The following is a 57,671-nucleotide window of genomic DNA, read 5'->3' as shown; positions in this document are numbered from 1 at the left end:
GTAACCTCTGTTGTTTGCATTGCTGCCACTGTTTATTTATGCGTTTCACAGAATATACATTTTTTCTTCATATTTTAAACATATTTTTTTCACATTTAGTCGTTCTAAAATTATACCATAGCCACTGAATAAAATCTTGGACAATATAGGACATAAAATATAACGTTTTTCACTTTTCCGTTTTTTTGTATATTTCTACCTTATTTTTCCTTGCACTTTTTGTGTAGTTTTCTGTCATTTTCTTTTTTATCCAACATAGCTTTTATGCTATTTGCCAATATGCGAAAAACCATATGCTATTTTTATAAATAATCGCGTATATTTATTCATTAAAAAAAGCTCCGGTGATTTCAAAAAACACCAGAGCTTCAAATCTTTTATATCTAGTTTTATTTTTAACTTTCTTTGCCTTCTCCGGCAAAGTATTCTTTCACAAGTCTCACAACAACACCTGACAATAAGAATACTGCGATCAGGTTCGGGATTGCCATCAGACCATTGAATGTCTCGGCAATATTCCACATCAATCCAAGTTCCATTGTAGCACCTACAATTGCAACAAGTGCATAGAGTACCATGAATGGCTTATTCGCTTTTGTACCAAGAAGGAATTCCACACATCTCGTTCCGTACAATCCCCATCCGATAATCGTAGAAAATGCAAAACAACACATCGCAACAGCTGTGAAAATAGATACCCAGTTTCCATAAGTGGATGTAAATCCAAGAATAGTAAGTTCTGCTCCTGCCGCCTCTCCATATCCAACCGGAACACCGCTGCACAGAATAACGAGTGCTGTCAATGTACAGATTACAATGGTATCAACAAATACTTCGAAGATTCCAAAGAATCCCTGCTTTACAGGTTTTTTTGTATCTGCACATGCATGTGCGATAGAACCTGTACCAAGTCCTGCCTCATTAGAGAAGATTCCTCTGGAAACACCTTTCTTCATACTCATAAAGAAAGATCCCACGGCTCCTCCTGTCACAGATGCCGGAGAAAACGCTCCTTCGAAAATGGATCCAAATACAGTAGGAATGTTCTGGAAATTCAGAACAACAACTCCAAGTGCAAGAACTATATAGATCAATGCCATAAACGGAACAAGCTTCTCTGTGACCTGACCGATTCTCTTAATTCCGCCAAGAAGGATCAGACCGATCAAAACTGCAAGCACAATTCCGATAATCAGATTCAATGTTCCAACGGAATCTTTTCCTATGATTCCATAGTTAAAAAGTGCAGAATCGATTGCTGTTGTGATTGTATTAACCTGTGTTGCATTTCCTGTTCCAAATACTGTCAGAACTCCAAATGCAGCGAACAGATAAGCCAGCCAGTGCCAATGCTTTTTCAGACCATTTTTGATATAATACATCGGTCCACCGACACGATCTCCTTCCACATTCGTCTCATGGAAATGAACTGCAAGAGTAACTTCTGAAAACTTTGTACACATTCCAAGAAGTGCTGAGATCCACATCCAGAACACTGCGCCCGGTCCTCCGATTGCGATAGCACCGGCAACCCCGGCGATATTTCCGGTTCCGACCGTCGCCGCCAGCGCGGTACAAACTGCCTGGAACGGAGTCAGTGCACCGTCAGATGCATCTCTTTTGCGGAGCATCCTTCCGATCGTCACTTTCATCGCATACGGAAATTTTCTGATCTGAAGGAAGTCGGTCCGGATACTTAAGTAAAGCCCGACTCCAATAATGCAGATCATAGCCGGAACGCCCCAGATAAAGTTATTCACAGCACTATTTACTGATTCTATCGTAGATAACATACTTCTTCAATTCCTTTCTCTTATGATAGATTTTGCCGAAACTGTTTATCGCATTAAATTGATAAACAAGTAAAATAACTTTTAAATTATACCATAAAAGTAGGAAAATGTATAGAATTATAATTCCATTGCCACAGGCAATTTGGAATGAATTTTGGTTACGTTACTGTGAACAGAGCGAACAGTAACGATCCAGGAGTTGACAATTACCAAAAAACATTGAACATTGTACATAAATATGTTATCCTATTTCAAAGCATATTTTCTAAAACATCTAAATTCATATAAAAGTTTCATTACAGGTAGAACGTACCTGCCAAATCAGAAAATTCATGCTTTTAAAATCCATTATTTAAAGCAGAGGTTTTCTGATGGAGAGAGAACTTCTGTGAAAAATCACATAAGGAGGTCTCTTAGATGAAACAAAAGAGAAAACAATTGCCGGAAAAACAACAACCGACAGATGGGAAAATGCTTCAGTGGCATCCTGCATTTTATGCCGACTTGCAGATTGAATTCAGAGAGGAAAAAGAAAAATTAAAATTTGAACGGGAGTATCTATTAAGCTCAAAGCCAATGGCAATTGATGTGTTGATTATTAAAAAAAAGAATGCGGAGCCAATCCATAAAAATATTGGAAAAATATTCCGCAAGTATAATATCATCGAATATAAATCACCATCCGATTCACTTTCCGTGGACGATTTCTATAAGGTATATGGATATACAAATTTTTATAAAGCAGATACAGGTAAGGTAAATGAAATCCCGATTCAGGAGCTAACGATCACCTTAGTGTCAAAACGATACCCAAGAGAACTGATCAGACATTTGGAAGAAGTACGCCATTACACCATTGATAATCCGGAAGAAGGGATTTATTATGTAATTGGAGATATCTTACCGATTCAGATTATTGTAACAAATCGGTTGTCACCAGAGAAAAATCTCTGGTTATATAGTTTGACAGATACCCTGAAAGACATGTCTGTTACTAGACACCTTTTAGAAGATTATAAAAAGAACAAGGAAAATCAGCTGTATCAGGCTGTTATGGAGATTATAGTAAAAGCAAACGAGAATCAGCTAAAGGAGGGAAAACGAGATATGTGTAATGCGTTATTAGAATTAATGAAAGATGAATTAGATGAAAAAAGAGAAGAAGGCATAAAAGAAGGGGAATCTCTTGGGGTAAACAGGATTAATCAACTGATTTTAAAATTATCCGAACTAAACAGAACTGATGATATTCTCAAGGCAGCTGCTGACAGGGAATATCAAAAGAAGTTATTGAAAGAGTTTGGGCTTTAAAAGACTCTGGCTTCGACTGTTTTAGTCTATACCATCGTTTTTCTTATGTCCCAGTTGCCCAGTGAACAGTAACGAATCTCGCCCCATCGCCTTTGGCGATAGGGCGAGATTCATTCAAGTCTGGCAGATTGGTATTTTAGGAGAAGTTATTTATTTTCAAGTTACATCTTACGGAAACTCAAATTATTCCAATACTTCTTTCGAATCAAACTGATCCATAAACTCCGCATACTTTGCTGAATTTTCAAATACCGGCTTATAATTTTTAACAAGTTCTCTGCTTCTTGCTGCTTTTTCTTTCAAAAGTCCATAGGCTCCAAGTGCAAACATCTTCGCAGTGACAATATAAGCTTCTTCCTCATCCGTCACTTCAAATTCCACCTGATGGAGTCCACCCTTTACACCACCTGTATTAAATGTATATACAGGCATTAAGTGCTGGACATCACCGACATCTGTAGATCCGCCCGTATGTCCTGATGCCTCGATCACATTTGTTTCCGGTGCAGAAAGTTCTGCTGCTCTTTTTAATTCTGGGAGTGCTTCTTCCGCAAGTGTCGGAAGGTATCCCGGAAGTGTTGTGATTTCAACCTTCGCTCCCATTGCAACAGCTCCTGCCTGGAAGGATCGGTCTGTTTTCTTCGCTGCATCGGTAAATGCCTCGATTGTTTTTGCTCTTACCAGTGTCTCTACTACAACTTCGTCAGGCACTACATTTACCAGATTGCCGCCCTTTGTAATGATCGGATGGACACGGACACAATCCTCATCACGGAATGTCTCCCGATTCAGACCGAGTGCCTGCAGACCAAGTGACGCCGCCGACAGAGCATTTACACCTTGCTCCGGTGTTCCTGCCGCATGGGCTGCCTTGCCTATGCAGCGGATCACTTTAGATACAAATCCATTTCCGGTTCCACTTCCTACTATGATGTCATCCCCCGGTGCAATGTGATGTGTAATACAAAGATCAATATCATCAAATGCGCCGATACGAAGCAGCTCACATTTTCCACCGCCATATTTTATTTTTCCCTGTGCGCGCAGCTCATTTTTGAATCCAATTTCACCATACTCTTCCGCCGGTGTTGCAAAAAATACCACCTGTCCATCCAGTTTTTCCGCGATCTCCGGAACTGTAAGAGCCAGTGCCGCACCAAAGATTCCAGCCATCTGTGCATGATGTCCGCAGCAATGTGCCGCATCTGTCTCTGGATTCGCATGAGCATGCTCCGGAATCCTAAGTGCATCAAGTTCTCCAAGAAGTGCAAGGCTTGCTGTATCTTTCTTTTCTTCATTTAAATACGCTTTTGTTCCTGTAATTGCAAGTCCTGTCTCTGTGCGCAGACCTAATTCTTTCATCTTCTTTATGAATTTTTCTGCTGTATTGAATTCTTTATATCCAAGTTCTCCATGATCGTATATATCTCTGGCAAATTCAATGATCTCATCTCTGTGCTGATCGATTGCTTCCAGGATTAATTTTTCTGTCTGATCCATTTTCATCACTGCCTTTCTTAATTATTGAAGCTCCTCCGGGATCCACCATAATCCATCATTGTTTTCTTTCATATACTGTTTGAATTCATCTGAGTGGTATGCGTCCACGATTGCCTGTGCCCAATCTGCATCTTTGTTCTCTTCTTTTACAACAACCTGAAGTACAAGATAATCTGAAATATCTTCATTGGCCAGTGCTGTAGAAGCATCAATGCCTGCATTATATACAACACTTCCTGTGATTGCAATATAATCAAAATCAGATTCTGCTGCCGGAATTGTCATGCTGTTCATTTCTGTAAATTCAATATTATGTGGGTTCTCTACAATATCATCCTGTGTAACTGTGGATGGATCAGCATTCTCGTCAAGCTTGATCCAGCCGATTTTCTGAAGCATCAGATAGCAGCGTGCTGTGTTGGACGCATCATTTGGGACTGCAACCTTCGCACCATCCGGGATTTCATCTACAGAATCGTATTTTTCTGAATAAACTCCTGCCGGGACTGTTGGAATCGGACTGATTGCAACCAAATCTGCGTTATAACTCTGATTGAAATTGTCCATGTATGCTGTATGCTGTTCTACATTGACATCTACATCTCCGTCATTTAGTGCAACATCTGCTGTCTGAAGATCTGAGAGGTCAACCGCTTTCAGAGTATATCCTTCTTTTTCAAGGATTGGAACGATTGCATCTTCGAAAAGTTCTGTATATGGTCCCTGGGATTTTCCATAGACGATTTCCTTTTTCTCTGATGTATCCGCGTCACTTTTCTTCGTATCTCCTGAACCTGAATTTCCGCATGCTGCCAAACTGAATGCTGTTGTCGCTACTAATAAGCCTGCAATAATTTTCTTGATTTTCATAATATTATTCTCCTTATTTCTCATTCTTTTCTTTATAAAAATTATCTGTGTTGTCTGAGTTTTCTTGAAATTGTATTTCCTGCAAGCTGAAGAATCTGTACAAATACAACCAGTACAACTACAGTAAAGATCATCAGTGGTGTATTCATCCTCTGATATCCATAAGTCAGTGCCAGATCTCCGACACCTCCGCCGCCTACATATCCGGCCATTGCGGATGCACCAAGCAATCCGATCGTACCTGTTGTCAATGCAAGTACGATAGAGCCAAGTGTCTCCGGAAGCAGAAAATACCGAATCGTCTGCCAGGTAGATGCCCCCATTGCTTCAGCCGCTTCCAGAATACCCGGATTAATCTCCAGTAAGCTATTTTCCATCAAGCGTGCAAGATATGGACTGATATAAATAACAAGCGGGACAAGTGATGCTGTACTTCCGATGGTCGTTCCAACAATTGCTCTTGTCAACGGCATAATCGCTACCAGTAAGATCACAAATGGAATACTTCTTACTATATTAATATAGATACTTACAATATTGTAAAGGATCAGATTCTCTACCAGTCCTCCCTTACGGCAAAGCACAAGGATCAGTGCCAAAATAATTCCTATGATTGTTCCAATAATCAGTGACCATGCAACCATATATAAGGTCTGTCCCCCACTGGTCAGTAACTTTTCCAAGGATACTCCAAAATATTCTTGTTCCATTAAATCGCCTCCACTCTTTCTCTGATTACTCCATTCCCATCAATCTGTTTCTCAGCTTCTAGTATTTTCTCTTCCGTTCCGATCAGCTGCAAAATGAACACACACATTACATTTTCCTGCAATTCTTGCACGGTTGCTCCCAGAATATTTACTACAATTCCATCCACATGACAGATATCCGAAATTACCGGACGTTTTACACTGCTTCCGATAAACTTAAGCCTCTCTACCCGGAAATGTTCTTTCTGTTCTTTTACAAGACTAATAATACTTTCCGGAATCTGATCATTTACTACAGTCTGAACGAATCTTCTTGTAACAGGTGCCTGTGGCTTTCCGAATACATCAAGCACACTTCCGGCCTCTACTACTTGTCCGTTCTCCATAACTGCTACTTTATTACAGATCATCTGAACAACCTGCATCTGATGTGTGATCAGAAGGATTGTAACTCCCATCTCCCGGTTGATCTTCTTAAGCAGTCTTAGAATGGATTCTGTAGTTTGTGGATCCAGTGCACTTGTTGCCTCGTCACAGAGCAGGATGTCCGGTGTTGTTGTCAGTGCCCTTGCGATTCCCACTCTCTGTTTCTGTCCTCCCGAAAGCTGGCTTACATAAACATCTTTCTTATCTTCCAGTTCTACAAACTGGAGTACTTCTTTTACTTTCTTATCAATCTCTTCCTTTGGTGCCTTTTCAAGAATCAATGGCAATGCAATGTTGTGATACACTGTTTTTGATTCAAGAAGATTAAATTGCTGAAAAACCATTCCGATTTTTCTTCTAAGCTTGCGAAGCTGCGTTTTTTTCAGATTCCCAAGATTTTCTCCCTGGACTATAACATTTCCCGTATCCGGTGTCTCTAATCCATTTACCAACCGGATCAAAGTTGATTTACCTGCTCCGGAAAATCCGATAATTCCGTAGATGTCACCTTTCTCTACATGAATGCTGACATCCTGCAGCGCATGTACTGTACCGTATTTCCCGGAAAATGTTTTGTTTGCATGTTCTACTTTTATCATACTCATCACTCCATCTATCATTTGATGTAACGTTGTTACTTTTTCGCATCTCAGATTCGATAGGCGTATGATACACCTTATTAACCTACTACGTCAATAGGTTTTATATGTTTTCGGCGTTTTGTTTTTATATTCCTATGTGTTTAGTAGGTTTATAGTGCATTTTAACCAGTCCCGTTATAAGAATGCTGTTCACACATCGTGTGAACAATACCGGCTGGCAACACTTGATTTCTGAATCTGAAAATTTTCATTGCATTACCATAGGACTTTCTATTATAATAGAAATGTTATAGACGATATAAAACGAAACAATTTCAAAAATGTATCGTTTTTTGAGATTGTCTCTGTATGATTACAAGTATTTTTTATAGAAAGGATTAACTAATTCATGTGGATTGCAGATAATTGGAAAGATTACGAAATTCTTGACTGCTCAGGTGGCGAAAAGCTTGAGCGTTGGGGAAATTATCTTCTTGTCCGTCCGGACCCGCAGGTCATCTGGGATACTCCTAAGAAGAACCGCGGTTGGAAGGAGATGAACGGACATTATCACCGTAGCAAAAAGGGTGGCGGTGAATGGGAGTTTTTTAGTCTCCCACAGCAGTGGCAGATCCATTACGGTTCTCTCACATTTAATTTAAAACCATTTAGTTTCAAGCACACAGGACTCTTCCCTGAGCAGGCAACTAACTGGGACTGGTTCTCTGAAAAGATTAAGAATGCTGGACGTCCGGTCAAGGTACTGAACCTTTTTGCTTATACTGGAGGTGCTACACTTGCAGCGGCAGCTGCCGGAGCGCAGGTTACTCATGTAGATGCATCTAAGGGTATGGTGACATGGGCAAAGGAGAATGCGGTTTCTTCCGGTCTGGGAGATGCACCGATCCGCTGGCTTGTCGATGACTGTGTGAAGTTCGTTGAGCGCGAGATCCGCCGTGGCAACACTTATGATGCAATCATTATGGATCCGCCGTCATATGGGCGTGGACCAAAAGGCGAGATCTGGAAGATTGAAGATATGATCCATCCACTCATCAAGCTTTGTACAAAGATTCTTTCCAAGGATGCACTATTCTTCCTTGTGAATTCTTATACAACAGGACTTGCTCCTGCCGTACTTACCTACATGATCTCAACTGAATTAAAACCTTGGAACGGACATGTAGATTCTCAGGAGATCGGACTTCCTGTTACAGATTCAGGATTGGTTCTTCCATGTGGTGCTTCCGGTCGTTGGGAACGTGACTAGCAGAATCCCAATTATAATTCGTTTGTTACTGGCTTCAAATTTCTGAGTCAGTGGCTATAAATTGTACCTGTGCAAAACGTTACTGCTCACAGTAACTTCTAAACAGCTACAGCAATATTCTAAACAGCAGAAAAGACCAGAGGTTCTTGTTTCAATTTGTAAAACAAGCCTCTGGTCTTTTCATTTATTTATGCTGTTCTTGAACTCCCCTGACAGATTTCTTCAAACTCTTTTAATTTCTGTCTTGCCTGCGGACTTAAGTTTCTTGGCACTTCAATCTGAATTGTCACATACTGGTCTCCGTGAACGATGAATCTTTCATCGAAACAATTCCCTTACCTCTCAGACGAATCTTGGAACCCGATTGTGTTCCCTCTTTAATCTTACACATAACATCTCCATACAGTGTATGGACCAATGCCTCACCTCCGAACACAGCTGTTGTATACGGAACAGATACGGTTGTATATACATCCATACCTTTCCGCTCATATCCAGGTTTCGGAGCAACTGTTACTTTCAACAGAAGATCTCCGGCTTCACCACCACCGGTTCCCGGCATTCCCTTTCCTCTTAAACGGATTGACTTTCCGTTATCAATACCTGCCGGAATATGAACCTTCAGTGACTGTCCCGGTTGTCCTGGATTTTCCGGATTACTCAGAGTAATAACCTTATCTCCACCAAATGCAGCCTCGTCAAATCCTACAGTGATACCTGCCTTGATATCAGAACCTTTTGATTTAAAGCTTTCACCTCCAAATCCTCCTGTAAATCCTGATGTCCTTCTGCTGCGACCTGAAGCACTTCCTCCATGGAACATATTTCCGAAAATGTCACCAAACATGTCATCCATGTCGCCACCTTCAAAATGATACTCCTGATATCCACTTCCCGGTCCACCATAACTACGGTAAGTACCGCCTTTGAATCCGCCGTTTCCGCCGAATCCTCCAAAGCCACCTGTACCGGCATTTCCATATCCGGAACCTGCAGCACCGCTCTGATCAAATGCAGCATGACCGAACTGGTCATACAGTTTCTTCTTCTCCGGATCACTCAGTACAGAGTACGCCTCCGTCACTTCTTTGAATTTCTTCTCCGCTTCTTTATCCCCAGGATTCGTGTCCGGATGATACTTCTTTGCCAGCTTACGATATGCTCTCTTTATTTCTTTATCCTCTGCGCCCTTTGACAGCCCAAGCACTTCATAATAATCTCGTTTCATTCTTTCCACATCCTTCCGAATCTCTTATTGTTTTGAACATATATAGTTTATTATTTCTCTGTGTTCTACTTGTAATATAGCAGACATTTTCCAGGCTGTCAATATATCAATCTTAATTTCAATATTAGGTCAATAAATATATCTGTTCCATTTACAGGAATCCTAACAGACAAATCAAATTTTATTTTAACAACTCTCGCAGCACCTGGTTCACCATTCCAGGGTTTGCTTTCCCCTTCATGGCGCGCATTGTCTGTCCAAGCAGTGCTCCGATTGCTTTCTCTTTACCGCCTTTGAAGTCTGCGACTGCCTGTGGGTTGTCTGCGATCACTTTGGCAGCTGTCTCACGGAGTGCACCTTCATCGTTCACCATCTTAAGCCCGTGTTCTTCGACATATTTCTCAGGATCTATATCCTCATGGAAAATCTGCTTGAATACATCTTTTGCCACAGAACTGTTAATGGTTCCTGCCTCCGCAAGATCAATTAATTTTGCCAGGTTCTCCGGAGAGAATGTTAAATCTTCCGGCTCCATTCCATTGTCTTTCATCAGACGGAAGGTCTCTCCGATCAGCCAGTTTGCAACTTTCTTCGGTTTCTCACAGATTGCTGTTGTTGCCTCAAAAAGATCGGCCATTTTCTTAGAACCTGTGATGATCTCTGCGTCATACTGCGGAATATCAAACTGTTCCTTGTAACGCTCCAGCTTCTCCGTACGAAGTTCCGGCTGCTGAGATTTGATTTTCTCGATCCATTCATCACTGATCACGATCGGAACAAGGTCCGGTTCCGGGAAATAACGATAATCCTGTGCATCCTCTTTGGAACGCATTGCATAAGAATGCTCTTTGTTGTCATCCCAGCGTCTTGTCTCCTGTACAACCTGTTTTCCTTCTTCGATCAACTCAATCTGTCTCTGACGCTCGCCTTCAATTGCATGTGCGATTGCCTTAAATGAGTTCAGGTTCTTCATCTCTGTTCTTGTACCAAACTGATCGGATCCGACTTCACGGACAGACAGGTTGACATCTGCACGCATAGAACCTTCCTGAAGCTTACAATCAGATGCTCCTAAATACTGCACGATCATACGCAGTTTTTCAAGATAAGCAATAACTTCTTCTGCGGAACGCATATCCGGTTCAGATACGATCTCTACAAGTGGCACACCGCTTCGGTTATAATCGACAAGTGACGTATCATCCCACTCATCATGAACCAGCTTACCTGCATCTTCTTCCATATGCATCTCGTGGATTCTTACTTTCTTCTTTCCTGAACCACTCTCGATCTCTACATATCCATCTCTGGCAATCGGGAGATACAGCTGGGAAATCTGATAGTTTTGCGGGTTATCTGGGTAGAAATAGTTTTTACGGTCAAATTTGCACACTTGTGTAATCTTACAGTTTGTTGCAAGACCAATCGCCATAGCATATTCTACAACTTGTTTATTCAACACCGGAAGCGATCCCGGCATACCGGTACATACCGGACAAGTATGTGTATTCGGTGCGCCACCGAATTCTGTGCTGCATCCACAGAAGATCTTTGTCTTTGTAGCCAGCTCAATATGCACTTCCAGTCCAATGACTGTTTCATACTGCTTTGCCATTGTTAACGCACCTCCTTTTCTGACATAAGACCGACAGATGCCGGTGTTTCATGCATCTTCTTTGTCGCACACTCATAGGTATATGCTGCACGGATCAAAGTTTTTTCTTCAAATACATTTCCGATCAGTTGCATACCGATTGGAAGTCCTTTGCTGTCTTTTCCAACCGGAACGCTCATTCCCGGAAGACCTGCAAGATTGACTGAGATTGTATAAATATCTCCCAAATACATCTTCATCGGATCACTTAAGCTCTTTCCAAGCTCCGGAGCAGTTGTCGGTGCTGCCGGTCCGAGAATGATGTCATAATTACGGAATGCACGGTCAAACTCTTTCTTGATTAAAGCTTTTGTTCTAAGTGCCTTCAGATAGTAAGCATCATAATATCCTGAACTTAAGACAAAAGATCCAAGCATGATTCTTCTCTTTACTTCCGGACCAAATCCTTCTGAACGTGTTTTCTTGTACATATTGTGAAGTCCATCGTAATCTTTCGTACGATAACCATATTTCACACCATCAAAACGTTCCAGGTTAGAACTTGCCTCTGCATCTGCGATCGTATAATAAGCAGGGATTGCATATTTTACAAGTCGCAGATCAAACGCCTCAACAATCGCACCCTTTTCTTCGAGTACTTTTGCTGCCTTCATCACAGCATCATTTACTTCAGGATCCAGACCTTCTCCCATATAATCTCTTGGGATTCCAATACGGAGACCTTTCACATCATCTACAAGTGCTTCTGTGAAATCACAATCATCACGATCCATGGAAGTGCTGTCCTTCGGATCATGGGATGTAATTGCCTCAAGAATTGCCGCACAATCCGATACATCTTTCGCTACCGGTCCAATCTGATCTAAAGAAGATCCGTACGCGATAAGTCCATATCGGGAAACAGTTCCATAAGTTGGTTTTAGTCCGACAACTCCACAGAAAGAACTCGGCTGACGAATGGATCCGCCGGTATCAGATCCAAGTGCATAATAACATTCGGATGCTGCCACTGCCGCACAGGAACCACCGGAAGAACCTCCCGGAACATGCGCTGTGTTGTGTGGATTGCGTGTCGGTCCGTAATAAGATGTCTCTGTTGTACTTCCCATGGCAAATTCATCCATGTTTGTCTTACCAATGATAACCGCTCCTGCTTTTCTTAGGTTCTCAACTGCCTCTGCCGTATAGGTCGGTTTGAAGTTGGAAAGAATCTTTGAACTACATGTGGTAAGCTGTCCCTCGATACACATATTATCTTTTACTGCAACCGGAACTCCTGCCAGTGTACCTGTCAGTTCGCCCATATCTATTTTCTTCTGAATTTCCTCCGCTTGTGCATAAGCACCTTCTTCATCTATCGTCACAAAGCTATGAATCTCTGACTCCGCTTCTTTGATCTGTCCAATCACTGCATCGACTGCTTCTCGTACAGTTACTTCTTTTGCTTTGATCTTCTCGCCCAGTTCAAGGGCTGTAAGTTTTAATAAATCCATCTGCTCTCACTCCCTTAACCAATTGTCTTCGGCACTTCAAAACTGTCCTCTTTACGAAGTGGTGCATTCGCAAGTGTTGCCTCTTTGTTATCGCCATTTGTCACCACATCTTCACGGAACACATTCTGTACCGGAAATACATGAGACATTGGTTCGATCCCTGCTGTATCAAGTTCATTTAATGTATCTATATAATCCAGCATCTGTTCCATGTCTTTTTTCGCTGCTTCTTTCTCTTCCTCTGAAAGTTCCAGCTTTGCAAGGATTCCTACATACTCGATTGTTTCATCGGATATTTTATTTGCCAATTTAATCATCCTTTCTTTCTACTCTGTCTTTGCTAATCCTGACAATTTCCAAAATCAGTATCATAAATTTCTCAGCTTATTGCGACCTGTAGCGGTACATATCATAGAAACTGTCATAATTCTGGTTTTTTACTGAGCCGGACGGCGTCAGGATTAAGTCCCCATCATCCACTTCCAGCTCTGTTCCTTCCGGGAAAACTGCATTTCTATAAGATTCTGATCCATCTGTATCATAAAACCAGAGTCCATAATTTTCATAATTGAGATTTTCATTTTCCTTATCATAAAAATCACCAAGATAAATCTTGTAATGAAGCTCCGCCCAGTCGACTCCTGATGCCTCGGTCACATCATACCATCCTGGCGGGAAATCTGTTCCCGCCGTATAAGTGTTTCCGGCTTTCAATGTTACCTGTTCCGTCAGCGGATTTTCTTCCAGCTGCATCTGTTCCGTCTGTGCATTCTCAGAATGAAACTGGACAACCAGTCCCGTATCAATCTTCAGATGACCTCCTGTATACAGTCTCACATCATCCAGATAATCTCCTGCATCCGTATCTGACTCATCTTCACTAAAATAAGAATAGTAATAAATCGAATTCTCAGGATCATCCTGCTGCATGGAGCCTTCTCCTGAGACAAGCTCCACTTCATAAGTTCCTTCCGGGATCTGTGCTCCGATCTCATACTCCCCATATCCTAATACACAATCATAAGTTGCTCCTGTCTCAGAAAGTTCTCTCGTTGTATTCATATATGGATCATACTCAAAATCCACTTCGCTGCCATCATCATTCCAGTCATAATCTAAGGAATGAAAATCATCCCCAAATGAGGAAATGAAATCACCAACGGAACCTGCAATGCTTGTAAATGCTACGATTGCTACGATGATTCCCGCAAGAATTCCACTGATTTTCCTTGCCTTTTTCTGTTCCTCGTAAGATCCTGCATGAACCTTCCTTGCCGGATTAAATACCGTCGGCCCACCCAGCTGCATCTGCCCTGTCTGTGGGATTTCCATCCGCGGATTTTCTTTTTGCTGATATTCTGTCTGCGTTCTTTTCCGTCCGTTATGACTCTCACAGAGATGTCCCGCATCCTGCTTTTTCTCCCGTTTTTTTGTCTCTCCAGTGTCATTCTGTCGTTTCTGGGAATATGTCATTTTTTTCTTGCGATCAAAGCTGCTCTCATTCAGCCTGTAATTCTTTTTCTCCAGCTTTGTGTTATCCAGCCCGCAGGAACTGCAACGGCCATCAATCAATTTACCTCCGCAAAGATAACATTCTTTTTTCTTAAACATAAAGACCCTCCCTTGTTTCTACTCCTTAAGTTTCTGACCACAACATCCTGTGGGCAGTTCTCTTTCTCAGTTCAGACCTTCACATCCAACAGTTTTTTCGTTCAATCCAGGGGGATTGACCCGTTTTTTGTATTTTCTTCTTATGGTTCCAGACGACTTAAGTCTCTTGGGAATAATGTTGTTTCTCTTACATTGTCTTCGTTCATCATCTTCATTGTCAGACGTTCCATACCTATTCCAAGACCTCCGTGTGGTGGCATTCCATGCTTAAATGCACTTAAATACTGCTCCATGCCTTCATCTGTCATACCTCGCTTCTCCATCTTCGCAAGAAGTTCATGATAATCATGAATACGCTGTCCGCCGGTTGTGATTTCCATTCCTCTGAAAAGCAGGTCAAAACTGAGCGTGTAAGTCGGATCCTCCGGATCATCCATTGCATAGAATGGACGTTTCTTTGATGGGTAATGAGTAACGAATACAAAATCTGCATCCCATTCTTCCTTCGCATAACGGCTGATCAATGTCTCTTCCTCTGGTTCCAGGTCAAATGGGTTCTTGATCTTTCTGTCATACTTCTCGGATACCAGTCGTTTGATCTCGTCGAATCTTACTGCCGGAATATTATCTGTCTTCGGTACTTCGATATTCAGAATCTGAAGTTCTCTTGCATACTCTTTCTTCAACAGCTCCATCGTATACTGAAGAAATCCCGTTTCCATTGCCATGATATCTTCAAATCCATCAATATATCCCATCTCGAAATCAAGACTTGTGTACTCATTCAGATGACGCTTTGTGTTGTGTTTCTCTGCACGGAATACTGGCGCTGTCTCAAAGACTCTGTCGAATACTCCGACCATCATCTGCTTATAGAACTGTGGCTCTGCTGAAGGATCGCCGGTCTGTGGAAATACTCCAGACGGAAAAGGTTCGCACCGCCCTCTGCACTCTTGGCACCGATTTTCGGAGTATGGATCTCTGTAAATCCTTCTTTATAAAGGAAATCACGGAACCCTCTTACGATTCCTTCCTGAATTCTGAACTTCGCACGCTCTCTGATATTTCTCAGAGAAATCGGTCTGTAGTTTAATTTTGCTTCCAAAGATGTGTTCAGCTTCCACTTTGCAATCGGAAGCGGCATTGGCTCTGCTGGCTCACTTAAGATCTTCAATTCACCAAGGCGAATCTCAATCCCATTCGGAGCTTTCGCAGACTCTGCAAGCACACCTGTTACCTCTACTGTATCTGCTTCCTTCACATCTTTCAAGTCAAATTTGGAAATATTTTCTTCATATACACACTGAACAAGTCCTTCTCTTTTTCTGAGAATAATGAATGCAATTGTTCCCATATCGCGGATCGTATGGATCGCACCTTTTACTTTCACTTCGGTTCCAATTCTTCCCTCTTCGAGAAGTTCACTCAGTTCCAATGTTTCCTTCTTTTTTACGCCTGTTACAAATTCCATTTTACTTCTCCTTTCAGATTCCAGCATCCCGGGAAGAAGTTTTCTAAATAAAAAAGCCCCGGGATACATCAGTATCCCGGGACGGAAATTACAATCATAATATCCGCGGTACCACCCGCATTGAATCTCAGTCTTCACATTTCAAATCTTATCCCTGTGTAAGCCAGATTCCACTCTTTGCATGTAACGTATGCTCCACGTGCTGCCCTACTTCACCTGTTCAAACAGCCAGCTCCCAAGTGTTCCCTTAACGCACTCCACTGTCCGGCGCTCTCAGTCGGTGACGCCAACTTCCTGTCAGTTTCTGTGAATCAGAGTCTTGTTCTTTGCCTTTTTCTGGTTCAGCACTTTAGTCTGCTAAAACTTGTTTTCAATATTAGCACAGAGTTTTTTGATTTTCAAGAGGTTTTATTCAAATTGTCACACATTTTAGCTTTTCATCAAAACAAGATATTTTCAACCTATCGGTTTTGTGTACTTTCACTAATTTCTCCCTGAACTGTGCTTAATGCCTGATCCAGCTGATTATCTGCTTTTGGATTTTCTTCATCATACTGATATTCCACTTCCACATCCGGCTCAACACCTTTTCCATTGATGCTTCTTCCATTTGGGGTATAATACTCAGCAATCGTCACTTTCAGACAGGTTCCATCTCCCAGATCCATCAATTGCTGCACAACACCTTTTCCATACGTTGTCACTCCGACAATCTTCGCTGTTCCATAATCCTGTACTGCACCGCTGAAGATTTCAGATGCGCTGGCACTGTACTGGTTTACAAGAACTGCCATTGGTTTCTTAAATTCATGAGTTCCGTCACAAGTGATTTCGTCTGTCTTTCCATTCTTGTCCTTTGTTGATACAATTGTACCTTCCGGAAGAAGCAGACGCAGCATATTCGTAACTGTATCAAGACTTCCCCCCGGGTTGTTTCTCAGGTCGACAATAAGACCCTGCATTCCCTGCTTTTCAAGATCGTCCAACGCTTCTTTAAACTGGTCATAAGTTACTGTATCAAACTCAGACACTCTGATATAGCCAATCTGGTTCTCCTTCATCTCATACGAAACTGTCTTCACTTCGATCGTATCTCGTGTGGCAGTCAGTTCCAGTTCTTCTCCGTCTCTGAGAACTGTAATCTTTACATCTGTTCCCTTTTCCCCTTTGATCCAGGACACCACCGTATCAAGCTGCTCATCACCAACCTCGTGGTCATCGATTTTCTCCAGGATATCTCCTGCTTTCAGTCCTGCTTTCTCTGCCGGAGAGTCTTCATAGACATTTACAATTGTCGCATAGCCCGTATCCGCATCTTTTGTCAGCGTTGCCCCCACACCTGAAAATGTTCCGCTTGTTGATTCCATCAGAGCTTTCGTCTCATCTTCATCATAATAAACAGTGTACTTATCTCCCAGTGCACTCGTATATCCGGAATAAATTCCTTCTGCCAGCTGATCTGTATCAATTTCATCTTCATACAGATAATATTTATCAATCAAGCATTCAGCTTATTCAGTTTTTTTGATACCTCTTTTTCTGTCACTTTACCGGATGCATAACTGCCGGCTGTGTTTGTAATGACCCTGAATCCCCCAAGGAGAAGCAGGCTGACAAGAACTGTTGCAAGAATTCCGGTAACAATCCCGGCTCCATATCCCTTTTTCTTTTTCTGTTCCATTGTCTGTCCCTTTCGCTGTTATTTAAAGAAAAGGACAAAGCAGAATCTTCCACTTTGTCCCCCTTTATTCTTTGAATCACTTTCATGTAAACATGAAAGGAAGATTTTGAATCCCTTTGTCTTACATATAATTATTCGGATTCACTGGTGTTCCGTTAAGCTCCACCTGGAAATGTAGATGTGCTCCGGTTGAATATCCTGTAGAACCAACATATCCAATCTGTTGTCCTTTTGCTACTCTCTGACCGGCACTCACACAAATTGAGCTGTGATGCATATACTTTGTCACCAATCCATTTCCATGGCTTATAACAACCCAGTTTCCCGCACTGTTGCTCCAGCCTGCCGTAATAACTGTTCCGGCTGCTGCTGCATATGTAGGTGTTCCTGTCGGTGCAGCATAATCATTTCCTTTATGTGGTCTTGAGTCAAAAGAACGAACCTCACCGAAATAACTGGACTGGTATGTCATTCCCGGACATGGATGTGTAAAATATCCACTTCCGCTCACTACGTTTCCGCTGGAAGCCGGTCTGGAACTACTGCTTCCGTTACTACTGCTTCCGCTATTGTTCTTCTTTGCCGCCGCAGCAGCTGCAGCAGCCGCTGCCTGCTCTTCCTGAAGACGTTTTGCTGCTTCTGCTTTCGCCTTGAGGTCTGCAAGAAGGTTCGCATTATCTGTGATCTGATTCTGAATCTCCGCAATCTGTGCTTCCTTACTGCTGATCAGTGTCTGCGCCTCTGTCTGCTGACTCACCAAACTGGTCTGCAATGTATTCAGTTTCTCATACTCCTCTTTAAGCTTTGCTTCCTTTTCTTCTACAACTTTCACCGTTTCCTGAAAAGCAACAAGCATATCTCTGTCATAGGAAGAAAGCTTTGATACATACTCCGCTTTATTGAGCAGATCACCAATATTGCTGCTGGACATCAGTATCTCAAGGAACTGGGTATTACCACCCTCATACATGAATTTGATTCTCTTCTTCATGCTGTTATACTGATCATCCTCATCAACCTTCGCCTGTACAAGCTCTTCCTCAGCTGTTGAAATTTCAGTTTCCTTGGCACTTAATTCTTCCTGCGTCTTGTTCATCTGGTCAATGATGGAATTAAGTTTCGCAGCAAGTGTATCTTTTTCAGCCTGAGCTGCACTCTTCTGTGATTGCAGCTCATCTGCTTTTTTCTGCGCTTCATCAATTGTCACAGCACCGGAAGTAATTGTCATTGACAGCATCATTCCGACTGACAGAACCAGTGCTGTTACCTTTCTCATCCGTCTTTTCATAGGTATCTCCTATTACACTCTTAAGTGCTTACGAACAGTGAAGTAACTTCCGAGGAATCCAATTCCAATTCCCATTACCAGCCCGATTGGCAACAGATAGATATATACATTTCCAACCGGAAGGAATGTAATGATATTCTTCAGAATACTAAACTTCTCCATAATATATACTACAGCCTTGTCATAAAGGAAATATAGCAGGGCAAGCGGAATTGCTGCACCGAATAATCCAATGATCAGACCTTCGATCACGAATGGTGATCTTACTACAAAGTCCTTCGCTCCAATATATTTCATGATTGCAATCTCTTCTTTTCTGACCGTAATACCTGTTGTTACCGTATTACTGATCAAGAAGATCGATACTCCGAGAAGAATTGCGATAATCGCAATTGAAACATATGCAACAAGCATATTCACACTGGAAAGTGTGTTCGCTACAACATCTGACTTATTGACCTGTCTGACTCCGTCCAGACTCTGTGCAAATTTAACCAGATCCTGCTGCGTAGCTGAAAGAGACTTACTCTTCGCAATCAGATCCTTATTATCACCTTTTACCGTCTTCATGTAGACTTCATAGTTATCTGAACCTGCCAGCGGGTTATCATCCTTAAAACCTTCTGCAAGTTCCGGGTTGTCTCCAAAATACTCTTTCTGGAATTCTGCCCATGCATCATCTGCTGACACATACTTCACTTCCGAAACATCATCACGGGACTCAAGCTGCTCACCGATCTCTTTCTTCTGTTCCTCTGTTGCGTCATCATTAAAGAATACGGTGATTGCAACACCTTCTTCTGCGCTTTTAATAATATACTGGAAGTTAACAAGTATCGAGAAAAACAATCCAAACAGGAAAATACATGCTGACATCGTCGCTATGGATGCGAGTGAAAACATCTTGTTTCTCCAGATATTCTTAACGCCCTGCTTTCCAACGTATCCAAATGTACTAATCCTCATTTATATACCCACCTTTTTTCTCATCACTGACGATTACGCCCTGCTTCATAGTAATGACGCGTTCGTTCATCTCGTTTACGATCTCCTGGTTATGTGTAACAACAAGTACTGTTGTTCCACGCTCATTTGCCTCTTTCAGCAGACTCATGATCTCCCATGAGTTTGTCGGGTCGAGGTTTCCTGTCGGCTCGTCCGCCAGCAGAATGGCAGGTTCATTTACAATTGCTCTTGCAATCGCTACACGCTGCTGCTCTCCACCTGAAAGTTCCTTCGGGAATGACTTGTACTTCTGTGCAAGTCCAACCAGTGACAGAGCCGCCGGTACCTTCTTCTTGATTACACGGGTCGGTGTCTCAGTCACGCGCAATGCGAATGCAATATTCTCATAAATACTACGATCTTTCAAAAGACGGAAATCCTGGAATACAACTCCAAGTCCCCTTCTGTATTTAGCAATGTTTCTGTGTTTCATACGGTTCAAATTCTGGCCGTTGACGATAATTGTACCCTCGGTCGGATTCAACTCTTTCATGATCAATTTGATCAATGTAGACTTACCTGATCCACTGTCACCAACGATGAATACGAATTCTCCGCGCTCAATCTTCACGGAAACTCCATTCAAGGCAGCATGACCTTTGGAATACTCCTTCGTCACATTCCTTAATTCAATCATATGTTCCTCCTAAAACTTATCTATACTCCTACGGTTCTAGTACTCTAATGTCTCCATATACTTCATATACTTTACTACCATTAAGGCAATCTTGAAAGTAATGGCATCCTCAAACACACGCAGATCCAGACCGGTACTCTTCTGAAGCTTATCCAGTCTGTATACCAGTGTATTTCTGTGGATATAGAGCTGTCTGGATGTCTCTGATACATTAAGGCTGTTCTCAAAGAACTTATTGATCGTTGTCAATGTCTCTTCATCAAAGTCATCCGGAGATTTTGCTTCGAAAATCTCTTTGATAAACATCTTACAAAGTGGCAGTGGCAGCTGATAAATCAGACGACCGATTCCAAGTGTTGTATAAGCAACGATATCCTTCTCATCAAAGAAAATCTTACCTACATCAAGTGCAAGTTTCGCCTCTTTGTATGACTTGGATACTTCCTTGATATCACTTACGATGGTTCCGTATGCAATATGGATCTGCTCGTCGCCTCCCTCTGCCTGGAGCGTATCTAGCATCTCTTTCGCCATCTTCTCAAGTTCCTTATTGCCGTCCTTATCTGAGAGTTCTTTCACAACAATAATATTCTTCTCATCAACAGCTGTGATAAAGTCTCTTGACTTTCCTCCCAGAAGATTTCTCACATTATCAAGTGCAGCACTGTCTTTCTCGTGTGATGTTTCAATAATAAAGATAACACGTTTTACTTCTGTGTCAATATGTAATTTCTTTGCACGATTGTAAATATCAACCAAAAGAAGGTTGTCTAAAAGAAGATTTTTGATAAAGTTATCTTTGTCAAAACGCTCCTTATAAGCTACAAGCAGACTCTGGATCTGAAATGCCGCAATCTTACCGAGCATATACACATCTTCTGTCTCGCCATCTGCAAGCAAAACATATTCCAAACGCTGTTCATCAAAGATCTTAAAGAACTGGCATCCCTGGATCACCTGGCTGTCTGCCGGTGATTCAACAAAAGAAAGAACCGCTTCCCCACAATCTTTTGCCATATCAAATGTTGCTGCAAGTTCCTTGCCTTCTGTGTCGAGTACACAAAAATCAACCCTTGATATCCCCTTTAATCCTTCAATAGTGTTTTGAAGTATCTGATTCGAAATCATCTTTTTTTCCTCCACTCTGTACGATGTATTGCTGATCACAGCAAACTGTAAGTAGTAACACGCATGTGCATATTCCACAATTTTTTCGTATGTATTATTTATCCGTACACATACCCTTATATTATATTAAGGCAAAACAGCAAAAAAAGAAAGAGGAAATCCATCTTTTTTATGCATTTCTTCGTCGAATCCATGAAATATTCACATTTTTATCTTTTAGCATTCTTCACAAAGGCTAATTCTGTTTCTCTACTTTATAGCGAAATACTTTCTTTACTAACATTCTCTTTATTCGGCTTGTCATCTTTCTATCGTCAAAGCTGCGCATCAGAACTGATCCACAGCCAATCCAGACTCTTGTATCAATCAATGCCCGGTTCTGCTCAATAAAATCTTCCTGCGCCGGCGATGGAAGGACTGATAAAATACAATCTGCCTCTGAGCCGTTGACTGCATTCACAATTCCATGGATTCGGTCTGCATCCGTCAGCTCTCCGTCTTCCGGATGGATCACGGCATCTCCTACCACACGAATCCCCTGATTATACCTTGCAAGAGCTTCTTCTGCTTTCACAAGTTCCTCCTGACTTGCTGCCAGGAGATAAATCTTATGATGATTCTTCTGCAAATATTTCAAAAACATTCTTAAGAATAATTTATTATCTGTCTCCCGCAGCAATCTTGCATCGTCCGTCTTCGCTGCCTCAAGAATCTCTACACTTCCCGGAAGGACCAAATCCTGCATTGAAACCTTTTTTTTCCACTCCGGATTTTCATGTTCTTTCATCAGAGATTCCATCGATACAAGTTCAATGGTATTGACGGAATCGCCTTTCATGAATCCGATTGCCTGCATCATTGCTTCTTTTGCCTTGATACAGGAAATCTCCACATCAAATATTGAAATTTTTTCTGTCATTTATGCCACCAAAGTTATCACTTTCCAAAAACTCTGCGAATTTTAACGCAAAATAATTTCTCCCCATTCTGTCTATTTTACCAAATTTATCCTTATTTGTCAAAAGCTGTGTCATTCAAAATTTTACTTTTGTTTATCTTTCATCATTTTCATCCGCAATTTTTGTCTGTTTTTTTATCTCTCGTCTTCTTCCGGTGACCATTCCGCCAATCCGTCCTGTCTCTTTTGATGTTAATGACTTCCACCCATCCTGCATCACGCGATCTAAAAGGCCTAATTCTTCTGCTATCTCATACTTCAGCTTTTCTTCCGGTTCAAGTTTAGTAAGATTGATCATCTTTTTCTTTTTTCTTCCCATACTTCTTATTGCTGCATCCAGCATCCTCCTTTTCAGAAGTATTTACAGAAAAAAAATTTTTATTCGTCACTCACCTGAATCGCACCAAGAACCTCTCCGATCGGAGCCGATATTGCAAGTTCTGCCCGGACACTTCTGGCTGTTTCTGATTTATTGATCACAACAAGGTGTTTTCCGTGAAAATAATCAATAAAACCGGCTGCCGGATAAACAACAAGGGAAGTACCTCCGATGATCAGCATGTCAGCTGATGAAATTGCTTCGACTGCCCCTTGGATCGTCTTCTGGTCAAGTCCCTCTTCATAAAGTACTACGTCCGGCTTAATCATCCCACCGCAACTGCATCTCGGAATTCCTTCTGAATTCTTCACATATTCCGCATCATAGAACTTCCCACATTTCATACAGTAATTTCTGTGGATGCTTCCATGAAGTTCATAGACGTTTCTACTTCCTGCCGCCTGATGCAGTCCGTCAATATTCTGTGTCACAACAGCCTGCAATTTCCCGGCCTGCTCCAATTCTGCCAGTTTCAGATGGGCAGCATTTGGCTTCGCATCCAAAATCATCATCTTCTCTTTATAGAACTCATAGAAAGCTTCCGGATATTTCATAAAAAAGCTGTGACTGACCACCTGTTCCGGTGAATACTTATATTTCTGATGATAAATTCCTGTTGCACTTCGAAAATCCGGAATATTACTTTCTGTTGATACACCGGCTCCTCCGAAAAACACGATCCGGTTACTCTCATCAATCATTGACTGCAGCTGCTCAATCTCTTTCTCGTACATCTTGCATACTCCTTTCTCAAACCGCACTTGCCAGATTCCTGTCACCTTAAGGCACACTGCCTTCTGCACCGGCGAAATGTTTACCTAAGCGGAGCGTTTTTAATATATTAGGAAAGCACTTTCCTAATATATTAAAAAGACAGGTCCGTCCTTCACCTGCATTCAGCTGTGTCTGACTCCCTGTCTTTTCTTAAGTAAACCTGTTCCCGGTACATCCGGAAAGCGATCTTATATCTTTTATTTATATCTTACAGATCGATTTTTCCTGTTGTATCTCCATTAACAACATAATATGCTGCTGACTCTTCCGGTTTCAGATAAATCTTAACATCTTTCATGTCTCCGACTTTATTCTTCAAATCCTTTGTCCATACATCTTTGACTTTCTTAAGGATCTCTTTCTCTGTATACTCTTTACCTGAGAACTGAAGGAAGAATTCTGTCTTCAAATCAGCTTTCTTTGTAGTCTTGGCTGCTGTCTTCTTAGCTGCTGCTTTCTTTACAGTCTTCACAGCCTTTTCAGCTGTATCTTCCGCTTTTGCTGCAACCTTCTTAGCTGCCTTCTTCACTGTCTCTTTTACTTCTTCTGCCTGAACTTCTGGTGTATCTACCAGCACTGCTGCCTTTGTTTCAAGTTTCTTTGTTGTGTCTTTCTTTGTCTCGATTGCTTTCGCAGCTGCTGTCTCTTTCTTCTCTGCCTTTACTGTTGCTGTTTCAGCTTTTGTTGTTGAAGATGTCTTCTTTGTTACCATACTTGTTTCCCTCCTAAAATATACACCCAAGTATATTGGCACTACCTCATTACAATGTGATTCTTAACGCGAAATAATGACAAGAACTTTTGTCCGTAATGATAAATTATTCACGATACGGATTATTGTAACTCATTTTTGACAAAACGTCAAATTTTCCTTGATAATTATCATTTTATTCCTCTGAAGAATAGCCCCTGAAAAATTCTGAAAGTCCGTCCAATGTCTTCATAAGAACCGGAATCTCTTTTTCGTCCAGTCTGTTCAGCACAGCATTTGTCATCTCCCTGTGAAACTCCTCGTGATGATAGTAAGCCTTCTCCCCTTTTTCTGTCAGCCAGATATATACCACTCTTCGATCTTCTTCACCGCGGGCACGCATTACATACTTCTTGTTTACCAGCCCATTCACCGCTGTGGTCAAAGAACCTGCCGTAATCTTCATCTTCTTTGCCACTACAGACATCGTTGTCTTTCCTGAAACACCGATTGCTTCTATTATATGCATATCGTTGTTTGTGATGTCTTTAAACTCCTCTGTAATGATTGCCTTTTTCTCCAGCTCCCAGATTTCATTAAATAAATGTACCAGAATGTCATTGATGGTATTATACGCATCCATCTTTTTTCCTCCTCGTCTTCTACTGTTCTCTGATCTCTTCAAACAGCTCTTCTCTATTCAATCTTCCGGGATCACTTTCATTCTGGTCTGCTATCTTAATTCAGACAATACCATGTTTTCTATCTCTTACATTCGACGAAATCTGTCGTATCTTCTATCTGTCAGTTGTTTTTCTGAAAGGCTTCCATATTGTTCAAGGAAATGTTCCATCTTCTCTTCCAGTTCACAGAGCACAGGAACCATCGTATCTTCCTGGTACACTTCAGGCTCGCAAATTATTTCTTCGATTACCTTAAGTTCCTTAAGATCTGCTGCTGTCAGACGCATCACTCCTGCCGCCTCTGACGCTCTCTTGCTGTCTTTCCACAAAATGCTTGCAAACCCTTCCGGTGAAAGTACTGAATACACTGCATTCTCCATCATCCACACTTCATCTGCAACTGCAAGTGCAAGCGCACCGCCGCTTCCACCTTCTCCGATTACAATTGAAAGAACCGGCACTTTCAAAGCTGACATCTCATACAGATTCCGGGCAATTGCCTCACCCTGTCCACGCTCTTCTGCCTCCATTCCGCAGAAAGCCCCCGGAGTATCCACAAAACAGATGACCGGACGTTGGAACTTTTCTGCCTGTTTCATCAGACGCAGTGCTTTTCTGTAACCTTCCGGAGACGGCATTGCAAAATTCCGTTCCAGATTCTCTTTCGTTGTCTTTCCTTTGCACTGGCGATCACAGTAACCGCTTTTCCATGAAAATACGCAATTCCGCCTACTACTGCCGGATCATCCTTATAATATCTGTCTCCATGTAATTCTACAAAATCTGTAAACAGTCTGTCAATATAATCCTTACCGACCGGACGTTCTTTTTCCCTGGATTTCAGAACACGCTCCCAGGCTGACACATTTTCTTTTACTGCAGATGTGTTTTTTCTGTTCTCTTTTTTCTTTTCCGGACATTCTTCTTTCTTCTCATCTGTAACCGCATGCATTTTCAGAATCTGTCCCAGTATTTCCGTCATCTCATCCCTGGTTACGATTCGATCAACAAATCCATGCTCAAGAAGAAATTCTGCTCTCTGAAATCCTTCCGGCAATTTCTGTCCGATCGTCTGCTCGATCACACGCGGACCAGCGAATCCGATCAAAGCACCCGGTTCTGCAAGAATGATATCTCCAAGCATAGCAAAACTTGCTGTGACACCTCCCGTAGTTGGATCAGTCAATACCGGGATATAAAGAAAGCCTGCATCACTGTGGCGTTTCAGTGCCGCTGAAGTCTTTGCCATCTGCATCAGGGAAATGATTCCCTCCTGCATACGTGCGCCTCCGGAACAGGTAAAAAGAACAACAGGAAGCCTCTCCTTTGTTGCACGCTCGACTGCACGGGTAATCTTTTCTCCTACCGCATGTCCCATACTGGCCATCATAAATCTTCCGTCACAGACCCCGATCACAACCGGATATCCACAGATTGTTGCTTTTCCTGTCACAACCGCTTCATCAAGCCCGGTCTTTTCTCTTAAAGCTTCTACTTTTTCTGTATAGCCCCTGAAATTCAACGGATTCTCCGGTCTTTCCCCTTCATCGATCTTTGCATCCCATTCTTCAAAAGAGCCTGCGTCTGTCACAAGCTCAATTCTCTTATATGCCGGAATACGAAAGTATCCATGACATTTAGGACAAATATATTTTCCGTTGATTACTTCATCTGTTAAGATTGCTGCACCGCATTTATTACATTTTTTCAAGATTCCTTCCGGTGCTTCCGGCTTTCTTCTGTTTCGTGAATGAATCGAAGTGATCTTCTCTCCGGTCTTTTTAAACATATTATGCAGTCTCATTCATCATTCCTCCGATAAATTCCACATCAATATCTCCAGATATGAATTTTTTATGATTCAAAATCTCATACTGATAATCAATATTTGTGTCCACACCTTCAATAATGACTTCGCCAAGTGCGCTTCTCATTTTACGGATAGCCTCTTCTCTGTCGTCAGCATGTACGATCAGTTTCGCAAGCATGGAATCATAATAAGGCGGAACTTCATATCCTGTGTAAATCGCACTGTCTACACGTACGCCTTCACCCCCCGGGAAATGTACATCTGTGATTTTTCCAGGAGACGGGCGGAAATTCTTTTCCGGGTTCTCTGCATTGATCCTGCATTCGATCGCGTGACCTGTGATCTTGATGTCTTTCTGCTGAAGCTTTAGTCTCTGTCCGTCTGCAATCTTAATCTGCTCTTTGATCAGATCGATTCCTGTCACCCATTCTGTCACCGGATGTTCTACCTGAATTCTTGTATTCATTTCCATAAAGTAAAAGGCTCCACTCTTTTCTAAGAGAAATTCAATCGTTCCGGCATTCGTATAATGAGCTGCCTTCGCCGCTTTCACAGCCGCTTCTCCCATCTTCTGTCTCAGTTCCGGAGTCAGTGCTTCTGACGGAGATTCCTCGATCATCTTCTGATGATTTCGCTGAATGGAACAGTCTCTTTCTCCAAGATGGACCACATTTCCATACTTATCTGCAAGAATCTGGAATTCTATATGACGCGGATGTTCTACAAAATGTTCCAGATACATTGTTCCGTCTCCGAATGCCATCTGCGCTTCTTTCTGTGCTGTCTGGAAACTTGCCTGGAACTCGTCCGGTGTCTGTGCGACACGCATTCCCTTTCCCCCACCTCCAAGTGCTGCCTTAACGATGACTGGATAACCGATCTCACCAGCGATCTTCTCGCCTTCTTCTACGGTATACACCGGCTCCTTGCTTCCCGGAATAACCGGAACACCTGCTGCCACCATCGTATTTCTTGCAACGGATTTATTTCCAAGAGCACTGATCACCTTTGAATCTGGTCCGATATATGTGATCTTGCACTGTTCACACAGTTCTGCAAATTTGCTGTTTTCAGAAAGGAATCCAAATCCCGGATGGATTGCATCTGCGCCAGACACAAGTGTCGCACTGATGATATTCTGCATATTCAGATAACTTTCTGCGGATGGAGCAGGACCTATACAGACTGCTTCATCTGCGAGCTGGGTATGCAGCGCATCTTTATCTGCCTCAGAGTAAACAGCAACCGTACGGATTCCCATTTCTCTGCAGGCGCGGATCACCCGGACTGCAATCTCCCCTCTGTTCGCAATTAAAATCTTCTCTATCATTTCTTCTGCTCCTGATTTTTTTATTCTCCAACCATAAATGTAAGTTCTGCCGTAACAACGACCTTTCCGTCAACGGTTGCCACAGCTTCTCCTACGCCTACCGGTCCTTTTCTTTTAATGATCTTTGTCTCTAATTTCAACTGATCTCCCGGAAATACCATTCCTTTGAAGCGACATTTTTGTACACCACCGAAGAATGCGATCTTTCCCTGATTCTCCGGTACACTTAAGATTGCCACAGCTCCTGTCTGAGCAAGTGCCTCAAGGATCAGAACTCCCGGCATTACTGCTTTCTGTGGAAAATGTCCACGGAAGAAATCTTCATGATAAGAAACACCCTTGTATCCAATTGCATATTCTCCCGGAACATAATCTTCAATCTTGTCAATCAAAAGAAATGGATGTCTGTGCGGAATGATTTCCTGAATCTGTTCTACATTTAAACTATTCATATCTGAATCCCTTTCTTAAACAATTCTAAAAAGCGGCTGGCCGTATTCTACCGGTTCTCCATTTTCTACAAGAACTTCTGCAACTGTACCGGCACATTCACTCTCAATCTCATTCATAAGTTTCATCGCTTCTACGATTCCGACAACCTGTCCGACTTCGACCTTGTCACCAACCTTGACAAAACTCGGTGCATCCTCTGCCGGTGCAGCGTAGAAAGTTCCAACCAGCGGTGAAATGATCAGCTTGCCTTCTGGTTCTTTTTCAAGATTTTCTTCCGAATCTGCATTCTCAGAACTTCCGGATACAGCCATGTTCTGTGGAAGAACAGTTGCCTGGAAATCACCACTGGAAATTCCTGTCAGCGGAATAGAAGCCGCATTCTGAACGATTTCTACCTTCTGCTGTTCCTTTTTCAGATTCAGCTTTGTTCCATTTTCTTCATATTTAAATTCTGTGAGCGTAGAAGCCGATACTGCTTCGATCAGCTTCAATATTTCTTCCATCTTCATCTTCGCTTCTCCTTACTCTTCGAAACGTTTTACAAGAAGAGACACATTGTGTCCACCAAAACCAAGAGAATTAGAAATTACACAGTTCACTTCTTTCTCTACCGGTGCACCTACTGCATAGTTTAATCCACATTCAGGATCTACATTCTTTGTACCAACTGTCTGATGGATAAAATTATCCAGAATACTTTTTACACAGACAACAAATTCCACTGCCCCTGCTGCTCCAAGAAGATGACCGATCATAGATTTTGTTGAATTGACAACTACATTTTCGGCTGCATCTCCTAATGCATAATAGATCGCACGCGTCTCAAAGAGGTCATTGTGATGTGTACTTGTTCCATGGGCATTGATATAATCCACTTCTTCCGGTGCCACACCAGCCTCTTTCATTGCAAGTTTCATCGCCATTCCGGCTCCTTCTCCATTTTCTGCCGGAGATGTAATATGATAAGCATCTCCTGTAGAGCCGTACCCAGCGAGTTCTGCGTAAATCTTCGCGCCTCTCGCTTTCGCGTGTTCAAGTTCTTCCAGAACTACGATTCCGGCTCCTTCTCCGAGGACAAATCCATCTCTGTCCTGATCAAACGGACGGGAAGCTGTCATCGGATCTTCATTTGTAGACAGTGCTGTCAATGCAGTAAATCCTGCAATTCCGGTCGGACAGATACAGCTCTCTGTCCCCCCTGCAACACAGACATCCAAGTCACCATACTGAATCGCACGGAGTGCATCTCCGATACTGTTAGATCCTGATGCACATGCTGTCACGACATCTGTACATTTTCCTTTCAGTCCAAGCTGGATGGATACATTTCCTGCTGCCATATTGGAGATCATCAACGGAACCATCAATGGATTTACACGCGCCGGTCCTTTTGTCTGGATCTTGTCGTAATTCTGCTCTACACAGCTGAGACTTCCGATACCTGAACCGATGATCGTTCCCACACGATAAGGATCTTCCTGTTCCATATCAAGTCCCGCATCTGCAAATGCTTCCTTTGCTGCTGCAACCGCATACTGGGAGAACAGTTCCATTCTCTTTGCTGCCTTGAAATCCATTCGTTCTTTTCCAATGAAATCTTTTACTTCTGCTGCCAGCTTAACCTTATAATCTGTTGTATCGAATTTTGTGATCGGACCAATTCCAACTTTACCTGTTTTGATTCCGTTCCAGAATTCTTCTACTGTATTTCCAATCGGTGTCACCGCACCCATTCCGGTTACAACAACTCGTCTCTTCATTTTCCTACTCCTTCTATTCTTACATCGCCATTCCGCCGTCGACATGCAGCGTCTGGCCTGTGATATAACGTGCTTCATCAGAAGCAAGAAATGCCGCCGCATTCGCAATATCTTCTGTCTCTCCAAACTTTCCAAGAGGGATCTGGGCTGTTGCTCCTTCTTTCACCTTCTCTGAAAGTACTTCTGTCATCTCTGTGTTAATAAATCCCGGAGCGATCGCATTTACGGTAATTCCTCTGGAAGCCAGTTCTCTTGCCGCACTCTTTGTAAGTCCGATCACACCAGCCTTTGATGCGGAATAATTAGCCTGTCCTGCATTTCCAAGAACTCCTGATACAGAAGACAGGTTAATAATTCTTCCGGATCTCTGACGCAGCATCTGTCTTGAGACTGCACGGATACAATGAAAAGTTCCTTTCAGATTCGTATCGATCACAGCATCAAAATCCTCTTCTGCCATCTTCATAAGCAGTCCGTCTCTTGTAATTCCTGCGTTGTTCACAAGGATATCTATTCTTCCGAATTCTTTCATGATTGTCTGAAACATCTCATCACAAGATGCTGCGTCTGCCACATCACACTGCATGATCTGTGCTGTTCCACCTGCAGATTCAATCTCTGTCTTCACTTCCTGCGCACGCTCTTTCGATCCATTATAATTGATCACTACTGCTGCGCCCTCCTGTGCCAGACGCAGTGCGATCGCTCTTCCGATTCCTCTGGAAGCACCTGTCACTACCGCAACTTTCCCTGTCAGTCTGTCTAACATAATTCATTTACCACCTTATCTACATCTTCCCAGGTTCCGACGTTATACACTTTCACCTCACGGTTTATCTTTCTCAGGAAACCAGCCAGTGTTCTTCCAGGCCCGATCTCAACAAATGTATCTACACCGTCCGCAATCAGAAGTTCCATACTCTGCTGCCAGCGTACGGAAGATGCCACCTGACGTGCGAGCAGTTCTTTTGTCTTTGTAATATCAGTTACATATTCTGCTGTCACATTCGTCACATATGGAATCTGGAGATCAGAAAAATCTACCTGTTCCAGTTCTTTTCCAAGCTCTTCTCCGGCTTGCTTCAGAAGGGAAGAATGGAACGGTCCACTGACATTAAGCGGAAGGACTCTCTTTGCTCCGGCTTCCTTCAGTGCATCTGCTGCCTGTTCCACATCTTCCTTCCATCCTGTAATCACAATCTGTCCCGGACAATTGTAGTTGGCGATCATTACACCACTTCGATCTGCCAGCACTTCCTCAATCTTTCCGGCATCCAGTCCAAGAACCGCTGCCATGGCTCCCTGACCACCCGGTACTGCATTCTGCATCAGAATACCGCGTTTTCTTACTGTTGTGATTGCATTTTCTGTGCTCATTCCTCCTGCTGAAGCAATCGCACAATATTCACCCAGCTTAAGCCTGCTGTGACATCCGGGGCGAGTCCCCGTTCTCTTAATACCTTCTCCATTGCCATACAGACAGTCACAAGTGCTGCCTGTGTATATTCTGTCTGATCCAGAAGATCATTTTCTTCAAAACAGAGTGCTTTCATATCCAGTCCAAGCAGTTCACTTGCACGGTCAATCACCTCTGCTGCCGTCTTACTGTTTTCATAGAAATCTTTTCCCATTCCGGCTTTCTGTGCTCCCTGTCCCGGGAAAATAAATGCGATCTTACTCATAGAATCCTTTTCCTCCGATCAGTTCATCTGTCTGTGAGACCAGCTTCTGGATCACTTCCTGACAGGTAAGCTTCTCCTTGATCATACCTGCGATCTGCCCTGCCATCACGCTTCCGCTCTGAACATCTCCATCAACAACAGCTCTCCTGAGTCCTCCTAGTGTCAGATGTTCAAGTTCTTCGAATGTTGCTCCTGCCTGTTCTTTCTCAAGATACTCTTTCGTCATTTTATTACGAAGGGCACGAACCGGATGACCTGTAGATCTTCCTGTCACACGAGAATCAATATCCCTTGCTTTCAAAATGCATTCTTTATAATTCTCATGCACCTGTGCTTCTTCTGTCACAACAAAACGTGTTCCGATCTGGACACCCTCTGCTCCGAGCATAAATGCCGCTGCAATTCCTCTTCCATCTGCAATTCCTCCGGCTGCGATCACCGGGATTTCAACTGCATCTACAACCTGCGGAACGAGAACCATCGTTGTATTCTCACCGATGTGTCCGCCTGCTTCTGTTCCTTCTGCCACCAGAGCATCTGCTCCACAACGCTGCATTCTCTTCGCCATCGCTACAGAAGCAACTACAGGGATCACTTTGATTCCGGCTTCCTTCCACATCTTTATATATTTTTCCGGAGATCCTGCACCGGTCGTGACAACTGCTACACCTTCTTCGACAGCCACCTTTGCAACTTCATCTGCATAAGGACTGATCATCATAATATTGATTCCAAACGGCTTATCTGTCAGCTTCTTTGCCTCACGGATCTGTTCTCTGACCCACTCGGCCGGTGCACTTGCTGTTCCGATCAGTCCAAGTCCACCGGCATTTGAAACTGCTGCCGCCAGATGATATTCTGCAACCCATGCCATACCGCCCTGAATGATCGGGTACTCAATTCCAAGTAATTCTGTTATTCTCGTTCTCATAAGAACTCCCTTCTTGATCACTTCTCTATCAACGGTTCTCTCGGATCGGCTGCCGAAAAGGAACCGGAATGCTTCGTTTTCTACTTGTTCTATACTTCTACTTGTGTGATTCGATATATTTTACAACGTCCCCCACTGTTGTGATCTGCTCTAGATCTTCAGATGGGATCTCTACTTCAAAAGCTTCCTCAAATGCCATTACCATCTCAAAAAGATCCAGGGAATCTGCTCCAAGATCCTCTTTGAAAGATGTTGTCTCACTTAATGTGCTTTCCTCTACGTTTAATGACTCTGCTACGATTTCTTTTACTTTTTCTAACATGATTTTGTTTTCCTTTCTTGAATTTACCATTCCATCAGGCATCCTGCCCATGTAAGTCCTGCCCCGAATCCGGCAAGTATAATTTTCTGATCTCTTTTCAGCTTTCCATCCCGATTCATTTCATTTAAAAGGATTGGAACTGACGCCGCCGACGTATTCGCATATTCACCAAGATTCATTGGGAACTTCTCAATTTCTACGCCAACTCTCTTTGCAGCCGCTTCAATGATTCTTCTGTTTGCCTGATGCAAAACAAAGTAATCCACATCTTCTCTTGAAACATCTGCTTTTTTCAACATTTCTTCGATGATTTCCGGTACTTTTCTCACAGCGAACTTAAAAACTGCCTGTCCATCCATCCGAATTACCGGCGTTTCTTCTGTTCCATATTGTAAGGTCAATGCCTCTCCCTTGTCTCCTGCCGAATGTGCCATGGCCGTGTAGACTGCTTCTGCACTTTCACTTTCTTCTCCCCGGAGAACCACTGCACCTGCACCGTCTCCGAATAAAATGCAAGTTCCACGGTCTTTCCAGTCTACAATTCTGCTCATCTTCTCTGCACCGATCACCAGTGCAGTCTTAACAAGACCCGAACGGATATAAGACTGCGCCGTATTCAATGCGAGAATAAATCCCGAACAGGCTGCATTCAGATCGTATCCCCATGCATGAACTGCACCGATTGCTTTCTGCACTTCACAGGAAGTGTTCGGAAATACTGTTTCTGAAGAAGACGTCGCTACAAGGATCAGGTCAATCTCTTCTGCTTTCAGCCCGCTGTCTGCAAGAGCTTCTTCTGCTGCTTTTGCAGCCATAAAAGATACCGTCTCCTCTTTTGCGAGATGTCGGCTTTGAATTCCTGTGCGTTCCCGGATCCATTCATCACTTGTGTCGACCAGAGAGGACAATTCCACGTTGTCCATTCGATGGGACGGTATGTACGATCCTGTCCCGCATATTCTTCCTATCATATCTCTTCTCCAACTCTGTCAAAATAATTGTCACTCTTCACAGTATGATTCTTTCCAGATCTGAACCGTAATTGTTTTGACTTTTAAATACTTTGACTCTCAAAGTATATCATAAATAAAATAGATGTCAAGATAATTTTTAGACAGTTTTTCTCTTTTTGTCTATTAGTTGCTGGTCGCACATCGTATGAACAGCAATACATATTTTATTTGAATCTGTCTTTTCTGCGTAGTATAATAAAATAAACGTAACTGTTCAGAAAGGAAATTTGTCATGAAATACAAGAATATTGTTTTTGACTTTGGAAATGTCATCGGACGTTTTGATGGAAAAGCGATTCTTTCAGAATTCTGCCCATATGAAGAAGAACTGGATCATTTATCCGAAATCGTTTATAAACGCTGGGCAGAACTTGACGCCGGCACACTTAATTATGATAGTTACATAAATGAAGTCATCGATCAGGTTCCGGAACATTTGAAGGACTGCATCCGCCGGTTTGCAAAAGAATGGCCACGCTGCACTACTTTACTTCCGGATACCATTACATTTATCCATGAATTAAAAGAGCGCAATATACCAATCTATCTGCTGTCTAATGCTCCAACCTATTTTGCAGAATACTATGAAGGAAGTGAACTTCTTTCTCACTTTGACGGAATCTTATTTTCCGGACCGATCAGACTTGCAAAGCCGTCTCCTGAAATCTACAGTCATTTTCTCAGGAAATTTGATTTAAAGGCAGAAGAATGTTTCTTTATTGATGATCTTGAGCCAAACATCAATGCAGCAAAAGAAGCCGGAATGGGTGGACTTGTATTTACTGGCGATATCAATGAAGTAAAAAAAGCAATTGGTTTCTGATCCAATTGCTTTTTCTATTCGCTCCTGCCTCAATCCTTTATCGATTGAACGCTTTGAATTCTCTCTGTGCTTCACGCTTCTGATCTTTCTTTGCGATCGTCTCACGCTTGTCATATAATTTCTTACCTTTGGCAAGTCCAATCTCAATCTTTACAAGACTTCCGCTGAAATAAACCTGCAGCGGAACAACTGTAATTCCCTGTTCTTTCATCTTACCAAATATTTTCAGTATCTCCTTCTTATGAAGAAGCAGCTTTCTCACGCGAAGCGGATCTTTGTTAAAGATATTCCCCTTCTCATAAGGACTGATATGCATACCATAGATATACATCTCCCCGTCTTCCACACGGATAAATGCTTCTTTGATACTACACTTTCCCATACGAAGAGACTTTACTTCTGTGCCATGCAGCACAAGTCCTGCTTCATATTTCTCAAGAATAAAATAGTCATGATATGCTTTTTTATTATTCGCAATAAGTTTTTTCTCTGTCTTTGCCATCTGATTCCAACCTCTAACTCATCTATTTTAACCGCACTCCTGCAAGTATTATGCCAGCTCGAAATTAATCGTCCGGAGCAGCTTATCTGCATCACTTACGCGGACACGCACCTTTTCACCAAGTTTATATGTCTTTCCTGTATGCTCTCCGACCATTTCATACGTCTGCTCTATAAAATTATAATGATCGTCCCGCAGATCCACAACATGAACAAGGCCTTCCACTGTATTCGGAAGTTCTACATAGATTCCCCATTTTGTAACACCGGAAATGACACCTTCGTACTCTTCTCCAATATGCATGCGCATATACTCTGCTTTCTTCATCTTCACAACTTCACGTTCTGTCTCTTCTGCCAGTCGTTCTCTGTCACTACACTGTTTCGCTACTTCCGGGAGGATCTTGTCATAATGTTCTATACGATTCTCATTCAATCGTCCACGCAGATTCTCCTTAATGATTCTGTGAATCTGGAGATCCGGATAACGGCGGATCGGAGAAGTGAAATGTGTATAATACTTCGCTGCCAATCCAAAGTGTCCTGTATTCTCTGTTGTGTATTTTGCCTGACACATGGAGCGTAATGTAAGTCTGCTGATCAGAGCTTCTTCCGGGGTTCCTTCCACCTGACTAAGAAGTTTCTGAATCTCCTTTGGCTTTACTTCATCATGCACATGAATATGATAACCGAAATTATTGATAAATGTACTCAGTTTCTTTATCTTCTCTTCGTCTGGAACTTCATGCGTTCTGTAGAGAAATGGAACCTCTCTCCAAAAATATTCTTCTGCCACCGTCTCATTGGCAAGAAGCATAAAATCTTCGATGATCTTCGTTGCACTGTTTCTCTCATAAGGTTTGATATTAATTGGTTTCCCCTTCTCATCCAATTCAATCTTTGTCTCCGGAAAATCAAAATCAATCGAACCTCTCTTGCCACGTCGTTCTCTGAGAATCGTTGAAAGTTCCTGCATCTTCTGAATCATCGGAACAAAATCCTCATCTTCTTTCAGTGCTTCTGGTTCTTCTGCCAGCACCTTAGATACACCTGTATAACTCATACGCTTATCTACCTGGATCACAGTCTCCGCGATCTGATGATCGATCACCTCGCCTTTCGGAGACACTGTCATAATGCAGGATAATGCCAGACGGTCTTCCCCTGCATTCAGAGAACAGATGCCATTCGACAACACATGCGGCAGCATCGGTATGACACGGTCAGCAAGATAAACACTCGTCCCACGCTTCAGTGCTTCTCGATCCAGGGCACTTTTCTCCTGTACATAATTGGTAACATCCGCAATATGAACACCCAGCTGATAATTCTCATCCTTCATTGTCAGAGAAACCGCATCATCCAGATCATTCGCATCTTCACCGTCGATCGTAACCATCTGCCAGTCACGTAAATCCAATCTTCCGGCACAATCTGCTTCGGATACATCTTTCCCAACACGAACCGCCTGATTCAATACCTTCTCCGGAAATTCTGTAGGAAGATCATAATCCTTTACAATAGATAAAATATCCGCTCCCGGATCATTCACATGACCGATGATCTCAACAATCTTTCCTTCCGGCTTAGCATGTTCCTGTCCATAAGATGTCAGTTCTACCACAACCTTATGACCGTCCATGGCATCCATCTCTTTTCCGGCCGGAATATAAATATCCTTCAGATATCTCTGATTATCCGGACGTACAAATCCAAAACTCTTACTCTTCTCATACAATCCGACAATCTTCTTCACCTGATGCGACACGATTCTTACGATTTTTCCTTCTTTTCTCTTACCTCCCGGCGCACCTGTGATAATACATTCCACTTCATCTCCCTGGAATGCACCGTTCACATTCTCTCCCGGAATAAAGATATCCTCATCTTCACCCTCTACCATAACAAATCCAAATCCACGGATATTCGCCTGGAAGGTTCCTGTGATACGCTTTGCCTGACCTTTACTGTATTTCCCTCTTTTAGAAAGTGTAATCTTTCCTTCTTCAACGAGCGCATCCAACACTTCCTGAAGCTCTCTTCTCTGTTCTTTCGATACCTGAAGAACCGTCGCAATCTCTTTGACTTTCATTGGGATATAAAAATCATCACAAATAAAGTCATAAATCACTTTTTTTCTCTTTTCAAATGTCTGATCCATTCTGTTTCCTTTCATCTTTACTCAAAGTAAAAAAAGACATTCTATAGTCTTATTATAGAATGTCTTATACTTACTTCATCATCTGTTATTAATTAAAAACCTTAAGGTTCAGTACTACTGCAAGCACCAGGAAAAGAATAGCAAGAAACTTTGTAGACTTTACAAGTGCACCTTCCATAGAACGTCCCTTGTTCTGTCCCCAGTAAGTATCCGCCATACCGCCAATCGTTCCCAATCCAGCTGACTTTCCTTCCTGCAAAAGAATAATCGCTGATAATGCGATACAGTCTATAACAAAGATAATGTATAAAACAATCTTCAAAATGTCCATCTTCTATGACCTCCTACACACTGACGTAACAGCACACCTGTTAAACCATAAAAATATAGCTTCTTAAATCTTCTCATGCCATTACATGAATCTTAATTATTCTATCACAAGTATGGTTAATTTGCAAGTATTAAAAGATTCCAAATATCTTCTCACGGAATGAAACATATAGGGAATCATAATCTGTATACTGAATCTTACTGTTCTTAAACTTTTCTCCCCATCTGCTGCAGAGATGATCTGCGATCAGTTTCGCATCGTCATGCTCTGTCAAAAGAATTGCCGGAAATACATAATAGATCATAAAGAAATTCAGATCTGTCTGAACTGCACTGTCTATTTTTCCTTTTTTCGGAGAAACATATGCATCATAAACCTTATCTGTAAAGTCTACTGCAAGCTCTTTGGCTGCCGTCTCTTTATCAGAAGCATTCTCCGTATATTCTGTCATCTCACGGAAATAATGTCCATGATTCTCTATAAAAGCCTCCATATTTACTTTATAAGAAGCCTTCTTCAACTTTTTCATCATCGGCTTCATATCTGCAAATATTTTTTCTACATGATCAAGCATATTGTTCCTCCATTACGTTAAAAAATGTGACTAGTCTGTTACAACACCCTTCTGAAGCATTACATTCGCATAAAGTGCTGATTCACCTGTTGCAATGATCGCATAAGCTGTCTTAGCTTCATCATAGAATGCAAAACGCTCAATGTTTCCAACAACAGCATCACCTCTGTCATCATATTTACGGATAATCTCTTTATATGTATCCCAGATTGGTGTCTCCACTGTATCTCCAGGCATAACTTCCATAAGATTTACCGGATGCTCCACATAGCTGTCCAGAGGAAACACCTGAAGAATCGCATCAAGAATCTCCGGTACTCCGTGTCCGTCGCAACGGATCACAATCGCGTCTTTTCCCATTGATTCAGCCGGAAAGTTTCCATCAGAGATGACCAGTCTGTCACTGTGTCCCATCTCAGCAAGTACTTTCAACAGTTCTGGTGATAAAATTTTTGGAATTCCTTTTAACATATTATCTTCCTCCTTGATATAATAACATATTATTTTAAAAAAGGAACCGGGAATTTCCCGATTCCTTTCTTTTCACTTTAATAATTCAGCTTCTCTTTACAGATATGAATTAGTCATACAGGTTTGGAGAGATATCCTCATCATCCATGTTTGTAGAATCATACCAGTAACCATCTGTTGTAACGTCTTCTACAGACTCACCATCACAGATCTTAGCAAGAGTCTCGATGGAGATTTTACCCTGCATCAGAGGAGACTGTGTAACAGCACCAAGTAATGTACCATCTTTAACAGCGGCTTTGATAACTGATCCAGCATCGAATCCAGCTGCAACGATCTTATCATCATCTGTTCCAAGTTTGTTCAGGTTCTGGTTAGCTGTGAGAACACCCTCTGCAGATACCTGGTTTGATCCGAACATAGCGATTGTATCGTCTTTGTTCATGATGTTAGAAGCCTCTGTAGCACACAGCTCAACTGTTGTCTGTGCCGGAACTGCAACTTCGAGAACTACGTCAGCAGATGCCTGATCGCCATTGTCTTTTACCTGGTTTACATAGAAGTCATTTCCTACAACTGCTACTGTCTTTCCATCAGCTTTAGCAAGCTCGATGAACTTGTTGATGAATCCCATACCACGCTCAGAAATGTTAGCAGATGTTGCATCCTGGTTAACTTCACCAACACGAACCTGTCCGTTTCCGATTCTGTCTTTGATTGCTTCATAAATATGCTCTGCTGCGATTCCACCAGCCTGCTCGTTGTCTGTTACAACTGTTGCGTATACAGATCCTTCTGGAGCGTCCGGAACACCTGAGTCGAAACATACAACCGGAATCTTCTTGTCAAGTGCTGACTGCAGTGAATCAAGAACTGAGTTCTGGTCACAAGCTGCAAGAGCGATTCCGTCTGGATTTTTGTTGATTGCGTTGTTCAGCATGTTAACCTGGTCAGCGATATCGGACTCTGCGTTCGGTCCTGTTGTGTTAGCTGTAACACCGAGCTCATCACAAGCCTGATTGATTCCCTGTACAGCTGCCTGCCAGTATGAAGACTGGAAGCTCTTTACAACAACTTCGAAATGATATCCCTTGGAATCTCCTGATCCATCTGTCTTAGTGTCGCCATCTGCTTTCTTAGTGTCATCTGCCTTGGATCCACATCCTGCGAGCATTCCAACTACCATACATCCACCAAGTAAAACTGCTAAAACTTTCTTTTTCATAATTATGTCCTCCTGACAAAATAAATTTGTGACTGCTTGTCTGAGTTTTCTTCCAGTTTTCCTCTCCCTAATGCCAGGCCTCTCTGGCAGAGCCTCTTTCGTGCATTTCTTAAATCGCTCTGCAGAAGTAGTTTGCCCAGGCTTCTTTGTCCGAAAACTCTTTATACAGTCTGTTTCGTTTAGCTTCTATAGTAACAGCTTTCTTTTTCACGCTTTTTTCAGCACGTTTCCCCGCTGCTATCTATCCGCACACATTAATAATATAACACATTACCAATGGTTTTGCAATTAATTATTGCTTTTTCGTGATTTTTCACAAATTCTAAATTTAAGTGAAAAAAATTACTCTTTTCCTGCTTTTCTCTTAAGAATATCAACAAGTACGGCTGCGATCAGGACAAATCCTGTAATGATCTGCTGCCAGTTAGCTGTCAGTCCGATGAATGGAAGACCAGTCTTCAGAAGACAGATAACGAATACACCAAACAGTGTTCCTGTGATGCTTCCTACACCACCTGTCATGGATACACCACCGATGATTGCTCCACCGATAGCCTCAAGCTCGAATCCAGCACCACTTCCTGGCTGAACTGTAGCGAAGATAGCGGAGTATGCGATAGAAGCAAGTCCTGCGAAGAATCCACAGATTACATATGCTGCAATATGATAGAATCTTACATTAACTCCGGAAAGTCTTGTTGCTTCTTTGTTACTTCCGATTGCAAGTGTATAACGTCCAATTCTTGTATGATTCAGTACAAATGTCATAACAACAACCAGAAGAATTACCCATAAGAAACCGATCGGGATATTCTGTCCGCCGGACTGAATCTTGAAGATACTTCTGAACCATCCGCCCGGTGCTGCTGCTGCCGGCCATGAGATTCCGAATCCACCTACGATAATGGAACCAAGTCCACGAGTAATCATACAAGTACAAAGTGTTGCCAGGAATGCCGGCAGGTCCATGATTGCTACCAGTACACCATTCAGAACACCAATCAGCATTCCAAGAATAATTGCTGCAAGGATACCAACGATTGTAGGCATTCCTTTGTGAACGATCAGATATCCACCAACGAGTGAATAACATACAAGTCCAGTACCGATTGACAGGTCAACACCACCTGTCATCAGTGGAAAGGCTACTCCAATTGCCATCAGGACAATATAATAGGAGAAGTCCAGAATGTTAATAAATGTTGTATATTTTCTGAAGTTCGGGCTCATTGCACAGAAGAAGATAAACAGTGCAATAACAACGAGCAGGACGATGAATTTCTGTCCTCCCATTCTGTCAATAAATGACTTATTAGAGCCGGCCTTCTTTGTTGTATTATTTGCCATTACTTTTTCCCTCCCTACTCAATCTCACGTGTAGCCATGTTCATGATATTTTCCTGTGTAGCTTCGGAAATATCCAGCTCACCTGTCTTCTTACCTTCGCACATAACAACGATTCTGTCACTCATACGAAGGATCTCTGTCATCTCGGAGGAAATCATAATAATGGCTTTTCCTTCTGCTGCCAGCTGATTCATCAGCTTGTAAATCTCATTCTTAGCTCCAACGTCGATACCTCTTGTAGGCTCATCGAAGATAAGGATGTCACAGTCTCTTGTCAGCCATTTTGCAATAACGACTTTCTGCTGGTTACCACCTGACAGGTTAACTACCAGCTGATCTGTACCAGGAGTCTTTGTTGCAAGCTGCTCAACATATTCCTGAGCAATCTTGTTCTCTTTCTTCTTATCGATAAAAGGACCGCTCATGAATTTTTCAAGTGTTGCCATTGTTGTATTCTCAGCAACTGATTTCTGTACAACAATACCATATCTCTTTCTGTCCTCTGACAGATAACCGATACCGCACTTAACAGCATCCTGTGGGCTCTTGATTGTAACCTTCTTACCGTTGATATAAATATCACCGCTGTCGATCGGGTCAGCTCCAAAGAGTGCTCTGGCTGTCTCTGTACGTCCAGCTCCCATCAGTCCGGAGAATCCAAGGATCTCACCTTTGTGAAGTTCGAAGCTTACATCCTGTACCATCTTACCAGCGTTCAGGTGTTCAACTTTAAGAACTACCGGTGCTCCCGGAGGTGTCATGTTCTTCTCCTTCGGATCTTCGTAAATAACACGTCCAACCATCATGTTGATGATGTCGTCTTTTGTACTTTCTTTTGTGATCAATGTTCCAACATAAGTACCATCTCTCATGACTGTAACACGGTCTGTGATCACTTTAATCTCATCCATACGGTGGGAGATATAAACAATTCCCATTCCTTGACTTTTCAGGTCACGGATGATCTTGAACAACTGCTCGATCTCTGTCTCTGTCAGAGCTGCTGATGGCTCGTCAAAGATGATGATCTTTGCATCATGTGAAATAGCTTTTGCGATCTCACACATCTGCTGCTTACCTACTGTAAGTTTTGACATTGTCTCTCTCGGATCAATATCAACGTTCATTCTGTCGAACAGTTTCTGTGCTTCTTCGTTCATCTTCTTGTCATCAATCTTGATACCCTTCTTGAACTCTCTTCCGATGAAGATGTTCTGAGCAACTGTCAGATGACCAAGCATGTTCAGCTCCTGGTGTACGATGATAACACCGTTATCCTGTGCTTCACGTGCGCTGTGGAACTCTACTTCTTTTCCTTCATATGTAATTGTTCCAGAATCTTTTGTATAAATACCTGTAAGAACTTTCATCAGAGTAGATTTACCGGCACCGTTCTCTCCCATAAGAGCAAGAACTTCGCCTTTTCTGATCTCAAGATCTACATGGTCAAGTGCGTGAACACCTGGGAAAGATTTATCAATCCCTTTCATTTCCAATATAACTTCGCCCATTTTATTACCCTTGCCTTTCTTTCAATCAAACATTTCGTTCATCATTCATAAAGCTGATCTCTTAATATAGAAGAGAAATTAGTTCTTTCTGCGTCTTGCAAGTACGTCACTGAATACTGCGACGATAACAATAACACCTGTAATGATAAGCTGATAATCTTTTGTAAAGCCAAGAGCCAGAATTCCTTCCTGAAGAAGAGCGATGATAAATACACCAATGATTGTACCGCTGATGGATGCAAGTCCACCTGCCATGGATGTACCACCCATTACACATCCGGCGATTGCTTCGTTGTTGTACTGATCTCCATAACCAGGCTGTACTGTTGTATATGCAGATACATAGAAGATAGCGCCCATTCCAACGAGAACTCCACAGATAATGAATGCAAGCATTTCCCATTTCTTAACATCTACACCTGAAAGTCTAACAGCTTCTTTGTTACTACCAAGGCAAAGGATGTAACGTCCGATTCTTGTCTTGTTCAGGATAATCGCACAGACAACTGCAACTACCAGAAGAATAACAAGTCCAACCGGGACCCCGTTATATCTTACAAGATTTCTGAACCATCCGTTGTCCGGATCTGCTGCCTGCGGCCAGCTGACTGACTGTGTCTTTGTGTAAACTGACGCAAGACCTTTTGCAATATTCATACTTGCCATTGAAGTGATGAATGAAGGTACTGACCAGTAAGCTACCAGGTATCCATTAAAGAGACCAAAAGCAAATCCCACAAGGATACTGATCAGGATTGCAACCGGCATGGAAATTCCATGTGTTGTCAGTGTATAACCTGAGATAAGTGCACAACAGAACATAACCGGTCCAATAGAGAAGTCGATCTGTCCTGTAGCAATTACAAATGTAACACCCAGTGATAAAAATCCAAGGAAATAAGCATAATTGAGTGCGCTCATGATTCGGTTCATTCCTGCGAAGCTTCCTCCGGTCAGTGCACAGAAGAGTCCGTACATCAGAAGAAGGACACAGCACAAAACAATTCTGTTAAATCCTACCTTTTTTACAAAAGGATTTTGTTTAATTTTTTCCAATTTTCTTCCTCCCATCTTTTACTTTGCTGGTGTTGACTGGATTGTCGATTAACTCTTACGATACCCCCATTCCTCTTAACCTCAGCGTAACGGTTCGCTTTCAAAGCTTTAAGATTTTTTGTTTTTCAAAGTGTGTTTTCGATTTCCCCGCACACCTTTGATACATGAATAAATTATAGCTTTGTTTCCACGTTTTGTCAAGATTCCCCACCGTTTTTAGGGCGAAACGGTTCGTTTTTGTTTGTTTTCACTATATTTTTATCCATTTTCACAACAAAACCCACGCTTTTCTGTGCATTTTGCTTATGCACTATCCAAGGTCTCGTATTGAGTCTCCCTCTCTTACAGAGGTACTGAAACTAATTTTTACCGGCATACCGTTTTGCTCTCCATTTACTCGCTCCAGGAGCATAGCTACAGCCTTCTCGCACATCGTTTCCATTGGCTGGACAATCAGCCATAATTTAGGGCGCAGCACCTGGGTCATCGGAAGATTATCCACTCCGATGAGCGAGACATCTTGCGGACAGGAGAGTCCTGATTCGTTCAATGCCATAATTCCACCAAGCATGGTGTTATAGTTTCCTAAGATCACACCGGTCGGACGGTCTTCAAGCTCCAAAAGTTCTTTCATTCCTCTGTACCCATGTTCAAAAGAATGCCCTCCCAGCTTACAGTATTCCTTTGGAATCTCCAGTCCTGCCTGGTTCATCGCATCAGAATATCCTTTCACACGTTCCCTTCCGGTATATTCAATATTAGAGGCAATCACAGCTATTTTCTTGTGATGGTTCTCAATTAATTTATTCGTTGCACGATAGATTGCTGTCCGGTTATCAACCTCAACGCAATCATATTCTTCATCCTGGAATGATCTGTCAACCAGAACAACCGGAACATTTGCTTTTTTCGCAGCATGAAGAAACTTTCCATGCATACCTACAGCAAATACCAATATTCCATCTACTTTCCTGCTAAGAAGAAACTGCAGATTTTCTTTCTGTAGCTTCTCGTCATTGCAGGAATCACAGATCAACATTCCATATCCCTTTTTATGAAGTTCCATTCCCAGATAATGCAGCATACTTCCTACAAAAAGACACTGTATATCATAAACCAGAACTCCAATCGTCTTTGTCTTGTGGGTAACAAGCCCTCTTGCGAGCTCGTTCACTTCATAATGCAGTTCGTTGATTGCCTCCTCAATCAAGATACGATTTTCCGGCAATACATTACCGCCATTCAAATACTTCGATATCGTTGCAAGGGACAATCCTGTCCTTTTCTTGATATCGCGAATAGTAGCAGCCATAATCTTCTCCTCCCAGGCCAATTAGCGAACCGTTATGCATTTTGCCCAACTCAACTGCTTATTCCATTAAATCATACAGCAGATTGACAGTCAAGTGTTTCTGAAGAATTCTTTTTTATTACGTTGCCAGCCATAATGTTACTGTTCACACGATGTGCGACTGACAACTCATTCCCCCTTAGTTCAAAGCACTATACTAAAATTTTCTTAAATCTCTCGTATGCTTCGTCCCATGCTTCTTTGTCCTGTGGCTCGTAGATCTTGATGTCCTGAGAACGTTTGATAATTTCTCTTGCTTCTTCGATAGATTTGATATCTCCGGAAGCCATGAGCTGCAGTGCAATATTTCCAAGAACAGTTGCCTCTATTGGGCCTGCACTTACTCTGCATCCACATGCATTTGCTGTGAACTGGCAAAGAAGAGCACTCTGTGTTCCACCGCCTACCATGTAGACTGTCTTATAATCTTTACCTGTACACTCTTTAATCTCTTCCATCGCATGACGATATTTCATTGCAAGACTCTGGTTGATGCAACGAACAACTTCTCCGACTGTTTCCGGAACAGGCTGTCCTGTCTTCTTGCAGAATTCACGGATTCTTGTCGGAATATCTCCGGCTGGTGTGAATTCCGGTGCATCCGGATCAATAAAGCTCTGGAGTGCCGGAGCTTCTTTTGCCATAATCTCAAGCTCGCCAAATCCATACTCATTTCCTTCACGGATCCACTGACGACGGCTTTCCTGAATACACCACAATCCGATGATATTCTTAAGGAAGGAAATCTTTCTTCCATATCCACCTTCATTCGTGATGTTGTAATGCTCAGATTTCTCATTGATAATAGGTTCTGCAAGCTCTGTTCCAAGCAGTGACCATGTTCCGCAACTCAGGAAGATAAAATCTTCTTCTGATGTTGGTACAGATACAAGCGCACTCTGCGTATCATGTCCTGCAACAGCCATAACATCAATCTTATCCAGACCAAGCTCTGTACAGATTTCATCTGTAAGAGTACCGATCTTTGTACCTGTAGGTACGATTTCCGGGAAAATATGTTTCGGAATTCCCAGTGCTTCGATCACTTCGTCTGACCACTCGCCCTTTTTCGCATCAAGAAGCTGTGTTGTAGAAGCGATAGAATACTCAGCTTTTTTCTCCCCTGTAAGGAAGTAGTTGAAAAGGTCTGGCATCAAAATCATCTTGTCAGCTTTCTCAAGAAGCTCTTTTCTTGTCTTTACAAGAGAAAGGAGCTGGAATGCTGTGTTGAGATCCATGAACTGATTTCCTGTGATCTGGTAGAATTTCTCTTTATCGATCAGTTTGAAACTTTCTTCGATCATTCCTTCTGTACGTGCATCACGGTAATGTACAGGGTTCTCAAGAAGTCTTCCTTCCTCGTCGATCAGTCCAAAATCAACTCCCCATGTGTCGATACCGATACTTTCGATTTTTCCACATTTTTTTGCTTTGATCAGACCCTGTTTGATCTCAAAAAATAATCTCAGTACATCCCAGTACATTGATCCATTCAGGATAACCGGATCGTTAGAAAAACGGTGAAGTTCTTCAATGCTGATCTTGTCACCATCAAAAGTTCCGCACATTGCTCTTCCGCCTGAAGCACCAAAGTCAAATGCTAATACTTTTTTCTCCATAATCTTCCTCTTTTCTTAATACTCTTTTACTCGGTATTAAAACAGGGGCCCTGCATAGGCAGCACCCCCGCATTCTTTGTTCTAGTTCTGTATCGAAACTGCATTTACAGTCTTTTTACATTTCCTAACAAAAGGACTCCTTCTTATTTGTAAAGCGGTCCGTAGTTCTTACAAGCTCTGAAGTCAGCGCCTTCTTTATCCATTCCAAATGCATTCCATGCTGCCGGACGGTAGATATCTTTCTCCGGTACGTTGTGCATAGATACTGGAATACGAAGCATTGAACACATTGTGATCAGGTCAGCTCCGATGTGTCCGTAGGAGATAGCACCGTGGTTAGCTCCCCAGTTGTTCATTACATCATAAGCTGTCTTGAATGCTCCCTCTTTACCATCACATCTTGGAGCAAACCATGTACATGGCCATGTGTAGTCTGTACGTTTCCAAAGCTTATCAGATACTTCTTCTGGAAGTTCAAGTGTCCATCCTTCTGCAATCTGAAGAACCGGTCCAAGTCCTTTTACAAGGTTAAGACGGATCATTGTAGCTGGCATCTGAGCGCGTGTCTCGTAACGGCTTGAGTATCCGCCTCCACGGAAGTATCCGTTGTCAGCCATGCACCACTCTGTAGCATCCATGATTGCTTTCTGGTCTTCTTCTGTAACGTTCCACCATTCTTTCATAACGCCGTTACCGTTCTCGTCTTTAGCAACACCAGATGCATCAAGGCAAGCTGCTCCAGAGTTGATCAGGTGAAGGAATCCACCGTTCTCTTTAGCAACACCCTCGAGGTCATATCCTGTAGCTTTCTTAACTGCCTCTGGGCTCCAGTATGTACGAACATCAGCGAAGATCTGAGCACGTCCTGTAAGAAGTTTCATGAACATCATTCCAAGTCCGTTGAGAACGTCGTTCTCTGTAGCAAGGATGTATGGCTCACGAGCTCCGTTCCAGTCGAAAGATGTATTCAGAACTGCCTCTGCGAAGTCTCCGTTCGGATAGAAGTCTGTCCACTGTCTCTGTCCCTGGAATCCAGCTGCCAGAGCGTTGTGTCCGATTGCTTCCTCTGAGAACTTCTCGTCAAGATTCTTATTTCCATTCATAAGGTCTTTGATGATAACTGCCATCTTAACAACGAACTCGAACTGCTCCTCTTTCTCCTCTGGAGTAGCCTGAAGCTCTTCTGGGTTCTTGTCCCAACCAATCTTGCAAGTCTCTTTTGCCCATTTCAGAGCTTTCTCGAACTCAGCCTTGTCATAGATCTCTTCTGACATACGACGGATGATTTCTACCTCATCAACAGACTCTACACGCATTCCAAGGTAAGACTCGATGAAATCAGAATCAATGATAGATCCACCGATACCCATTGTAACAGATCCGATCTGAAGGTAAGATGTTCCTCTCATGGATGCTGCTGCAACAGCTGCACGTCCGAATCTAAGAAGTTTCTCTTTAACGTCTTCCGGAATTGTTGTGTCGTCAGCTTCCTGAACGTCATGTCCGTAAATTCCAAATGCCGGAAGTCCCTTCTGTGCATGTGTAGCAAGTACAGATGCAAGGTATACAGCTCCCGGTCTCTCTGTTCCGTTGAATCCCCATACAGCTTTGATTGTCTGTGGATCCATATCCATTGTCTCAGCTCCGTAGCACCAGCAAGGTGTAACTGTAACTGTGATATCTACGCCTTCTCTTCTGAACTTATCAGCACAAGCAGCACTCTCACCTACACGTCCGATTGTTGTGTCAGCGATAACAACTTTAACCGGCTCGCCATTTGAATATCTTAAGTTCTCCTCAAACAGTTTTGCTGCAGATTTTGCCATGTTCATTGTCTGCTCTTCAAGAGATCCTCTTACGTCAAGAGCTCCTCTACGTCCATCAATTGTCGGTCTGATACCAATTACTGGATAAGATCCTACTAATCTTCTTTCTGCCATAATTACATTCCTCCTTAATTGTTTGCCTTGCTCTGCTTATCTTCCTTCGCAGAACCGCTTCTTTAAGTATCATTATAGTTCTTTCCTTTCTTTTTGTCTTGTGGTATACTAGAATAAAAATATAAAGATATTCACCTTTTATACAACAAAGTACAATTTACAAGCATATATCTTCATATTTATGTTTGTATTTACACTATTTAGATTTTCAAAGGAGATTATTGCATGAAATACATCAATTACAAAGAAGAGCGTAATCACGGAACCATTGATTTTCCAATTGAATTTTATCATGTTACGCCAAATCATCCACGGTATGATATGTCTTATCACTGGCACATCGAATACGAACTTATTCGTGTTTTAAAAGGGAACTTACTTATGTCAATTGGTGAAAATGAATTCACTGCAGAAGCCGGAGACCTTATTTTTATAAAAGGAGGGCTTCTTCATGGCGGAACTCCTAAGGATTGTGTCTATGAATGTCTTGTTTTTAATCTTGAATCGCTCATGGCAGTAAACCATGCCAGCGAACGTCTGCTTAAGAAGATCGGAAGTGACACTCTGACTATCCCTGCCCTCATCAAAGCACCTGTAAAGAATTTAGAACATATTACTTCCATGATGTTTGAACATATCAAAAAGCGTACCGAAGGGCACGAGCTTATGGTGATTGGTACTCTGTACCAATTTTTAGGCTACATTTTGGAAAATAAATTGTTCGAAAACGTTCGAATCATCAGTCAGAAGGATAGCCGAAAAATAGAACATTTAAAGAAAGCTCTTGAAGTGATTGAAAACCATTATGCTGACTGTATCACACTGGAAGATCTGGCTCAGGCAGCCGGCATGAATTCAAAATATTTCTGCCGTTACTTTAAGGATATGACCCACAGGACCCCTGTTGACTATCTGAATTATTATCGGATTGAGCAAGCCTGTTTCAAACTTGTAACTTCAAATGAATCTATTGCTGACATCGGATTAAGCTGTGGTTTCAATGATGTGAGTTATTTTATTAAGACATTCAAGAAATACAAAGGAATGACACCGAAGAAATATCTTCGCGCACCACTGTAATCAAAAATTGCGAAACAGGTCAACCCCATCATTTTTTCACGCAAAAGGAGATCCCCTTACGGAGATCTCCTCTTTTCATATCTCATTCACTCATGAAATATCCTTATTTATCTTCTTTTTCTGCAGCGTATACAGTTACCAGTTTGTTCAGGTAATCGTATCTCTCCATAGCTTCCTGCTCATTGAGAGCGAAGAGCTTGTCAGCCTTAGCCGGGTTAGCTCTCTTCAGTGCATTGTAACGTACTTCACCATTCAGGAAGTCCTGGTATCCTTCTGCCTTCGGAGCCTTGCTGTCAAGTGAGAACTTGTCTCCCTCTGCAGCCGGGTTGTAACGGAAGTTATTCCAGTATCCACACTCTACTGCCAGCTGTTCCTCTGTCTGAGCTTTGCTCATACCCTTCTTGATACCATGGTTGATACATGGAGCGTAAGCGATGATCAGTGATGGTCCCGGATAAGCCTCAGCCTCAGCGATTGCCTTAACTGTCTGGTTGAAGTCAGCACCCATAGCGATCTGAGCTACGTATACGTATCCGTATGTCATAGCCATTCCTGCAAGGTCTTTCTTCTTAGTCTCTTTTCCGCCTGCTGCGAACTGAGCTGTAGCACCAGTCTTAGTAGCCTTAGAGGACTGTCCACCTGTGTTGGAGTAAACCTCTGTATCGAATACCATAATGTTGATATCTTTCTTGCTTGCAAGAACGTGGTCAACTCCGCCGTATCCGATATCGTAAGCCCATCCGTCTCCTCCGAAGATCCACTGGGATTTCTTAGCAAGGAAATCTTTGTTCTTCAGAACTTCTGCTCTCTCTTCGCAATCGCAATCGAGTGCTTCAAGAGCTGCAACAAGTTTGTCTGTAGCTGTTCCATTTGTAGCGCCTACTGTATATGTCTCAAGATACTCAGCTGCTGCAGCCTTAACTGCCTCATCTGTAGTCTTCTCTGCGATCTTCTCAACTTTTGCTTTCAGTCTGTCTCTGATTGTATTCTGTGCAAGCAGCATACCGTATCCAAACTCAGCGTTGTCTTCAAACAGGGAGTTGCTCCATGCAGGTCCTTTACCTTCCGGTGTTACTGTGTAAGGTGTAGACGGTGAAGAGTTACCCCAAATAGAAGAACATCCTGTTGCATTTGCAATATACATTCTATCACCAAACAGCTGTGTGATCAGCTTAGCGTATGGTGTCTCACCACATCCTGCACAAGCTCCTGAGAACTCAAGGAGTGGCTGTTTGAACTGGCTTCCCTTAACTGTTGTCTCTTTGAATTTAGCAACAACTTCTGGTTTAACCGGAATCTCTCTACCAAAGTCGAAGAATGTCTGCTCTCCTGCATTAGCTCCATGTTAGCCATTGTAAGAGCCTTCTCAACTTCGCCTGTCTCTTTATTCTTCTTGCCCGGGCAGACATTCACACAAGATCCACATCCTGTACAGTCGTAAGCGGATACTGTCATTGTGAACTTCATTCCCGGCATTCCGATCATATCAAGTGTCTTAAGTCCTTCTGGAGCCTGAGCAACTTCTTCCTCTGTCAGAGCTACCGGACGGATAACTGCGTGCGGACATACATATGCACAACGGTTACACTGGATACACTGATCTGGATTCCAAACCGGAATATCTACTGCGATACCACGTTTCTCGTATGCAGATGTTCCTGATGGTGTAGATCCATCAATATAATCATTAAATGCAGATACAGGGAGTGTATTTCCTTCCTGAGCATTAACTTTTGCCTGAATGTTCTTAGCAAATGCAATCGCATCAGCTCTTCCGCCATCTGCGATGTGTGGTGTAGCAAGACCTTCGTCAGCTGCATCTTTCCAGCTTTCTGGAACTTCTACTTCTACAACCTGTTTAGCACCTGCGTCGATTGCATCGTAGTTCATCTGTACGATCTTGTCACCCTTTCTTCCGTAAGTAGCCTTAGCAGCTGCTTTCATAAGGTCAATAGCCTCTTCTTCCGGAATGATAGCTGCAAGTTTGAAGAATGCAGACTGAAGAACTGTATTGATACGTCCGCCAAGTCCGATCTCTTTACCGATCTTGATACCATCGATTGTGTAGAATTTGATTCCGTGGTTAGCAATATAAGCTTTCACCTGTCCCGGAAGATGCTCCTCAAGTCCTTCCATATCCCATGGGCAGTTCAGAAGGAATGTTCCTCCGTCAACCAGCTCCTGTACCATGTTGTACTTATTTACATAAGATGGGTTATGGCATGCTACAAAGTTAGCCTGGTGAATCAGGTATGTTGACTTAATCGGTTTCTTACCAAAGCGAAGGTGAGACATTGTAACACCACCGGACTTCTTAGAGTCATAATCAAAGTAAGCCTGTGCATACATGTCTGTGTTATCACCAATGATCTTGATGGAGTTCTTGTTTGCTCCAACAGTACCATCTGCTCCAAGTCCCCAGAACTTACAGTTGATTGTTCCTTCTGGTGTTGTAACAAGTGGCTTACCAGCATCAAGTGAAAGATGTGTAACATCATCTTCAATACCGATTGTGAATTTAGCTTTCTCATCGTTGTGGTATACAGCAACGATCTGAGCAGGTGTTGTATCTTTAGAACCAAGTCCATAACGTCCTGTGTAAACTGGAACTGCATCGAACTTAGATCCTTTAAGTGCTGCAACAACATCCAGGTACAGTGGCTCGCCAAGTGCTCCTGGCTCTTTTGTTCTGTCAAGAACAGAAATCTTCTTAACTGTATCCGGGATAGCATCGATCAGAGCTTCTGCGCTGAATGGTCTGTAAAGACGAACTTTAACAACTCCGACTTTCTCTCCTGCAGCTGTCAGGTAATCGATTGTCTCCTCGATCGTGTCACAAACAGATCCCATAGCTACGATCACGTGCTCTGCATCTGCTGCTCCATAGTAGTTGAACAGTTTGTAGTCTGTTCCGATCTTCTCATTAACCTTATCCATGTACTTCTGAACGATTCCCGGAAGTGCATCATAGAATGGGTTACAAGCCTCTCTAGCCTGGAAGAAGATATCCGGGTTCTGAGCTGAACCTCTCTGGCATGGGTGGTTCGGGTTAAGTGCATGTGCGCGGAACTCGTCGATTGCTTCCATGCTTACCATGTCTTTCAGATCTTCATAATCCCATGTCTCGATTTTCTGAATCTCGTGTGATGTTCTGAATCCATCAAAGAAGTTGATGAATGGAATCTTTCCTTCAAGTGCTGCACAATGAGCAACCGGAGTAAGGTCCATTACTTCCTGTACGCTGGATTCACAGAGCATAGCTGCTCCTGTCTGACGACAGGCATAAACGTCAGAATGATCTCCAAAAATTGACAGTGCGTGGCTTGCAAGTGCACGGGCAGATACGTTGAATACTCCCGGAAGCTGCTCACCAGCAACCTTATATAAGTTAGGAATCATAAGAAGGAGCCCCTGAGAAGCAGTAAATGTTGTTGTAAGAGCACCTGCTGCTAATGATCCGTGAACAGCACCTGCTGCTCCGGCCTCGGACTGCATCTCTGTAACCTGTACAGTCTGTCCGAAAATGTTCTCCCTTCCTTCAGTAGCCCACTCATCGATATGCTCCGGCATAACGGATGAAGGCGTAATCGGGTAAATAGCTGCTACTTCTGTATATGCATAAGAAACGTGAGCTGCTGCCTGATTACCGTCCATGGTCTTCATTTTTCTTGCCATTTTTATTCCTCCTTAGGTGTTACATAGGTTTTACACTGAGTTAAGTATAATTAATTCACATGTAGTTTCATTATATCTCCAAAAGTCACAAAAGTCTAGAGTTATAAATATCCTCTTTTGTATATTTTCGTGTACAGAGTATTGTTTTGAGAATAGTTATCAGTGCTGGTATTGGGGATTATTAACTAAAACAGGCAGAAATAGAAAAAGTCAGAAGAGTTCTTTCTGTTGAACATTAACTCTTCTGACTTATGAATCACTATACTTTTTTCTTATTATTCTATCTATTCTTAAACAACCGGTCATCCCACTTCGGTGGTTTTTTCCCTTTGATCTTTGTTGGCACCGGCTCATACTGATCCACTTTTTTCTTCTCGTTTTTTTTTCTGCAATGTCTTCTGCAATAGATCAGCATAATTCCTGTCATAATCACCAGACAACCTGCCAGAAGTTCTGACACCGGAAATCCGATCCCCGGAAGAACAAGCTGATCCGTTCTAAGCCTCTCGATCCACACGCGTCCTGCCCCATAACCAAACAGGTACATAAGAAAGAGCTCACCTTCATATTTCTTATGTTTCCTATACAGAAACAATATAATAAGCAGTCCGGCACACCATAATGATTCATACAAAAATGTCGGATGTACCTGGATATAACTGACTCCATCAATTCTCTGCATATTCTCACGCATAAGTTCTGTGATATCTTCCGGCCTTACTGCATCAACCGGAAGCCTCATCGCAAACAGACAATCCGTATATTCTCCAAATGCTTCCCTGTTAAAGAAATTCCCCCAACGTCCAAGCATCTGACCATTCAGAAGTGCCAGTGCGATTGTATCCAAAATCTGAAATGGTGATTTTTTCTTAACAGCAGCCATCACAAAAACTGCGATCACTGCTCCGATCACGCCACCATAAATTGCCAGACCACCTTCTCTGAGATTAAAGATAGACAAAAGATTATCTTTATATAAATCCCAGGAGAAAATCACATAATAGATTCTTGCGCCTGCAATTCCTGCAATTACTCCGACAATTCCCATATCCAGATAGTCTTCCGGATTCTGTCCTGTTCTTTTTGCTTCCACTGTGGCAATCAAAAATCCAATCAAAATTGCCGCACCGATAATCATGCCGTAGTAAGCAATTGAAAATCCAAAGATGCTGATGCTTTTTCCTACATGATCCAGATAAATCCCTAAATTTGGAAAGCTGATATTGTAATGCATATTATGTTATTTCCTTTCATATCCACAGAAATCAGGAACAAATCCAGTTGTTCCTGATTCCTGTTTTTACTGCTTTTCCAATTAGAAAACAATGAATCTAACTGGTTTTCAAGCATATTCCCTATATCTGTTAAACGTTAAATCTGAACAGCATGATATCTCCGTCCTGAACGACATAGTCTTTTCCTTCCAGACGAACTAATCCTTTTTCTTTTGCTGCCGCATGAGTTCCGCATGCCATCAGATCATCATAACTTACTACTTCCGCACGGATAAATCCACGTTCAAAGTCTGTATGAATCTTACCAGCTGCCTGTGGTGCCTTTGTTCCCTTCTTGATTGTCCATGCACGAACTTCCGGCTCCCCTGCTGTCAGATAACTGATCAGTCCAAGAAGATGATAGCTTGCCTTGATCAGCTTCTCAAGTCCGGATTCTTCTAATCCAAGGTCTTCAAGGAACATGGACTTCTCATCATCATCTAACTGAGAAATTTCTTCTTCAATTTCTGCACATACTACGAACACTTCGCAGTCTTCCTCTTTTGCATACTCACGAACTGCCTGAACCCCTGCATTGTTCACACCATCATCAGCAAGATCATCCTCAGATACATTTGCTGCAAAGATTACAGGTTTTGCTGTCAGAAGGTTGTACTCGGCAAGCCATGCCTGCTCATCCTCATCCTCTGTCACGAAGCTCTTTGCCATCTTATTCTCTTCCAGATGTGCTTTCAAACGGTTCTGAAGATCCAGCTCTTTCGCCGCCATCTTATCATTTCTAGAAAGCTTCACTGTCTTGGAGATTCTTCTTTCAAGAACCTCAAGATCTGAGAAAATCAGCTCAAGATTGATTGTCTCAATGTCACGCAGCGGATCAATACTTCCGTCTACATGCACAATATTCGTATTCTCGAAGCATCTTACAACATGTACGATTGCATCAACCTCACGGATATTGGCAAGGAACTGGTTTCCAAGTCCTTCTCCTTTGGATGCTCCCTTCACAAGTCCTGCAATATCAACAAACTCAATTGCTGCTGGAATGATCTTCTTTGTATGATACATCTCTCCAAGCACATCCAGTCTCTTATCCGGAACTGTTACGACACCGACATTCGGGTCAATTGTACAGAATGGATAATTTGCAGATTCTGCACCGGCCTTTGTCAGTGAGTTAAACAGTGTACTTTTTCCTACGTTCGGTAATCCTACGATTCCAAGTTTCATCTTTCTATATTCCTCCTATAAATCCTTAGATTTCAATCCTACCAATTCGCCTGTTCGCAATCCGGTTTGTAGTATAAAACGATACTGATTTCATTCTTGTAACCTTTTAAATCTTTTCCCATATTTCAGCGCCTCTCATAAGAAGCCCTAATACAGTACCTTGTATTATACCATAGCATCTTATTTTTGTGAATATTCATTTTCATCTCTTGTCACATAAAACACCCCATAAATAAGAAAGTCCCACCGGGTTGCGCATGAAAAATCAGAGGCGTGGTGGGTTCTGTTAATGTTATTATGCAGCTTTCAATGTCACTGTCAAGATTGTTTTTGTAAAAAAATCAGCAGCGCCTGCCACACTGAAAATAATTGTTGTAAAAAATATTTTTATGCCTGCTCAAAGAATGTCCTTACATATATTCAAAAGATGAAGGTCATAAATACAGGCTCTTGATGAAATTTTTTATCTATCCTGATTAGGGGGCAAAAGACACGTTAATTAATATATGATTTTATTTGTACCTTGAAAATTTAACACGAATTGCGTAATTCTTGCAGTTCATTGACAAACCGGCAGATATGAAATCCATCACATACCGCATGATGAACTTGAACTGCTAAAGGAAGCACAATTCTCCCATCTTCCTCGTAATATTTCCCCAAGGTGAAAATGGGAATTAAATAACTATACCCTTTCTATTTACAGCTCTAATGTGTCAATTATATTCTTTAATGCGTCTGCTGATTCTTTTAGCTTCAATGCTTCTTCTCCACTAAGATTAATCGGTATATCAGATTCAATTCCGTCTGCACCAACAATGACAGGCATACTTAATACAACATCATCAATCTCATATACTCCATGTATCATGTGCGATACAGGAAGTATTGATTTTTCGTCACGCATAATTACTTCACAGATACGTTTTACTGACATTGCAATTCCATAATATGTCGCATGCTTCTTATTAATAATCTCATAGGCACTGTTTTTGACAGCATCTGCGATTTCCTTCGTATTTTCCTTATGGTTATAATGTCCTCTCATCTCACACATGTCACTAAGCGGAACACCGGATACATTGGCAGATGACCATGCCACAACTTCACTGTCTCCATGCTCTCCTACTATAAATGCAT

Annotated in this window: 48 protein-coding genes and 5 pseudogenes; 4 read left to right on the top strand and 49 right to left on the bottom strand. The window is 42.3% G+C overall.

Going from position 1 to position 57,671, the window contains the following annotated elements; all coding sequences use genetic code 11:
- Window positions 1-395: 395 nt before the first annotated feature.
- On the bottom strand, window positions 396-1,793 hold the full coding sequence (locus DXB52_RS01085) for an alanine/glycine:cation symporter family protein (RefSeq protein WP_117540897.1): 1,398 nt from the start codon (window positions 1,791-1,793) through the stop codon (window positions 396-398).
- Window positions 1,794-2,210: 417 nt separating this feature from the next.
- Between DXB52_RS01085 and DXB52_RS01080 the strand changes: the two genes are divergently transcribed.
- On the top strand, window positions 2,211-3,104 hold the full coding sequence (locus DXB52_RS01080; protein WP_118106291.1) for a 3-isopropylmalate dehydrogenase: 894 nt from the start codon (window positions 2,211-2,213) through the stop codon (window positions 3,102-3,104).
- Window positions 3,105-3,287: 183 nt separating this feature from the next.
- Here the strand turns inward: DXB52_RS01080 and DXB52_RS01075 are convergent, their stop codons facing one another.
- The 4 genes from DXB52_RS01075 to DXB52_RS01060 are packed head-to-tail and all read right to left on the bottom strand — an operon-like array spanning window position 3,288 to window position 7,209.
- Window positions 3,288-4,604: an amidohydrolase gene (locus tag DXB52_RS01075; RefSeq protein WP_118106289.1), complete on the bottom strand. Its 1,317-nt coding sequence runs from the start codon at window positions 4,602-4,604 to the stop codon at window positions 3,288-3,290.
- Between the two features lie 21 nt (window positions 4,605-4,625).
- Window positions 4,626-5,474, bottom strand: a complete 849-nt coding sequence (locus tag DXB52_RS01070) for a MetQ/NlpA family ABC transporter substrate-binding protein (RefSeq protein ID WP_118106287.1) — start codon at window positions 5,472-5,474, stop codon at window positions 4,626-4,628.
- A gap of 41 nt (window positions 5,475-5,515) precedes the next feature.
- Entirely contained in the window at window positions 5,516-6,184 is a 669-nt protein-coding gene (locus DXB52_RS01065; protein WP_117579144.1) for a methionine ABC transporter permease, read from the bottom strand.
- Complete coding sequence (locus DXB52_RS01060) at window positions 6,184-7,209, bottom strand: methionine ABC transporter ATP-binding protein (protein ID WP_118106285.1); 1,026 nt, start codon at window positions 7,207-7,209, stop codon at window positions 6,184-6,186. Before DXB52_RS01060 ends, DXB52_RS01065 begins: the two co-directional genes overlap by 1 nt.
- Window positions 7,210-7,600: 391 nt before the next feature.
- On the opposite strand from DXB52_RS01060, the gene DXB52_RS01055 reads away from it, so the two are divergent.
- Window positions 7,601-8,461, top strand: a complete 861-nt coding sequence (locus DXB52_RS01055) for a class I SAM-dependent methyltransferase (protein ID WP_015528327.1) — start codon at window positions 7,601-7,603, stop codon at window positions 8,459-8,461.
- Between the two features lie 286 nt (window positions 8,462-8,747).
- Here the strand turns inward: DXB52_RS01055 and DXB52_RS01050 are convergent, their stop codons facing one another.
- The 27 genes and pseudogenes from DXB52_RS01050 to DXB52_RS00925 form a co-directional block, all read right to left on the bottom strand.
- Window positions 8,748-9,689: a DnaJ C-terminal domain-containing protein gene (locus tag DXB52_RS01050; RefSeq protein ID WP_472519896.1), complete on the bottom strand. Its 942-nt coding sequence runs from the start codon at window positions 9,687-9,689 to the stop codon at window positions 8,748-8,750.
- Window positions 9,690-9,870: 181 nt separating this feature from the next.
- A complete protein-coding gene (gene gatB / locus DXB52_RS01045) occupies window positions 9,871-11,304 on the bottom strand; it encodes an Asp-tRNA(Asn)/Glu-tRNA(Gln) amidotransferase subunit GatB (RefSeq protein WP_055160943.1) in 1,434 nt (477 codons plus the stop codon).
- Window positions 11,305-11,306: 2 nt separating this feature from the next.
- Window positions 11,307-12,797 (bottom strand): Asp-tRNA(Asn)/Glu-tRNA(Gln) amidotransferase subunit GatA, encoded by a 1,491-nt coding sequence (gene gatA / locus DXB52_RS01040; protein ID WP_118106283.1) that lies wholly within the window; start codon window positions 12,795-12,797, stop codon window positions 11,307-11,309.
- A gap of 14 nt (window positions 12,798-12,811) precedes the next feature.
- Window positions 12,812-13,105, bottom strand: a complete 294-nt coding sequence (gatC, locus tag DXB52_RS01035; RefSeq protein WP_055157609.1) for an Asp-tRNA(Asn)/Glu-tRNA(Gln) amidotransferase subunit GatC — start codon at window positions 13,103-13,105, stop codon at window positions 12,812-12,814.
- A gap of 76 nt (window positions 13,106-13,181) precedes the next feature.
- Entirely contained in the window at window positions 13,182-14,408 is a 1,227-nt protein-coding gene (locus DXB52_RS01030; protein ID WP_118106280.1) for a hypothetical protein, read from the bottom strand.
- Window positions 14,409-14,548: 140 nt separating this feature from the next.
- Window positions 14,549-15,879: pseudogene (gene aspS, locus DXB52_RS01025) on the bottom strand (aspartate--tRNA(Asn) ligase).
- Between the two features lie 461 nt (window positions 15,880-16,340).
- Entirely contained in the window at window positions 16,341-17,381 is a 1,041-nt protein-coding gene (locus tag DXB52_RS01020) for a S41 family peptidase (protein ID WP_472519895.1), read from the bottom strand.
- Window positions 17,378-17,560: a hypothetical protein gene (locus DXB52_RS16475; protein ID WP_472519894.1), complete on the bottom strand. Its 183-nt coding sequence runs from the start codon at window positions 17,558-17,560 to the stop codon at window positions 17,378-17,380. Before DXB52_RS16475 ends, DXB52_RS01020 begins: the two co-directional genes overlap by 4 nt.
- A gap of 121 nt (window positions 17,561-17,681) precedes the next feature.
- Window positions 17,682-18,848, bottom strand: coding sequence for a murein hydrolase activator EnvC family protein (locus DXB52_RS01015; protein WP_118106278.1), 1,167 nt, complete (start codon window positions 18,846-18,848; stop codon window positions 17,682-17,684).
- A 12-nt stretch (window positions 18,849-18,860) separates the two neighbouring features.
- Complete coding sequence (gene ftsX / locus DXB52_RS01010) at window positions 18,861-19,814, bottom strand: permease-like cell division protein FtsX (protein WP_117568489.1); 954 nt, start codon at window positions 19,812-19,814, stop codon at window positions 18,861-18,863.
- Window positions 19,804-20,490: a cell division ATP-binding protein FtsE gene (gene ftsE / locus DXB52_RS01005; RefSeq protein ID WP_055160931.1), complete on the bottom strand. Its 687-nt coding sequence runs from the start codon at window positions 20,488-20,490 to the stop codon at window positions 19,804-19,806. The genes ftsX and ftsE overlap by 11 nt, the downstream gene beginning before the upstream one ends.
- Before the next feature lie 36 nt (window positions 20,491-20,526).
- A complete protein-coding gene (locus DXB52_RS01000) occupies window positions 20,527-21,618 on the bottom strand; it encodes a PucR family transcriptional regulator (RefSeq protein ID WP_015528338.1) in 1,092 nt (363 codons plus the stop codon).
- Between the two features lie 235 nt (window positions 21,619-21,853).
- Window positions 21,854-22,537, bottom strand: a complete 684-nt coding sequence (locus DXB52_RS00995; protein ID WP_118084824.1) for a WecB/TagA/CpsF family glycosyltransferase — start codon at window positions 22,535-22,537, stop codon at window positions 21,854-21,856.
- Between the two features lie 133 nt (window positions 22,538-22,670).
- On the bottom strand, window positions 22,671-22,895 hold the full coding sequence (locus DXB52_RS00990; protein WP_118084861.1) for a small, acid-soluble spore protein, alpha/beta type: 225 nt from the start codon (window positions 22,893-22,895) through the stop codon (window positions 22,671-22,673).
- 59 nt (window positions 22,896-22,954) lie between these two features.
- Complete coding sequence (locus tag DXB52_RS00985; RefSeq protein ID WP_118084862.1) at window positions 22,955-23,689, bottom strand: NAD-dependent protein deacylase; 735 nt, start codon at window positions 23,687-23,689, stop codon at window positions 22,955-22,957.
- Window positions 23,690-23,937: 248 nt separating this feature from the next.
- A complete protein-coding gene (locus DXB52_RS00980; RefSeq protein ID WP_117540925.1) occupies window positions 23,938-24,441 on the bottom strand; it encodes a DUF6465 family protein in 504 nt (167 codons plus the stop codon).
- Between the two features lie 175 nt (window positions 24,442-24,616).
- Window positions 24,617-25,063, bottom strand: coding sequence for a MarR family winged helix-turn-helix transcriptional regulator (locus DXB52_RS00975; protein WP_015528342.1), 447 nt, complete (start codon window positions 25,061-25,063; stop codon window positions 24,617-24,619).
- 126 nt (window positions 25,064-25,189) lie between these two features.
- Window positions 25,190-26,892: pseudogene (locus tag DXB52_RS00970) on the bottom strand (acetyl-CoA carboxylase carboxyltransferase subunit alpha).
- A 1-nt stretch (window position 26,893) separates the two neighbouring features.
- A complete protein-coding gene (locus DXB52_RS00965; protein ID WP_117825753.1) occupies window positions 26,894-28,243 on the bottom strand; it encodes an acetyl-CoA carboxylase biotin carboxylase subunit in 1,350 nt (449 codons plus the stop codon).
- A gap of 20 nt (window positions 28,244-28,263) precedes the next feature.
- Window positions 28,264-28,695 (bottom strand): 3-hydroxyacyl-ACP dehydratase FabZ, encoded by a 432-nt coding sequence (gene fabZ, locus DXB52_RS00960; RefSeq protein ID WP_117540931.1) that lies wholly within the window; start codon window positions 28,693-28,695, stop codon window positions 28,264-28,266.
- A 15-nt stretch (window positions 28,696-28,710) separates the two neighbouring features.
- Window positions 28,711-29,205, bottom strand: coding sequence for an acetyl-CoA carboxylase biotin carboxyl carrier protein (accB, locus tag DXB52_RS00955; RefSeq protein WP_118084827.1), 495 nt, complete (start codon window positions 29,203-29,205; stop codon window positions 28,711-28,713).
- Between the two features lie 12 nt (window positions 29,206-29,217).
- On the bottom strand, window positions 29,218-30,456 hold the full coding sequence (gene fabF, locus DXB52_RS00950) for a beta-ketoacyl-ACP synthase II (protein ID WP_118106276.1): 1,239 nt from the start codon (window positions 30,454-30,456) through the stop codon (window positions 29,218-29,220).
- A 19-nt stretch (window positions 30,457-30,475) separates the two neighbouring features.
- On the bottom strand, window positions 30,476-31,225 hold the full coding sequence (fabG, locus tag DXB52_RS00945; RefSeq protein ID WP_117540937.1) for a 3-oxoacyl-[acyl-carrier-protein] reductase: 750 nt from the start codon (window positions 31,223-31,225) through the stop codon (window positions 30,476-30,478).
- Window positions 31,219-32,087 (bottom strand): annotated as a pseudogene (gene fabD / locus DXB52_RS00940) (ACP S-malonyltransferase). The gene fabG and the pseudogene fabD overlap by 7 nt, the downstream one beginning before the upstream one ends.
- A 43-nt stretch (window positions 32,088-32,130) precedes the next feature.
- Window positions 32,131-33,069 carry an enoyl-[acyl-carrier-protein] reductase FabK gene (gene fabK / locus DXB52_RS00935; RefSeq protein ID WP_117579130.1) on the bottom strand — a complete coding sequence of 313 codons (939 nt, stop codon included), beginning with the start codon at window positions 33,067-33,069 and terminating at the stop codon, window positions 32,131-32,133.
- A 97-nt stretch (window positions 33,070-33,166) separates the two neighbouring features.
- A complete protein-coding gene (locus DXB52_RS00930) occupies window positions 33,167-33,391 on the bottom strand; it encodes an acyl carrier protein (RefSeq protein WP_081016846.1) in 225 nt (74 codons plus the stop codon).
- 23 nt (window positions 33,392-33,414) lie between these two features.
- Window positions 33,415-34,362 carry a beta-ketoacyl-ACP synthase III gene (locus tag DXB52_RS00925; protein WP_117579129.1) on the bottom strand — a complete coding sequence of 316 codons (948 nt, stop codon included), beginning with the start codon at window positions 34,360-34,362 and terminating at the stop codon, window positions 33,415-33,417.
- A gap of 274 nt (window positions 34,363-34,636) precedes the next feature.
- Between DXB52_RS00925 and DXB52_RS00920 the strand changes: the two genes are divergently transcribed.
- Window positions 34,637-35,227 (top strand): HAD family hydrolase, encoded by a 591-nt coding sequence (locus DXB52_RS00920; protein WP_117568482.1) that lies wholly within the window; start codon window positions 34,637-34,639, stop codon window positions 35,225-35,227.
- A gap of 37 nt (window positions 35,228-35,264) precedes the next feature.
- On the opposite strand, the gene smpB is transcribed toward DXB52_RS00920, so the two are convergent.
- The 12 genes from smpB to DXB52_RS00860 all read right to left on the bottom strand — a co-directional run bounded on the left by smpB (window position 35,265) and on the right by DXB52_RS00860 (window position 49,314).
- Window positions 35,265-35,729 carry an SsrA-binding protein SmpB gene (gene smpB, locus DXB52_RS00915; protein WP_015528354.1) on the bottom strand — a complete coding sequence of 155 codons (465 nt, stop codon included), beginning with the start codon at window positions 35,727-35,729 and terminating at the stop codon, window positions 35,265-35,267.
- Between the two features lie 48 nt (window positions 35,730-35,777).
- Window positions 35,778-37,889, bottom strand: a complete 2,112-nt coding sequence (gene rnr / locus DXB52_RS00910; RefSeq protein WP_118106274.1) for a ribonuclease R — start codon at window positions 37,887-37,889, stop codon at window positions 35,778-35,780.
- 88 nt (window positions 37,890-37,977) lie between these two features.
- A complete protein-coding gene (secG, locus tag DXB52_RS00905) occupies window positions 37,978-38,220 on the bottom strand; it encodes a preprotein translocase subunit SecG (protein ID WP_015528355.1) in 243 nt (80 codons plus the stop codon).
- A 130-nt stretch (window positions 38,221-38,350) separates the two neighbouring features.
- On the bottom strand, window positions 38,351-38,794 hold the full coding sequence (locus tag DXB52_RS00900) for a hypothetical protein (RefSeq protein WP_055172273.1): 444 nt from the start codon (window positions 38,792-38,794) through the stop codon (window positions 38,351-38,353).
- A gap of 30 nt (window positions 38,795-38,824) precedes the next feature.
- A complete protein-coding gene (locus DXB52_RS00895) occupies window positions 38,825-39,265 on the bottom strand; it encodes an RbsD/FucU family protein (RefSeq protein ID WP_020436394.1) in 441 nt (146 codons plus the stop codon).
- Between the two features lie 109 nt (window positions 39,266-39,374).
- The gene (locus tag DXB52_RS00890; RefSeq protein WP_015528358.1) at window positions 39,375-40,490 is read right to left on the bottom strand and encodes a substrate-binding domain-containing protein; all 1,116 of its coding nucleotides are present in this window, start codon (window positions 40,488-40,490) and stop codon (window positions 39,375-39,377) included.
- Window positions 40,491-40,832: 342 nt separating this feature from the next.
- A complete protein-coding gene (locus tag DXB52_RS00885) occupies window positions 40,833-41,837 on the bottom strand; it encodes an ABC transporter permease (RefSeq protein WP_015528359.1) in 1,005 nt (334 codons plus the stop codon).
- A 14-nt stretch (window positions 41,838-41,851) separates the two neighbouring features.
- Window positions 41,852-43,348: a sugar ABC transporter ATP-binding protein gene (locus tag DXB52_RS00880; protein WP_015528360.1), complete on the bottom strand. Its 1,497-nt coding sequence runs from the start codon at window positions 43,346-43,348 to the stop codon at window positions 41,852-41,854.
- Between the two features lie 78 nt (window positions 43,349-43,426).
- A complete protein-coding gene (locus DXB52_RS00875; RefSeq protein WP_227155528.1) occupies window positions 43,427-44,404 on the bottom strand; it encodes an ABC transporter permease in 978 nt (325 codons plus the stop codon).
- A 310-nt stretch (window positions 44,405-44,714) separates the two neighbouring features.
- Window positions 44,715-45,716, bottom strand: coding sequence for a LacI family DNA-binding transcriptional regulator (locus DXB52_RS00870; RefSeq protein ID WP_015528361.1), 1,002 nt, complete (start codon window positions 45,714-45,716; stop codon window positions 44,715-44,717).
- Between the two features lie 191 nt (window positions 45,717-45,907).
- Window positions 45,908-47,374: a rhamnulokinase gene (locus DXB52_RS00865; protein WP_015528362.1), complete on the bottom strand. Its 1,467-nt coding sequence runs from the start codon at window positions 47,372-47,374 to the stop codon at window positions 45,908-45,910.
- A 143-nt stretch (window positions 47,375-47,517) separates the two neighbouring features.
- Window positions 47,518-49,314, bottom strand: a complete 1,797-nt coding sequence (locus DXB52_RS00860; protein ID WP_055146244.1) for an L-fucose isomerase — start codon at window positions 49,312-49,314, stop codon at window positions 47,518-47,520.
- A 225-nt stretch (window positions 49,315-49,539) separates the two neighbouring features.
- Here DXB52_RS00860 and DXB52_RS00855 point away from each other — a divergent pair, with 225 nt between their 5' ends.
- Window positions 49,540-50,394 (top strand): helix-turn-helix domain-containing protein, encoded by an 855-nt coding sequence (locus DXB52_RS00855; protein ID WP_055146247.1) that lies wholly within the window; start codon window positions 49,540-49,542, stop codon window positions 50,392-50,394.
- A gap of 103 nt (window positions 50,395-50,497) precedes the next feature.
- Here the strand turns inward: DXB52_RS00855 and nifJ are convergent.
- The 5 genes and pseudogenes from nifJ to DXB52_RS00830 form a co-directional block, all read right to left on the bottom strand.
- Window positions 50,498-54,069, bottom strand: a pseudogene (nifJ, locus tag DXB52_RS00850) (pyruvate:ferredoxin (flavodoxin) oxidoreductase).
- Window positions 54,070-54,349: 280 nt separating this feature from the next.
- Window positions 54,350-55,303 (bottom strand): prolipoprotein diacylglyceryl transferase, encoded by a 954-nt coding sequence (gene lgt / locus DXB52_RS00845; RefSeq protein WP_117540949.1) that lies wholly within the window; start codon window positions 55,301-55,303, stop codon window positions 54,350-54,352.
- A 130-nt stretch (window positions 55,304-55,433) separates the two neighbouring features.
- Entirely contained in the window at window positions 55,434-56,531 is a 1,098-nt protein-coding gene (ychF, locus tag DXB52_RS00840) for a redox-regulated ATPase YchF (RefSeq protein ID WP_117540951.1), read from the bottom strand.
- Between the two features lie 531 nt (window positions 56,532-57,062).
- Window positions 57,063-57,227: pseudogene (locus tag DXB52_RS00835) on the bottom strand (CatA-like O-acetyltransferase); the annotation flags it as partial.
- A gap of 4 nt (window positions 57,228-57,231) precedes the next feature.
- On the bottom strand, window positions 57,232-57,671 hold a 440-nt coding region (locus DXB52_RS00830), incomplete at its 5' end, for a Rossmann-fold NAD(P)-binding domain-containing protein (RefSeq protein WP_465223595.1).

This window comes from Ruminococcus sp. OM04-4AA (assembly GCF_003462585.1).
Taxonomy (GTDB): Bacteria; Bacillota; Clostridia; order Lachnospirales; family Lachnospiraceae; genus Mediterraneibacter; species Mediterraneibacter faecis.
This window is presented reverse-complemented; position numbering and strand designations above follow the sequence as displayed.

What these genes read in the sequence shown, in the direction of transcription:
- DXB52_RS01000 (WP_015528338.1), bottom strand. Translation starts at nt 21,618, where the DNA reads ATGATTTCGAATCAGATACTTCAAAACACTATTGAAGGATTAAAGGGG.
- fabK (WP_117579130.1), bottom strand. Translation starts at nt 33,069, where the DNA reads ATGAGAACGAGAATAACAGAATTACTTGGAATTGAGTACCCGATCATT.
- DXB52_RS00890 (WP_015528358.1), bottom strand. Translation starts at nt 40,490, where the DNA reads ATGAAAAAGAAAGTTTTAGCAGTTTTACTTGGTGGATGTATGGTAGTT.
- rnr (WP_118106274.1), bottom strand. Translation starts at nt 37,889, where the DNA reads ATGGATCAGACATTTGAAAAGAGAAAAAAAGTGATTTATGACTTTATT.
- ychF (WP_117540951.1), bottom strand. Translation starts at nt 56,531, where the DNA reads ATGAAACTTGGAATCGTAGGATTACCGAACGTAGGAAAAAGTACACTG.
- DXB52_RS01050 (WP_472519896.1), bottom strand. Translation starts at nt 9,689, where the DNA reads ATGAAACGAGATTATTATGAAGTGCTTGGGCTGTCAAAGGGCGCAGAG.
- DXB52_RS16475 (WP_472519894.1), bottom strand. Translation starts at nt 17,560, where the DNA reads ATGGAACAGAAAAAGAAAAAGGGATATGGAGCCGGGATTGTTACCGGA.
- fabF (WP_118106276.1), bottom strand. Translation starts at nt 30,456, where the DNA reads ATGAAGAGACGAGTTGTTGTAACCGGAATGGGTGCGGTGACACCGATT.
- DXB52_RS01060 (WP_118106285.1), bottom strand. Translation starts at nt 7,209, where the DNA reads ATGATAAAAGTAGAACATGCAAACAAAACATTTTCCGGGAAATACGGT.
- DXB52_RS00880 (WP_015528360.1), bottom strand. Translation starts at nt 43,348, where the DNA reads ATGGGCGAAGTTATATTGGAAATGAAAGGGATTGATAAATCTTTCCCA.
- DXB52_RS00895 (WP_020436394.1), bottom strand. Translation starts at nt 39,265, where the DNA reads ATGTTAAAAGGAATTCCAAAAATTTTATCACCAGAACTGTTGAAAGTA.
- DXB52_RS00870 (WP_015528361.1), bottom strand. Translation starts at nt 45,716, where the DNA reads ATGGCTGCTACTATTCGCGATATCAAGAAAAGGACAGGATTGTCCCTT.
- DXB52_RS00865 (WP_015528362.1), bottom strand. Translation starts at nt 47,374, where the DNA reads ATGGAGAAAAAAGTATTAGCATTTGACTTTGGTGCTTCAGGCGGAAGA.
- DXB52_RS01015 (WP_118106278.1), bottom strand. Translation starts at nt 18,848, where the DNA reads ATGAAAAGACGGATGAGAAAGGTAACAGCACTGGTTCTGTCAGTCGGA.
- DXB52_RS01065 (WP_117579144.1), bottom strand. Translation starts at nt 6,184, where the DNA reads ATGGAACAAGAATATTTTGGAGTATCCTTGGAAAAGTTACTGACCAGT.
- DXB52_RS00930 (WP_081016846.1), bottom strand. Translation starts at nt 33,391, where the DNA reads ATGTTAGAAAAAGTAAAAGAAATCGTAGCAGAGTCATTAAACGTAGAG.
- DXB52_RS00990 (WP_118084861.1), bottom strand. Translation starts at nt 22,895, where the DNA reads ATGGGAAGAAAAAAGAAAAAGATGATCAATCTTACTAAACTTGAACCG.
- DXB52_RS01070 (WP_118106287.1), bottom strand. Translation starts at nt 5,474, where the DNA reads ATGAAAATCAAGAAAATTATTGCAGGCTTATTAGTAGCGACAACAGCA.
- DXB52_RS00995 (WP_118084824.1), bottom strand. Translation starts at nt 22,537, where the DNA reads ATGACAGAAAAAATTTCAATATTTGATGTGGAGATTTCCTGTATCAAG.
- DXB52_RS00885 (WP_015528359.1), bottom strand. Translation starts at nt 41,837, where the DNA reads ATGGCAAATAATACAACAAAGAAGGCCGGCTCTAATAAGTCATTTATT.
- smpB (WP_015528354.1), bottom strand. Translation starts at nt 35,729, where the DNA reads ATGGCAAAGACAGAGAAAAAACTTATTGCGAATAATAAAAAAGCATAT.
- fabG (WP_117540937.1), bottom strand. Translation starts at nt 31,225, where the DNA reads ATGTTAGACAGACTGACAGGGAAAGTTGCGGTAGTGACAGGTGCTTCC.
- DXB52_RS01055 (WP_015528327.1), top strand. Translation starts at nt 7,601, where the DNA reads ATGTGGATTGCAGATAATTGGAAAGATTACGAAATTCTTGACTGCTCA.
- DXB52_RS01075 (WP_118106289.1), bottom strand. Translation starts at nt 4,604, where the DNA reads ATGGATCAGACAGAAAAATTAATCCTGGAAGCAATCGATCAGCACAGA.
- ftsX (WP_117568489.1), bottom strand. Translation starts at nt 19,814, where the DNA reads ATGAGGATTAGTACATTTGGATACGTTGGAAAGCAGGGCGTTAAGAAT.
- DXB52_RS00985 (WP_118084862.1), bottom strand. Translation starts at nt 23,689, where the DNA reads ATGTACGAGAAAGAGATTGAGCAGCTGCAGTCAATGATTGATGAGAGT.
- DXB52_RS00900 (WP_055172273.1), bottom strand. Translation starts at nt 38,794, where the DNA reads ATGCTTGATCATGTAGAAAAAATATTTGCAGATATGAAGCCGATGATG.
- ftsE (WP_055160931.1), bottom strand. Translation starts at nt 20,490, where the DNA reads ATGATTGAATTAAGGAATGTGACGAAGGAGTATTCCAAAGGTCATGCT.
- DXB52_RS01080 (WP_118106291.1), top strand. Translation starts at nt 2,211, where the DNA reads ATGAAACAAAAGAGAAAACAATTGCCGGAAAAACAACAACCGACAGAT.
- fabZ (WP_117540931.1), bottom strand. Translation starts at nt 28,695, where the DNA reads ATGAATAGTTTAAATGTAGAACAGATTCAGGAAATCATTCCGCACAGA.
- gatB (WP_055160943.1), bottom strand. Translation starts at nt 11,304, where the DNA reads ATGGCAAAGCAGTATGAAACAGTCATTGGACTGGAAGTGCATATTGAG.
- DXB52_RS00920 (WP_117568482.1), top strand. Translation starts at nt 34,637, where the DNA reads ATGAAATACAAGAATATTGTTTTTGACTTTGGAAATGTCATCGGACGT.
- gatA (WP_118106283.1), bottom strand. Translation starts at nt 12,797, where the DNA reads ATGGATTTATTAAAACTTACAGCCCTTGAACTGGGCGAGAAGATCAAA.
- secG (WP_015528355.1), bottom strand. Translation starts at nt 38,220, where the DNA reads ATGGACATTTTGAAGATTGTTTTATACATTATCTTTGTTATAGACTGT.
- DXB52_RS00855 (WP_055146247.1), top strand. Translation starts at nt 49,540, where the DNA reads ATGAAATACATCAATTACAAAGAAGAGCGTAATCACGGAACCATTGAT.
- accB (WP_118084827.1), bottom strand. Translation starts at nt 29,205, where the DNA reads ATGAAGATGGAAGAAATATTGAAGCTGATCGAAGCAGTATCGGCTTCT.
- DXB52_RS00925 (WP_117579129.1), bottom strand. Translation starts at nt 34,362, where the DNA reads ATGATAGGAAGAATATGCGGGACAGGATCGTACATACCGTCCCATCGA.
- DXB52_RS00965 (WP_117825753.1), bottom strand. Translation starts at nt 28,243, where the DNA reads ATGATAGAGAAGATTTTAATTGCGAACAGAGGGGAGATTGCAGTCCGG.
- DXB52_RS01030 (WP_118106280.1), bottom strand. Translation starts at nt 14,408, where the DNA reads ATGTTTAAGAAAAAAGAATGTTATCTTTGCGGAGGTAAATTGATTGAT.
- lgt (WP_117540949.1), bottom strand. Translation starts at nt 55,303, where the DNA reads ATGCATTACAATATCAGCTTTCCAAATTTAGGGATTTATCTGGATCAT.
- DXB52_RS00980 (WP_117540925.1), bottom strand. Translation starts at nt 24,441, where the DNA reads ATGGTAACAAAGAAGACATCTTCAACAACAAAAGCTGAAACAGCAACA.
- DXB52_RS00860 (WP_055146244.1), bottom strand. Translation starts at nt 49,314, where the DNA reads ATGGCAGAAAGAAGATTAGTAGGATCTTATCCAGTAATTGGTATCAGA.
- DXB52_RS01085 (WP_117540897.1), bottom strand. Translation starts at nt 1,793, where the DNA reads ATGTTATCTACGATAGAATCAGTAAATAGTGCTGTGAATAACTTTATC.
- DXB52_RS00975 (WP_015528342.1), bottom strand. Translation starts at nt 25,063, where the DNA reads ATGGATGCGTATAATACCATCAATGACATTCTGGTACATTTATTTAAT.